The sequence below is a fragment of the Coleofasciculus sp. E2-BRE-01 genome (genome assembly GCF_040221695.1).
Taxonomy (GTDB): domain Bacteria; phylum Cyanobacteriota; class Cyanobacteriia; order Cyanobacteriales; family Coleofasciculaceae; genus Coleofasciculus.
In genome coordinates this window covers 1-57,671 of the sequence record NZ_JAVKEA010000123.1, presented here as the reverse complement: position 1 = coordinate 57,671, position 57,671 = coordinate 1, and the positions used below count along the sequence as shown (strand labels likewise).

General features: G+C 44.6%; 42 protein-coding genes (1 of these 42 running past the window's edge). 21 read left to right on the top strand and 21 right to left on the bottom strand.

Annotated features, from left to right (window positions below; genetic code table 11):
- The 3 genes from RIG66_RS14730 to RIG66_RS14720 all read right to left on the bottom strand — a co-directional run.
- Positions 1–601: the 5' portion of a tetratricopeptide repeat protein gene (locus tag RIG66_RS14730; protein ID WP_446379211.1), read on the bottom strand. Its footprint begins 2,123 nt before the window's first position; only the first 601 of its 2,724 coding nucleotides appear in the window; the start codon lies at positions 599–601; its stop codon lies beyond the left edge, outside the window.
- 201 nt (positions 602–802) lie between these two features.
- Positions 803–1,192 (bottom strand): type II toxin-antitoxin system death-on-curing family toxin, encoded by a 390-nt coding sequence (locus tag RIG66_RS14725; RefSeq protein ID WP_446379209.1) that lies wholly within the window; start codon positions 1,190–1,192, stop codon positions 803–805.
- Positions 1,185–1,409, bottom strand: coding sequence for an AbrB/MazE/SpoVT family DNA-binding domain-containing protein (locus RIG66_RS14720; RefSeq protein ID WP_446379207.1), 225 nt, complete (start codon positions 1,407–1,409; stop codon positions 1,185–1,187). Before RIG66_RS14720 ends, RIG66_RS14725 begins: the two co-directional genes overlap by 8 nt.
- A gap of 188 nt (positions 1,410–1,597) precedes the next feature.
- Between RIG66_RS14720 and RIG66_RS14715 the strand changes: the two genes are divergently transcribed.
- The gene (locus RIG66_RS14715; protein ID WP_446379205.1) at positions 1,598–1,999 is read left to right on the top strand and encodes a peptide chain release factor 1; all 402 of its coding nucleotides are present in this window, start codon (positions 1,598–1,600) and stop codon (positions 1,997–1,999) included.
- A 119-nt stretch (positions 2,000–2,118) separates the two neighbouring features.
- Here RIG66_RS14715 and RIG66_RS14710 read toward each other — a convergent pair whose 3' ends face one another.
- Together RIG66_RS14710 and RIG66_RS14705 are read right to left on the bottom strand one after the other, a co-directional pair.
- Positions 2,119–3,768, bottom strand: a complete 1,650-nt coding sequence (locus RIG66_RS14710) for a cation:proton antiporter (RefSeq protein ID WP_446379203.1) — start codon at positions 3,766–3,768, stop codon at positions 2,119–2,121.
- 39 nt (positions 3,769–3,807) lie between these two features.
- Positions 3,808–4,191 (bottom strand): hypothetical protein, encoded by a 384-nt coding sequence (locus RIG66_RS14705; protein WP_446379201.1) that lies wholly within the window; start codon positions 4,189–4,191, stop codon positions 3,808–3,810.
- A gap of 227 nt (positions 4,192–4,418) precedes the next feature.
- Here RIG66_RS14705 and RIG66_RS14700 point away from each other — a divergent pair, with 227 nt between their 5' ends.
- Complete coding sequence (locus RIG66_RS14700) at positions 4,419–4,961, top strand: pentapeptide repeat-containing protein (RefSeq protein ID WP_446379199.1); 543 nt, start codon at positions 4,419–4,421, stop codon at positions 4,959–4,961.
- Between the two features lie 694 nt (positions 4,962–5,655).
- Here the strand turns inward: RIG66_RS14700 and ald are convergent.
- A complete protein-coding gene (gene ald, locus RIG66_RS14695) occupies positions 5,656–6,741 on the bottom strand; it encodes an alanine dehydrogenase (RefSeq protein ID WP_446379197.1) in 1,086 nt (361 codons plus the stop codon).
- A gap of 188 nt (positions 6,742–6,929) precedes the next feature.
- On the opposite strand from ald, the gene RIG66_RS14690 reads away from it, so the two are divergent.
- From RIG66_RS14690 to RIG66_RS14665, 6 genes are all read left to right on the top strand, one after another.
- On the top strand, positions 6,930–7,100 hold the full coding sequence (locus tag RIG66_RS14690; RefSeq protein ID WP_446379195.1) for a hypothetical protein: 171 nt from the start codon (positions 6,930–6,932) through the stop codon (positions 7,098–7,100).
- Positions 7,101–7,366: 266 nt separating this feature from the next.
- A complete protein-coding gene (locus tag RIG66_RS14685) occupies positions 7,367–7,660 on the top strand; it encodes a hypothetical protein (RefSeq protein ID WP_446379215.1) in 294 nt (97 codons plus the stop codon).
- A 71-nt stretch (positions 7,661–7,731) separates the two neighbouring features.
- Positions 7,732–8,157 carry a heavy metal-responsive transcriptional regulator gene (locus RIG66_RS14680; protein ID WP_446379213.1) on the top strand — a complete coding sequence of 142 codons (426 nt, stop codon included), beginning with the start codon at positions 7,732–7,734 and terminating at the stop codon, positions 8,155–8,157.
- Positions 8,158–8,339: 182 nt separating this feature from the next.
- Positions 8,340–9,470 (top strand): WD40 repeat domain-containing protein, encoded by a 1,131-nt coding sequence (locus RIG66_RS14675; protein ID WP_446379193.1) that lies wholly within the window; start codon positions 8,340–8,342, stop codon positions 9,468–9,470.
- Between the two features lie 591 nt (positions 9,471–10,061).
- Positions 10,062–13,268, top strand: coding sequence for a PAS domain S-box protein (locus RIG66_RS14670; protein ID WP_446379191.1), 3,207 nt, complete (start codon positions 10,062–10,064; stop codon positions 13,266–13,268).
- A 154-nt stretch (positions 13,269–13,422) separates the two neighbouring features.
- A complete protein-coding gene (locus RIG66_RS14665) occupies positions 13,423–14,730 on the top strand; it encodes a sensor histidine kinase (protein WP_446379189.1) in 1,308 nt (435 codons plus the stop codon).
- A 167-nt stretch (positions 14,731–14,897) separates the two neighbouring features.
- On the opposite strand, the gene RIG66_RS14660 is transcribed toward RIG66_RS14665, so the two are convergent.
- The 4 genes from RIG66_RS14660 to RIG66_RS14645 all read right to left on the bottom strand — a co-directional run bounded on the left by RIG66_RS14660 (position 14,898) and on the right by RIG66_RS14645 (position 18,636).
- A complete protein-coding gene (locus RIG66_RS14660) occupies positions 14,898–15,926 on the bottom strand; it encodes an alpha/beta fold hydrolase (RefSeq protein WP_446379187.1) in 1,029 nt (342 codons plus the stop codon).
- Positions 15,927–16,764: 838 nt separating this feature from the next.
- Entirely contained in the window at positions 16,765–18,102 is a 1,338-nt protein-coding gene (locus tag RIG66_RS14655; RefSeq protein ID WP_446379185.1) for a nucleoside recognition domain-containing protein, read from the bottom strand.
- A gap of 181 nt (positions 18,103–18,283) precedes the next feature.
- On the bottom strand, positions 18,284–18,427 hold the full coding sequence (locus RIG66_RS14650; protein ID WP_446349046.1) for a chlorophyll a/b-binding protein: 144 nt from the start codon (positions 18,425–18,427) through the stop codon (positions 18,284–18,286).
- A gap of 65 nt (positions 18,428–18,492) precedes the next feature.
- Positions 18,493–18,636: a chlorophyll a/b-binding protein gene (locus RIG66_RS14645; protein ID WP_006101425.1), complete on the bottom strand. Its 144-nt coding sequence runs from the start codon at positions 18,634–18,636 to the stop codon at positions 18,493–18,495.
- Positions 18,637–18,977: 341 nt separating this feature from the next.
- On the opposite strand from RIG66_RS14645, the gene RIG66_RS14640 reads away from it, so the two are divergent.
- Both RIG66_RS14640 and RIG66_RS14635 read left to right on the top strand, forming a co-directional pair.
- The gene (locus RIG66_RS14640; protein ID WP_446379183.1) at positions 18,978–20,453 is read left to right on the top strand and encodes a pentapeptide repeat-containing protein; all 1,476 of its coding nucleotides are present in this window, start codon (positions 18,978–18,980) and stop codon (positions 20,451–20,453) included.
- 502 nt (positions 20,454–20,955) lie between these two features.
- A complete protein-coding gene (locus RIG66_RS14635; RefSeq protein ID WP_446379181.1) occupies positions 20,956–24,447 on the top strand; it encodes a CRTAC1 family protein in 3,492 nt (1,163 codons plus the stop codon).
- A 156-nt stretch (positions 24,448–24,603) separates the two neighbouring features.
- On the opposite strand, the gene RIG66_RS14630 is transcribed toward RIG66_RS14635, so the two are convergent.
- Positions 24,604–25,440 carry a sulfotransferase domain-containing protein gene (locus tag RIG66_RS14630; protein ID WP_446379179.1) on the bottom strand — a complete coding sequence of 279 codons (837 nt, stop codon included), beginning with the start codon at positions 25,438–25,440 and terminating at the stop codon, positions 24,604–24,606.
- A gap of 296 nt (positions 25,441–25,736) precedes the next feature.
- On the opposite strand from RIG66_RS14630, the gene RIG66_RS14625 reads away from it, so the two are divergent.
- Positions 25,737–26,924 (top strand): glycosyltransferase family 87 protein, encoded by a 1,188-nt coding sequence (locus RIG66_RS14625; RefSeq protein ID WP_446379177.1) that lies wholly within the window; start codon positions 25,737–25,739, stop codon positions 26,922–26,924.
- A 362-nt stretch (positions 26,925–27,286) separates the two neighbouring features.
- Here RIG66_RS14625 and RIG66_RS14620 read toward each other — a convergent pair whose 3' ends face one another.
- The 3 genes from RIG66_RS14620 to RIG66_RS14610 all read right to left on the bottom strand — a co-directional run bounded on the left by RIG66_RS14620 (position 27,287) and on the right by RIG66_RS14610 (position 34,974).
- Positions 27,287–29,563 (bottom strand): GumC family protein, encoded by a 2,277-nt coding sequence (locus RIG66_RS14620; RefSeq protein WP_446379175.1) that lies wholly within the window; start codon positions 29,561–29,563, stop codon positions 27,287–27,289.
- A gap of 184 nt (positions 29,564–29,747) precedes the next feature.
- Complete coding sequence (locus RIG66_RS14615; RefSeq protein WP_446379173.1) at positions 29,748–30,566, bottom strand: glycosyltransferase; 819 nt, start codon at positions 30,564–30,566, stop codon at positions 29,748–29,750.
- A 535-nt stretch (positions 30,567–31,101) separates the two neighbouring features.
- The gene (locus RIG66_RS14610; protein ID WP_446379171.1) at positions 31,102–34,974 is read right to left on the bottom strand and encodes a glycoside hydrolase family 2 protein; all 3,873 of its coding nucleotides are present in this window, start codon (positions 34,972–34,974) and stop codon (positions 31,102–31,104) included.
- A 361-nt stretch (positions 34,975–35,335) separates the two neighbouring features.
- Here RIG66_RS14610 and RIG66_RS14605 point away from each other — a divergent pair, with 361 nt between their 5' ends.
- Positions 35,336–36,391: a sulfotransferase domain-containing protein gene (locus RIG66_RS14605; RefSeq protein WP_446379169.1), complete on the top strand. Its 1,056-nt coding sequence runs from the start codon at positions 35,336–35,338 to the stop codon at positions 36,389–36,391.
- A 313-nt stretch (positions 36,392–36,704) separates the two neighbouring features.
- On the opposite strand, the gene RIG66_RS14600 is transcribed toward RIG66_RS14605, so the two are convergent.
- Both RIG66_RS14600 and RIG66_RS14595 read right to left on the bottom strand, forming a co-directional pair.
- On the bottom strand, positions 36,705–37,457 hold the full coding sequence (locus RIG66_RS14600) for a class I SAM-dependent methyltransferase (protein ID WP_446379167.1): 753 nt from the start codon (positions 37,455–37,457) through the stop codon (positions 36,705–36,707).
- Between the two features lie 151 nt (positions 37,458–37,608).
- The gene (locus RIG66_RS14595; protein WP_446379165.1) at positions 37,609–39,072 is read right to left on the bottom strand and encodes a polysaccharide biosynthesis/export family protein; all 1,464 of its coding nucleotides are present in this window, start codon (positions 39,070–39,072) and stop codon (positions 37,609–37,611) included.
- Between the two features lie 202 nt (positions 39,073–39,274).
- Here RIG66_RS14595 and RIG66_RS14590 point away from each other — a divergent pair, with 202 nt between their 5' ends.
- Together RIG66_RS14590 and RIG66_RS14585 are read left to right on the top strand one after the other, a co-directional pair.
- Positions 39,275–40,690, top strand: a complete 1,416-nt coding sequence (locus RIG66_RS14590; protein WP_446379163.1) for an O-antigen ligase family protein — start codon at positions 39,275–39,277, stop codon at positions 40,688–40,690.
- 67 nt (positions 40,691–40,757) lie between these two features.
- Entirely contained in the window at positions 40,758–42,098 is a 1,341-nt protein-coding gene (locus tag RIG66_RS14585) for a flippase (protein ID WP_446379161.1), read from the top strand.
- Positions 42,099–42,203: 105 nt separating this feature from the next.
- Here the strand turns inward: RIG66_RS14585 and RIG66_RS14580 are convergent, their stop codons facing one another.
- From RIG66_RS14580 to RIG66_RS14570, 3 genes are all read right to left on the bottom strand, one after another.
- A complete protein-coding gene (locus RIG66_RS14580; protein WP_446379159.1) occupies positions 42,204–43,190 on the bottom strand; it encodes a sulfotransferase family protein in 987 nt (328 codons plus the stop codon).
- 45 nt (positions 43,191–43,235) lie between these two features.
- On the bottom strand, positions 43,236–44,042 hold the full coding sequence (locus tag RIG66_RS14575; protein WP_446379157.1) for a glycosyltransferase family 2 protein: 807 nt from the start codon (positions 44,040–44,042) through the stop codon (positions 43,236–43,238).
- 271 nt (positions 44,043–44,313) lie between these two features.
- Positions 44,314–45,045 carry a CatB-related O-acetyltransferase gene (locus RIG66_RS14570; protein ID WP_446379155.1) on the bottom strand — a complete coding sequence of 244 codons (732 nt, stop codon included), beginning with the start codon at positions 45,043–45,045 and terminating at the stop codon, positions 44,314–44,316.
- 258 nt (positions 45,046–45,303) lie between these two features.
- On the opposite strand from RIG66_RS14570, the gene RIG66_RS14565 reads away from it, so the two are divergent.
- Genes RIG66_RS14565 through RIG66_RS14550 form a run of 4 tightly spaced genes read left to right on the top strand, consistent with a single transcriptional unit; the run spans position 45,304 to position 48,909 of the window.
- Positions 45,304–46,134: a glycosyltransferase family 2 protein gene (locus RIG66_RS14565; RefSeq protein ID WP_446379153.1), complete on the top strand. Its 831-nt coding sequence runs from the start codon at positions 45,304–45,306 to the stop codon at positions 46,132–46,134.
- A gap of 39 nt (positions 46,135–46,173) precedes the next feature.
- Positions 46,174–46,797, top strand: a complete 624-nt coding sequence (locus RIG66_RS14560) for a class I SAM-dependent methyltransferase (RefSeq protein ID WP_446379151.1) — start codon at positions 46,174–46,176, stop codon at positions 46,795–46,797.
- Between the two features lie 28 nt (positions 46,798–46,825).
- Positions 46,826–47,725, top strand: coding sequence for a glycosyltransferase family 2 protein (locus RIG66_RS14555; RefSeq protein WP_446379149.1), 900 nt, complete (start codon positions 46,826–46,828; stop codon positions 47,723–47,725).
- A gap of 20 nt (positions 47,726–47,745) precedes the next feature.
- A complete protein-coding gene (locus RIG66_RS14550) occupies positions 47,746–48,909 on the top strand; it encodes a glycosyltransferase family 4 protein (protein WP_446379147.1) in 1,164 nt (387 codons plus the stop codon).
- 24 nt (positions 48,910–48,933) lie between these two features.
- Here the strand turns inward: RIG66_RS14550 and RIG66_RS14545 are convergent, their stop codons facing one another.
- Entirely contained in the window at positions 48,934–49,971 is a 1,038-nt protein-coding gene (locus RIG66_RS14545; protein ID WP_446379145.1) for a hypothetical protein, read from the bottom strand.
- Positions 49,972–50,109: 138 nt separating this feature from the next.
- On the opposite strand from RIG66_RS14545, the gene RIG66_RS14540 reads away from it, so the two are divergent.
- Positions 50,110–51,291, top strand: coding sequence for a glycosyltransferase family 4 protein (locus tag RIG66_RS14540; protein WP_446379143.1), 1,182 nt, complete (start codon positions 50,110–50,112; stop codon positions 51,289–51,291).
- 119 nt (positions 51,292–51,410) lie between these two features.
- Here the strand turns inward: RIG66_RS14540 and RIG66_RS14535 are convergent, their stop codons facing one another.
- The gene (locus RIG66_RS14535) at positions 51,411–54,212 is read right to left on the bottom strand and encodes a DUF4114 domain-containing protein (RefSeq protein WP_446379141.1); all 2,802 of its coding nucleotides are present in this window, start codon (positions 54,210–54,212) and stop codon (positions 51,411–51,413) included.
- An 865-nt stretch (positions 54,213–55,077) separates the two neighbouring features.
- Here RIG66_RS14535 and RIG66_RS14530 point away from each other — a divergent pair.
- On the top strand, positions 55,078–55,914 hold the full coding sequence (locus RIG66_RS14530; protein WP_446379139.1) for a WecB/TagA/CpsF family glycosyltransferase: 837 nt from the start codon (positions 55,078–55,080) through the stop codon (positions 55,912–55,914).
- 37 nt (positions 55,915–55,951) lie between these two features.
- The gene (locus RIG66_RS14525; RefSeq protein WP_446379137.1) at positions 55,952–57,256 is read left to right on the top strand and encodes a TldD/PmbA family protein; all 1,305 of its coding nucleotides are present in this window, start codon (positions 55,952–55,954) and stop codon (positions 57,254–57,256) included.
- Positions 57,257–57,671: the final 415 nt, after the last annotated feature.

The window sequence follows — 57,671 nt, the reverse complement described above, 5'->3', positions numbered from 1 at the left end:
TATCGCAACTCGCGAGCACATCTTCATATTTTCCTAAGTTATACAGCGCACAACCCTGATTTATCCAAGCATTATAGTCGTCAGCTTTAATTGCAATGGCTTTATCACAACGAGTGATCGCATCCTCATACTTCCCTAACTTACACAATGCACAACTTTGATTCCTCCAAGCACTATAGTCGTCAGATTTAATTTCAATCGCTTTATCGAAACTAACAATTGCTTCCTCGTACCGCTTCAACTCAGATAACGCAAGTCCTCGCCCTCGCCAATCTTGATGAGTTTGAGGCTCAAGTTGAAGCACTTGCTCAAAATCGGCTGTTGCTGGTTCCTCTAATTTCAACCCTCGGTATGCTCTACCTCGATACGCCAAGGCTAAAATATAGCAGGGTTCAATGTTTAAAGATTGAGTCAGATAATCAACCGATTCCTGATATTGCTCTAAGCGATAACAAGCTAAACCTAACCCAAACAACACTTGGGGGTTTTCCGGTTCCCGTTGTTCGGCTTGCTGAAATGTCTGCAACGCTGCTTGGTTTTGTCCCCGATCTAGCTGCTCATGTCCCTGCTGTAATAATGCGGCGACATTATCATTAGACATGATCTGGTTTGCCTCCTGATGCTCTTATTCCCAGTATGTCCCCATTCACTATATTTTTGTCATCAAGAATAAGGATGCTTCGCTTTTTTTTGCACGAAAGGGAGAGAATTCAAAGCCTGTCTCCTTGCAGGAGAGAGGTTTGGAGAGAGGTTTTCCCAATCCAGTGAAAAGTCAGATCAATATTCCACAACACCAAACCACCTACGCCTCCCTTGAGGAATATTGCCGCAACCACTGCGCCAACTCATCTTCAGAGAGTTCTCCCGCCGCCAGCGATCGCATCACCAGCACTACCTCTGGCTCTGGTGCATCAAGATTCCAACTATTCACCTTCAAAAACACATACATCACCTGAAACGCTGTGCGCTTATTGCCATCAATAAACGGATGATTTCTAGCAATTCCATAGCCATAATCCGCCGCCAGTCGATAAATATCTGCCCCTTCATACCCATAGCGATTACGCGCACGGGCAAGGGCACTCGCTAGCAATCCCTCATCCCGTAACCCATACACCCCACCATGGGTTGCAACTTGATCATCATGAATCACCTGCACCATCGCAGCAGTAATCCAAATCGGTTCAGCCATCTGCTAACTCTCGCATGGCATTGCGGTACTGTGATGCCCCTTGCTTGTAAGCCGCCATCACTTGCTCGAATTCAGGATCATAAGCCATTAACTTAATGCCATCCTCCATCACCACCAGGGTTAGTGTATCCCCTTCCCTTAAATCAAATTTGTCCAAGATTTCCTGAGGAAACGTGGTGCCAATGGAGTTGCCCACTTTCCGTAGTTTTATTTCCATGATTTAATTTTCCGCTTGACGTTATTACTATAGTTATATGGTGCGTTACGCTGTCGCTAACACACCCTACATATAGAACATATAGAGCCTTTGCGTAAGTTCTCAGGTATGCCACGCCAGTAGGTTTTGACGTTTCACGGGAGCTAGGGCGGTAGAATAGCAGGATACCCACAACTGGATAAAATTCCATGTATCGCTTACGATCTCTCCCCTGGCGATCGCTGCTAGAAGTCTCAGGGATTACCACTGCGATCGCGATCGCCCTTGAAATTATCATCGGCTTAGGCGTCACCCAATCCGCCGCGATCCGTGAGATGATCCGGTTCCTCTATACTCCTCCCTTAGGGATGATCATCATCTTAATGGCGGCGGCGGGGTTTGGAGTTCTCGGTGTTTATATTCTGGAACGGTTTTATCCCCACGTTTTGATTAACAGTAGCAGCTTGTGGGCATTAGTTCCCTGTTTAGCCCTAACCTTGTGGTTAAAGTCACTGTTGCCTTTACCCTTTGTTTTGGTAAGTTTAAGTTATGCCAACGTGGTTGCCGTTCTCGTTGGCGTATTTTGGAAAGGGCGTCCCTATTGGCGCTAGCAAGCTGAGTTCAAGATTAGCCGTAAATCAACAATAGACTATTTTTATTTCAACAGAGGGTTGAAACTTTTGCCTATTGCCTCTCCCCACCACAAGACTTATTCAGCAGCCACTAATTATCAAAACCTGCGGCTTTTTACCGCCAATTCCTTTTGCGGATCTTCTACTAAGATAACCGGGATAGAACTTACTTCTAGAACGGCTTGCGATACGGAACCGACTCGCACCTGTTGCCAATGTTGATGTCCCCGTTTCCCCATGACAATATCTGCCACTTGATACTCTTGCGCCACCCGAACAATTTCTTCTGGAATGGAACCCTTGATCGTGATAAATTTATAGCGAATATCACTGAGTAATCGTTGAGTGCGATCGCGCAGCTTTTCTACATCCTCTATCTCATCACTATTGATCACATGTAATACAATCACTTCACCATCCGTGCGTCGAGCAATACTGGCTACTTTCCTTAAAACTTCTGTCGCTAAGGGAGAGGTATCCACAGCCGCTAACAGCACGGTATGAGTCACTACCGTTACTTTCGTCGGGTCAACCTCTCCCCGTTCCAATAATTTTGGCGCAAACGTAGGAATCGCCCAAGCCCCAATCGGTGCCGTGGTCAAAATGGAAAGTGCTGCAATAGCTAAAATAATTTCTCCCCCTTCAATTCCCCTAGCTAAAGGAATCGCACCAATCGCCGCTTGTACCGTTGCTTTTGCCATATTTCCCGGCAGTAAAAATAGCCGTTCTTGCCATGTCCAATTACTTCCCACTGTCGAGAGATACCAACCCACGGGACGACCGACAAACAAGCCAATAGCTAACACTAAGAGTCCCGGTAAAACCGTATTCCCTAATACTTTAAGTTGAACACTCGCGCCCAATAAAACAAATAAAACAATCTCCGCCACAACCCAAAGGCTATCAAATCCACCGCGTAGGCGTCGAGCCAACGGTGCATCTAACTCAATCAAAAAGAAGCCCATTCCCATAGCCGCTAAGTAGCCAGAGTAGGGTAATACTTTTTCTACAATTACCAATAATAACGCAATTCCAGCGGCAATTAAAACATCTTGAACCGTATTTTGTGTCCAATTTTGTTCCGTTAGTAGCGAGACGATTAAACGAGCCGCCACGTAGCCAATCAAGATACCCAGTCCAATTTCAATAAATACTTGCAACGGTAGTAATTGCAACGCCGAAAGTGTAAATCCTCCCGGAAGAGTGATGGTTTCAATTCCGCCCTGACCTAAAAAACTTAACAGTAAACTGAATAAAAGTAATAATAGAACATCGGATAAAGCACTCCCCGTGAGAATCGCATCAGGAATTCCCTTCGTCACTCCCCACCCCAAACGTTTTAGCCGCAGCATTCCCGGAACAATTACCGCCGGAGATTCTGCGCCAATGATGCAACCTAAGAGTAATCCCGTGGGAACGTCAAAGTGAAAAATCCAGATGGCGGCTAACGCGATCGCAATTGCCTCAAACCCCGCAGGCAAAAAGCCTAGCCGCAGCGCTACACTTCCCTGAGAAAGCAGCTTTTCCCGATCCAGCCCTAGTCCCGCCTTCATCAAGATAACCATCACAGCAACTGTTCGCAAACTATCCGCCGCTTCCAGTACATCTGAACTGATCACATTGCCAACTTGTGGTCCGAGGACAATTCCCACCAAAATCATCCCGATCAACGGTGGCGCACCTAAACGACGGGCAATTTGACCCCCAAAAAAGCCCATCAATAAAATCCACAATGCGCTGGTTAACATGGAGGATTCTGGTTCTGAAGAAGGATAAGAGACAAATAATTAATTTGACTGACTATCACGACGCCCTAATTCATAAACAGCGCCACTGATACAAGCCAGAAGCCCCATACTGATTGCCCAACTTGAACCCAGAGTGATTTCCACACCCCAGTTGCAGCCAGCGCCAACAACTAAAAATGGCACAATGCTGAACAGGGAAGCATAGAAAGCGTTTTGGGCTTCTCTTCCTCGACGAGTGCGTTCATATTCCTTCATGGAAGTGTAGAGCGATCGCTCGGCAAAGTTAAACCAGCGATTCAGTTGTTCCATGATCCAGTGGCTTAACGTTGAGAAGCCCCAGTACAGCGCTAGCGCCCACAACGATGCACCCGCGATCGCTGTCGTATTTAACTCGAATTGAAAGGGCAAAAGTTCAGTGATCATGAGTTGTTTGGTAAAATAGGGCGACTATTGACTCATTAATGTATCTTAACAAAAAGCAGTTTAACGAGTGAGAGGTAAGGCGCAAAGGTGCGGGGGAAGATGAGGGAGATGAGGGATATGGGGAAGCAAAGAACGAATGACAAATGACGAATGACGAATAACGAATCCCAGCTTGCGGCAAAATAGGTAAGTTAGACCCCATCAGTTTTAAATGTCAAGAAGCAACGATGACTAATGCGAGCCAAAAACGAACCGAAAACCGCCCCAGTAAAAAAGCTGGGAAACGTTTAGCCATTGGAATAGGATTATTGATTGCACTTTTCGCGTGGATTGTAGATTTGCCTAGCGCGATCGCACAGGAGAATAGTATCAACTATACGCTTACTGAATTACACTATCGAGATTTTTCTAATCAAAATTTAGAGGGAACCTCGTTTGCAGGTGCAGATCTACGCGGTGCCTCTTTTCGAGGAGCTTCTCTTCAAGGATCAATCCTCACCAAAGCGGCGTTTTTTGAGGCGGATTTAACCGGAGCGAACCTGTCCGAGACTTTAGCCGATCGCGTTGTCTTTGACGGCGCTAATTTAACCAATGCTATTTTTACTAATGCTATTGCCAGTCGTAGCCGCTTTTTTGATACAACGATTACAGGGGCTGATTTTTCCGGTGCAATCCTTGACACCTATCAAATATCGTTGATGTGTCAACGGGCAGATGGCGTTAATCCCGTCACTGGCGTTTCAACGCGGGATAGTTTAGGGTGTCGTTAGTTAGGGGCTGCTGAATAAATGTTGTGGTAAGGGGGAGCTGGGGGAGCTGGGGGAGCAAGGGTACATTTTTCCTGAGCAAGGTGATGCCATACTTATGAAGGATGCTACGCCAATGTTTATTACTGGTACACCTCAACCCTCAAATATTTTGTCTATTAAAAAACAACAGCAACGTTTACATTTCTGCCAGTAACTTCCTCTGGGGACACAATTTGTTTTAGAGTTGCGCTGACTTACCTCACACCTTTCAGTCGCATAGCTCAGTGTCTTTTAGTTGAGGAAATATGAACAATACAGTTAATCGTTGCTGTTGTTTGTTGACGAGACAGATATTCGGGTATACAGATATTTTGACCTCGTTATCGTTCAATATTGGAGTTACACTAGACTAGACTCGGTTATCTGTCAGGGAAGCTTTATGGCTTCACTTTCTAAGTTTACTCCGTTCTGGTTTTTGTGGACTAGCAATGATACAGAAATTTGTTTATTGAAAAATAAGGTAATAAATCGATATAAGAGTTTACGGATAATCCAACTCTTGCCTAAATCCCTCCAGAGAAGCCGAAGTCCGATAGCTTACGCTGTTATGCATTTAAATTGGGTATTAGTAGCGAGCAAGATGCTCGCCCTACATACAAGGATTGCGCCATTATTGACATTAAGGTTTATATGCCGAACAGCTTACGGCTTCGCGTTACGTTAAATCAGGAAAAACCTCCCGCACCGCCGAATGAACCAACTGATGATTCTGGACATTCACGCCCTTTGCCAACGCCACATCTGATGCGACAGCCTTGATTCCTTCATTGGCTAACTTGAGAACATAGGGTAACGTACTGTTATTCAGGGCTTGAGTCGAACTCCAAGGTACAGCACCGGGCATATTGGGGACACCATAATGGACAACCCCTTCATCTATATAGGTGGGATTCGTGTGTGAGGTAGATTTCAAGGTTTCAATACATCCTCCCTGATCCACTGCCACATCAACAATTACAGCACCCGGATGCATTTGTTGCACCAAGCCACGAGGAACCAGAATTGGCGCTCGACGCCCCGGAACTAATACCGCCCCAATCAGTAAATCGGCTTGGGGAACAACGGCTTCAATTTGGGCTGAATTACTGTAAAGGAGTTCAACTCTGGAACCAAACAGGGTTTCTAAGTAGGCTAGACGTTCAACATTAATATCTAAAATCTGAACCTGAGCGCCCATTCCTACCGCTATTTTCGCCGCTTCCGTGCCGACAACACCACCCCCAAGAATCACCACCTTACCGCGTCTCACTCCAGGAACACCCCCTAAAAGCACCCCGCGCCCACCTTGCTGGCGTTCCAGAAATCGAGCGCCAAATTGGACAGAAAGACGACCCGCAATAATGCTCATTGGTGTCAGCAAGGGGAGGCGGCGATCTGGAAGTTCCACAGTTTCATAGGCGATCGCACAAACACCACTATCGATTAAACTTTCAGTCAATGGGCGATCCGCCGCCAAATGCAGGTAGGTAAACAGTAATTGTTCTTTCTGTAAATATGGATACTCCGACGTTAGCGGTTCTTTCACCTTAACCACCAGTTCCCGATTCCACGCCTCGGCTGCTGTGGCGACAATCTTAGCGCCACTATGCTGATAGTCTTCATCGGTAAAGCCAGCCCCCGCCCCCGCCTGGGTTTCAATCCAAACCTGATGTCCGGCTTCCTGTAAGACGCGAACACTACTAGGACTTAAGCCGACTCGAAATTCTTGGTCTTTTGTCTCTTTGGGTACACCGATTTCCATCGTTTTCCTTTATGTCATGCAGTTTTCAGACGTTGTGCCATAAGAACTAAGCTTATACTCCTTGCGCGATCGCACAACACTGTTGTTGAATTGGGTATCACTTAACTGTATTAATTCTGTCCTTGCTTGTTTAAATGTTAAACTTAGTAAAGAAATATAACTAAATCATTACACCATCCTTGGCAACTATGACACAACCCCAACCCACAACCACTCCCCAACTCGCCGAACCCAAGTTCGGTTTCAATGAATACGCTGAACGATTGAATGGTCGAGCCGCGATGATTGGCTTTGTCTTGACACTGGCGATTGAATATGCTACAGGTCAAGGACTGCTAAGTTGGCTAGGTTTGCAATAATACTCTGACTCTTACGTCTCACGTCAATTGTAGGGGCGGGTTTAGCCACTGAAGCTAGCTTACTTGCCAATAACTGACAAACAAAACCCGCCCTCCTCCGCCCCTAGCAAATGAATTAAGTCAGTCGCTATACTGATTGCGACTATAGAGTATTGTTTACTATTAGTGTTAAAGAATAATGGGTTGTCAGTTAATCTGTCGATTAATCGGATACCCTAGAAGTAGATTAAGCACTTACGTGGAATAGAGATAAATAGCAAACCGTGATGAATGCCTTAGGACCTCGATTCTGGAAGTTAGCCTACCGCAAAGAACCAATTTCTAGCTTTATTGTCACTGTCGGCGCTGTCGATGCCGTCATTGGCGGAGTTGGTGAACGCTGGTCGCTGCTAACCTTTGGGTTAATGATGGTCATGTTAGCCGTAGGTTTACGCTGGTGGCAAAGCCAACGTCGCCAAACAGAACTGGCTGAACAAGCCGTAACCCATTATCTGCCATCAAGTCCTTCCCGTCCACCCTTACCGATGCTCAGTACCAGCAAGCGTCATCCCCATCGCTGATGCTGTTTTGGTGCAAGTCGGGTGTAATTGATCGGAAACTCAGGGCGAGACAGGAAGACGGATTGGCGGGAATGACGAGCAAAACAACATTAGAGCGATTGTATAAAATTGGCGAAGTTGCTAATCAAAGTGGATTATCGGTAAAAACAATTCGGTATTACGAAGAAGTGGGTTTACTGACGCCAACGACAACCCGTTCCGAATCAGGTTATCGTCTGTTTACCGAACAAACCCTGAATCGGTTAGCCTTTATCAAGCGATCGCAATCCCTCGGACTCAGCCTGAGTGAAATCCACGAAATCCTCGAGGTTCACGACTCCGGGACATTACCCTGTGGTGCAGTGAAGCAACACTTGCTGCATAAAGTCGAAGAAATTAACCAGCAAATTCAAGCCCTAGAACTGCTCAAATCAGAGCTTATCGGCTTACTCTCCGGATGGCAAGAGCAACCGCCGCGCGATCGCGTAGCTCAAACGATCTGTCCCAACATTCAATGAATAATTGTCCAGATGTACCATGGCGAGTCTTGACTCAACGCTGGGCTAAAAAGTACCTGGCGCGTGTGTAGGGGCGGGTTTCACGATTATCGTTTTTGACCTCACCCCAATGGAACTAAACCCGCCCCATTCCAAGTTTGAAGTGCGATAATCTAGGACGAATGACGAATGACAAATGACGCATGACCAATGACATAAAGGCAGTTTTAATCGGAGTCATGATAGGTTTGGCGACTATAAGCCATAAGGCAATAAGTCAGCCTTTACCTGTGCCCGTTGCGCCACCACGTCCGGAAAATCCTGCCCAACCGCCGCCTCCTACACCAACAAATCCACTCAATCCCGATAATTTATCTCCGTCTCAACCCCTCTCCTCACCTGAAGCCTGGAGAAATCCGCGACTAATTCACACGTTTACAGGTCATAACACAGCCGTTGATTCGTTGTTCTTTAGCCTCGATGGAACAATTCTAATTAGCGGCGGTAGTCGTAACGATGGCAAAATTAAATTCTGGCAGCTAAAAACAGGTCGAGAAATCGACAGCCTGCGAGCGCAACGAACTTCAGTATCTGTTCTAGGCTTATCACCCGATGGAGAAACCTTAGTCAGTTCTGGTACAGATTCTGCGGTTAATCTCTGGAACTGGAGAACCGGAGACTATATCCATCAGTTTCGTGATCATACCAGCAATGTTTTATCCTTGGCAATCACGCCAGATGGTCGCACCTTAGTCACAGGCGCTTTAGATGGAATTCGACTATGGGATTTAACCAAACAACGTCGAATGTACACCTTAGCGCGTTTCGATAACCAGACCTATGGACTGGCGATTCACCCAGATGGAGATATCCTGGCAAGTGGTCATAAGTTTGGTTCAATTAAACTCTGGAATGTAAAAACAGGACAGTCACTCAATCGGATTAGCGCCCATCGTGGTTCAGTTAATGCCTTGGCGTTTACACCCGATGGACAAACATTAGTCAGTGGTAGTTATGATCGCACGATTAAAATCTGGAATCTTAGAACTGGACAATTAGCACAGACGCTTTCGGGACATACCGGGCGAGTTTGGGCTGTAGCGATTAACCCCGATGGTGAAACTCTGGCGAGTGCCAGCCGTGACGGGGTGCGGTTATGGAATTTAAGAACGGGTGAACTGTTAGCATTACTGACAGCCCATGAAGATTGGGTGCATTCCGTTGCCTTTAGCCCTGATGGTACACTCCTAGCAACGGGTGGATTTGATCGGCAAATCATGATTTGGCAAATTTCTCCCGTGAGTGGTGAAGAGTTGGCACAACGTTCTCAGTAGGGGCTTGGTTACCAAGCCCTAAGTAAGGGCTTGCTGCACTTTGAGCTTTATTGACAGAGGGTTTGATTCAAGTAAATCGGGTAGCATTCTTCATAAGTATGGCATCACCTTGCTCAGGAAAAATGTACCCTTGCTCCCCCAGCTTCCAGACGTGCCATGGCACGTCTCTACATTGGCTTCCCCAGCGTTCGACTGAGCGCTCACGCCGAAGTCTTCCCCCGCTCCCCCTCACCACTTATTCAGCAGCCCCTACTTCACTCCGTCAAATGTCAAGCCTAGAGCCACCTAAGATTTCACCCGTACAGGCGTTTTCACTTAAAGGAAATCTAGTATAAACTAGAGGACAAAAGCTATAAAAGCTTAGCTTACTATAAAGCCAAGTTAATCTTTGGAAAAGAAAAGCTAATCAGCCGGAGCAAATGACGCTCCCAGAAGACGCGATCGCGAATCATCCAAGGGTCTGTTGTAAGTAAAACAGTAAACGGAAAAAGTCAAGTAAAATTCATTTTTCTTCAGAAATAACCATCTGATGAGCAGGCTAAGTTGCTTCTGTTCGTCCGTTTTGATGTCAAAAGATTTAATCCTAGAACCTTGGTCTCTTGTTTTATTGATAATTCCGATAGTCTATCCATGGCGACGGTGATTGAGTTGTGCCAAGCCATCTCTGGAGAAATTAGACTACAGCCATTGCTCTCAACCTTAATCCAGATAGCCTTTGAGACGACAGATGCTCAAAGCGTTACCCTGATTTTGCCTCAGCCGGAGGGTTTAGTCATAGCGGCTAGGGGGGTAAGGGGTACGAACCCAAGCATTTTGCCCCTGACTCCCATTGAATCCAGCCCGGAGATTCCCCTGATGCTGGTTGAATATGTATGGCATCATCCAGACATTTTGATCGTCTCAGATGATACGACAGATGTTAAACGATGGTCAACGATCGCACTGAATCGGGGAGATGAGGGAAGTGAGGGCGGGTTTAGTACCATCAGGGCGGGAAACAACGATAATAGTGAAACCCGCCCCTACAACCTCAACACTCAAAACTCAACACGTCCCCAATTGAGTATATTATGTGCGCCATTAACAGTTGGTAATCAGGGAATTGGTATTCTTTACCTAGAAAATAATCAAACCAGAGGCGTGTTTACGCGCGATCGCGTGGCGATTGTTCAACTCCTGTGCGTCCAAGCTGCATCGGCGCTAAAGAATGCTCAAGCCTACAACCATCTAGAAAACCATTCGCGAATCCTGGAGAACACTGTAGAACAGCAAAAGCAGCAGTTACAAAACAGTGAATTCCGCTATCGTGCGATTATTGAGGATCAAAGTGAACTGATTTGTCGTTACAGCGCCGATGGCATACTCACCTTTGTTAACGAAGTCTATTGTCGCTATTTTGGCAAAACACCAGAAGAACTAATTGGACATCGCTTTTTCCCCCTGATTCACCCGGATGATCAACCCGTGTTAGAAGCCTTTATGACGGAGTTGAACCCAGACAACCCTGTAGGTATAGTCGAACACCGGGTTATTCTAGAGGGGGGTGAGATTCGTTGGCAACAATGGAGCGATCGCGCTATCTTTGACAATCAAGGTCGATTACTGGAATTTCAGTCAGTTGGACGGGATATCACTGATTGCAAATTAACTGAAGCACGCCTGCGCCACAGTGAAGCCAGACTCCACGCGATCGTCAGCAGTACCTCCGACGGGATTATGATTGTCGATCGTCAAGGTCAAGTTCGCTTCACCAATCCAGCCGCCGCCAACCTCTTAAATCAGGATGTCGAAGAATTACTCAACTATAACTTTGGACTGCCCGTTGGTGTGAATCAAACCACAGAATTGGGAATTGTTCGCGCCGATGGACAACTCAGCTTTGCTGAAATGAGTGTAGTTGAAACGGAATGGGAAGGTGAACCCGTTTTTGAGATTTGCTTGCGCGATGTCACCGAACGTCAACGGGCGGAAGCCGCCTTACGAGAAAGTGAAGAACGCTTCCGGGCAATATTTGAACAAGCCGCCGTGGGCATTGCCCTGGGGACACCATCGGGACAGTTAATTCGGGTCAATCAACGATTTTGTGACCTGGTAGGATACGAGGAATCGGAATTATTACAGCTTAGTTTCCCCGACATTACTCACCCTGATGACCGAGCCGCAGAACTTAATGATTTAACTCAATTATTAGCAGGTCAACGTTCCACCTATTCTAGAGAAAAACGCTTTATCCGTAAAGATGGTCAATGGCAATGGGTCAATGTTGCTGTATCCCTGGTGCGAACTTGGATGGATACCCCTAATTATATTATTGGCGTCGTTGAGGATATCCAACAGCGCAAGCAAACGGAAGTCGCCCTGCAACAGGCTTTAGATGCAGCCGAAGCAGCTAATCATGGCAAAAGCGAGTTCTTGGCAAATATGAGTCATGAATTGCGTACTCCCCTCAATGCCATCCTAGGCTTTACCCAACTCATGGCAAGGGATGCATCTCTAAATCAAGATCAGCAGGATTATTTGGGCATTATTACTCGTTCGGGTGAACATTTGCTGGATTTAATTAATAATGTCCTGAATATGTCCAAAATTGAGGCGGGTAGGATTTCCCTGTCAGAAAATAGCTTTGATCTTTACAGTTTGGTCGATTCCATTGCCGAGATGTTGCGCCTGAAAGCCCTATCGAAAGGGGTACAACTTATCGTTGAGCGAACGGCAAATGTGCCGAACTATGGGGTGGCGGATGAGGGGAAATTGCGGCAGATCTTGATTAATTTAGTGGGTAATGCAGTTAAATTTACGTCACAAGGTAGGGTTATTTTGCGCGTGCAAGAGATATCCGATAGGATAACCGCACCAACGAACACAGATACTCAATCCAGGCTGTTTTTTGAAGTTGAAGACACAGGCGTTGGCATTCCCCCGGATGAACTGGATACCCTGTTTCAAGCCTTTGTGCAAACGAAAACCAGTCAGCGATCGCAGTCAGGAACGGGTTTAGGTTTAGCGATTAGTCGTCGATTTGTCCAGTTGATGGGTGGGGACATTACCATTAACAGTACTCCAGGTCAAGGTACATTGGTTAAATTTGATATCCCTATTGGCATTGTTCCCCAAGACCAGACTCCTAGCCAACCCTTAAGTCAACAGGTTATTGGCATCGCACCCGACCAACCCAACTATCGCATTTTAGTGGTTGAAGATCAATGGGCAAATCGCAAACCCCTGGTTAAGTTTCTGGAATCCTTAGGATTAGACGTGCGAGAAGCCGATAATGGTCAAGTGGCTGTGGCTATTTGGGAACATTGGCACCCTCATCTGATTTGGTTAGATATGCGAATGCCTGTAATGAATGGGTATGAAGCCACCCAATTGATTAAATCCCATCCTCTGGGAAAGACAACCGTGATTATTGCCTTAACCGCTAGTGCTTTTGATGAAGAACGAACCGCTATTTTAGACGCAGGTTGTGATGATTTTGTCGCCAAGCCCTTCCGAACGGATGCGATTTTAGAGAAAATGGGACAACATTTAGGACTCCGTTATCGCTATGAAAATGCTGCCCCACCCTTATCTGATGCCGATACACCGATATTAACCCCTGAGGATTTAAAGGTGATGCCGACGAATTGGATTGCCCAGTTACACCAAGCCGCCATTCAGCTTAATAACAAACAGATTATTCAGCTTATCGAAGAAATTCCCCCAGAACAGACGTTATTCGCTAAGGCGTTAACTGATTTAGTTAATAATTTTCGGTGTGATGTCATTATGGATATAGCACAAAAGGCTATCTCCTGATAAAAACATCCCTTTTTTCCGGTATTTTAGATACGGGACATACTTCAATAGAATATTAGTTGGATACACTCTAATTTAATTCCAGCTCCCTCTGCTCCCCCTAGCCCTTGCCGTATTACACTATCCGCCATCCTTATGGCAGTCAGACTTGCTTATGAATAGTTATCAGCCAAAAACAGCACAAGGAATTATTTTAATCGTTGATGATACACCCGATAGCTTACGTCTGTTGGAAGCCGCACTAACAAGATATGGGTATGAAGTTCGCAGCACAGTCAACGGCAGCATGGCATTAATGGCGGCAAAAGCGGTAGCACCTGATCTGATTTTGTTGGACATTAAAATGCCCGACATGAATGGCTATGACGTTTGTTCAGCCTTGAAAGCTTCACCTGTCACTCGTGATATTCCGATAATTTTTATTAGCGCTTTAGATGAAGTCTTTGATAAAGTCAAAGCCTTTGCCTTAGGAGGGGCTGACTATATTACTAAACCTTTTCAATTTGAAGAGGTTTTGGCGCGTGTCGATCATCAACTGACGATTCGTCAACTTACCCAGGGTTTAGAGCAACGAGTTGAAGAACGAACCGCCCAATTAAAACAAACCTTACAGGAGTTACAACAAGCCCAAGTTCAGCTTATACAAATTGAAAAAATGGCAACCTTGGGTCAACTGGTAGCCGCTGTAGCTCATGAAATTAACAATCCTGTAGGCTTTATTAATGGAAATCTCAGTTGTGCAAAAGACTATACAAATGATTTAATTTCTTTGCTGCATTTGTATCAAGAAAAGTTTCCTAATCCAGGAACTGAAATTGAGCAAGAAATTCAGGAGATTGAACTCGATTATTTGATTGAGGATTTACCCAGTCTTTTATTTTCCATGAAAAAGGGAGTTGATCGTCTCTTTCAGCTCAGTAGTTCTTTGCGAACTTTTTCTCGTTTAGATGCTCATACTAAGGTAGTCTTTAACATCCATGATGGAATCGAGAGTACATTGTTGATTTTAAAGCACCGCCTTAAGGCAAATGATAAACGTCCAGCAATCGAAGTGATTAAAAACTACGGCGAATTACCGCCTATTGAGTGTTATCCTGGGCAATTAAACCAAGTTTTTATGAATCTTATTGCTAATGCGATAGATGCATTAGATGAATTACAGACAAAGAAGTCCAAGGAATTAAATAAAGACTATCTGCCTCAAATTAAAATTGATACCGATATTCAGTATGATAAAGAAACCGTTATTATTCGGATTCGCGATAATGGAATAGGAATGCCAAGTCAGGTAAAAGATTGCATATTTGATAATTTTTTTACCACCAAGCCTGTGGGTAAAGGAACGGGTTTAGGCTTATCGATTGCGCGTCAGATTGTAGTCGAAAAGCATGGAGGTTTACTAAATTTTAGTTCCGCACCAGAGCAAGGAACCGAGTTTGTGATTGAGTTGCCCATGTCATAAGTCTTTTTGTCTGTCATTTGTCATTTGTCATTTGTCATTTGTCATTTGTCATTTGTCATTTGTCAATTCACAATTGTAGGGGCAGGTTTAGGGACTAAATTCTGCTAGTCACCGATAAATGAACAACAAAACCCGCCCTGATTCATAACTTGTCACCCCTTCAGGGGTTAATTGTCTTGATGGAGGAAATTCGCGATCGCCTGATTAATCTCTGCGCGATCGCCCTTGTCTCGTCCAAACGCCGCCGCATGACCATAAACTGAGTTTAGCACCATAACTTGGGCATGAGGAATGAGTGCGGCTTCTGCGATGACATCAGCGACAGCAAAATAGGCATCCGTGCGAATGGGTAGAAAGAGAACCTCTACTTTTATACTCTTCAAAGCCTTTTCTAAACATCCATCCATACCGGGCGTCAAACTAACATCATGATTTGCCCAAGTTTGAAAATGACATAATAAGCCATTCGCATCTTTTTCATGATAGCGGGTGCGCCATTTCGCCAAAAATTCATCCAAAGAATTCGCCTGCGTATCAGGATACCTTTGATACACTTCTGAAGAATAAAACTCTGGCGAAAAAGCCCAAGGCGCCCAAGCTTCAGACATGCGTGACAGCCCTAATAAAGGCGGTTCTGTATAATTCCCCTCTTGGAACGCTGGATCAGAACGAATACAGGTTGCCAAACTATTAAGAAATAGACGAACATGCCAAGTCGCCCGACAACTTCCGGCAATAACCACAGCATTTTGTACCCTATCCGGATAACTCACCGCCCATTGAATTGCCTGTTGTCCTCCCATACTCGCACCAACAACAGCACGAATCCTATTAACACCAAGGTAGTTGAGAAGTGCAGCTTGTAAATTCACATTATCCCGAATCGTTACCGCCGGAAAATTAGCACCATTAAACGGTGGCGACGTATTACTTGGAGAACTACTGCGCCCATTCCCCAACAACTCTGTATGAATAATCCAATCTTTTCTCGGATCTAACGCCAACTTAGCACCCCGCAGATAAGCTAAATCATAATAACTTTGAGAAAAAGCCGTACAAGTGACAATTGGCGGTTGTGATGACGGTGTACCACTAATTCGATAAGCTAAATTTACCTGAGGCAGTACAATACCGGATTCCAGTTGAAAGCGCTCAAGTGTAAACGTATTAAATTTAGGAGCTGGAAAAATACCCATTTTTTGTCATTTGTTTATGTCATTTGTCACCCGTCACATCTGTGTATAGCATTTTTAAAATAGATTTAGATTTCCCTCCCCTTAATAAGGGGAGGGTTAGGGAGGGGTCAACTCAAGGTATTGGAGAGTTGTGATCTTCATTTGACATAGATGACGCCCCTACATTTGGATGTACCATCAGCATTTAGAAACGGCTATATATTGTTTTTACTATAAAATAAGTCTCTCAATCATGCCCAATTCCTCTGCGCCCCTCTGCGTTAACCTCTGCGTCCCTCTGCGTTGAAAAAATTACCATTATCAGGAACATTACCCTAAAAATTAAGTCAAATTTACTCATAATCATCTTATTATGGCACGTATATTTCCATGTTAAATTACCGCTGGCAATCCAAACTAGCCGTTCTAATGGCACTAGGCATAACTACAACAGCCTCACTTCCCATCCTCATCGCCATACCAGCGACAGCAAAACCCCAACCTTATCGTATCGGGCAACTGTTTCCCTCACAACCCACTCCAGTCACCCCTCGTTCTACCCAGGTCAGTGTACCATCGGGAACAATTATGGGTCTTCCGTACTTAGTGTGCTAAATTGTTAGTTTTATTAGTCCGAACATTGAACAGTAATAGCTTTAGCCATTTCTTCCCATATTTCAAGTCGTTTGGATAGACTTAGGCGCTACAGTCCTTGTGTGGTGAGCGTTACGAAGTATGAGAGCTGATAGTTTAGCACACTAAGTACGGAAGACCCGCAAAAACGATAACATAAACACTTCAGGGTTTATAATTATTGCCCACCCTACAGAAAACAACCGACGGATGACAAATGACAAATTTATCCCCAAAACAAAGCCGAAAAAACACAAGCCATAATTAATCCCGTCGCATCTGCCAATAAAGCCGCCACCAGTGCATAACGGATGCGAGTAATACCAACAGCGCCAAAATAAACCGCCAACACATAAAACGTTGTTTCCGTACTCCCCATCATCGTCGAAGCCAAAAACGCACTATAGGAATCGGGCGCTCGTTCCACAATTTCACTCATAATCCCAAACGCCCCTCCCCCAGACAGAGGACGAATTAACGCCATCGGTAAAACTTCAGCAGGCATCCCAATTAAACTCGTTATCGGATTTAATAAAGTCGAAAGCGCCTCCATCGCCCCCGACGCCCGAAACATACCAATTGCCACTAAAATAGCGACTAAAAACGGAATAATCCGAATCGCAATCTCAAACCCCTGTACCGCCCCCTCTGTCACCGCTTCATAAACTTTCACCCCCCGTCCAACCCCATAGGCAATAATCAATAAGATTAATGTAGGAATGAGCCAATAAGAAATAAAATCTTGGTTGAAGAAACCACCTAAACTTTGACGGTTTATCACGCCATAAACCATAGAAAAGATGAACCCTGCAATAAACCCCCAGGCGATAATTTTAGAAATTCGACCCGCTGGATACAATAAATGGGAAAAATCTGGTTCTTCAACAGGCTTAACCTCATCCTCGGTTTGCAACACCGTTTCTTGTTCTGAACTATCAGCGATAGTGGTATCTGATACTTGACTCCGTTTGCGTAAAAACAACGCCACTAAAACTCCAACCAGCGTAGAACAAGTTGTAGACAAAAACGTTGGTAGCCAAATGGCAGCAGGATCACTACTATTTGCTGCCGCCCGCACACCAATGACACCTAGGGGGAATAGAGCCACACTCGATGTATTAATCGCCAGAAACAGACACATCGCATCCGTTGCGGTTCCCGGAAACGGATTCAACTTATTCAACTCCACCATCGCCTTGATACCAAATGGAGTCGCCGCATTCCCCAACCCCAGCATATTGGCAGAAATATTCAGAATCATCGCCCCCATCGCCGGATGGGTAGGGGGTACATCAGGAAAAAGTTTCACCATCAAGGGTTTGAGCAGAGTTGCCAGATTGTACATCAGCCCACCTGCTTCCAAAACCCGCACTAATCCTAACCAAAGCGCCATAACTCCAATCAAACCAATGGCTAACTCGACAGCCGTTTTAGCCGATTCAAAACTGGCGTCAGTAATGGCTTGCATCTTGTCGGTATACCCGGCAAATAGGATAGCGACAGCAATAAAGCCGACAAAAACAACATTGATAGCGCTGGGCTTCCTCGATGGTTGGGAGGACATACTCAATAACCGTAAATAGACAAACTCATAGAATAACGGCAAAAGACCGAAGGCAAAAGCCCTCAGTCTTTTAATTGCTCTATAATAATCAGTTTTAGATGCCTGTCGGCTACCAACAGTTCAATCAGTTCATAGGGAAACGAAGCGTTTTCGTTAGAAGGAGTCAGGCATCGCTGTTTAATTACATTAAGCCGAGTTGTTGGAGAATGCCTTGCCCGGTGAGGTATTCAGTCGCGATACCGATGACGAAGCCCAGCATCGCCAAGCGACCATTCCAGGTTTCCGCAAATGAGGTAAAGCCAAACTTGGTTTCTTGTTCTTGCATAATTCTTCCCTCTCAATACCCTTTGGTGTACGTTCTTGCCTTGTCCAATGACCCGTCTCGGTGGATTACATCAAGCCGAGTTGCTGGAGAATGCCTTGCCCGGTGAGCAATTCAGTCGCGATACCAATGACGAAGCCCAGCATCGCTAAGCGACCATTCCAGGTTTCGGCAAATGAGGTAAAGCCAAACTTAGTTTCTTGTTCTTGCATGAGTGGTGTCTCCTGTATCTGTCTCTGTAATAAAATTTAACTTAATTTTTCTAAAGCTGCAACATTTCTTTAGATTCATGAGCCACGCAATATGATACGTAGATGATTGATGCTGCTTATGTAGAGACGTGCCATGGCACGTCTAGATCAGGGGAAGACAAGTGAAGGGTTAAGCGTAAGTCCCGACACCCGCCCGGATTTGGTATCAAACTGGAGATGCAGTCGTCTAAAGACGACTTGCGCTTTTGGTTCCTTGGGTTTAAACCCAAGGCGGTTGATGAGAATGGTGCAAGATGTAAGTTAAAACAGGTTCAAACAATGAGCTACGCACAAGTGTGATCATGAAAATCCCTCTTCTTGTCTCCCTCAACACGAAAAACTTGGGTTGGGGCGGGTTTAGTCACATCGGGGTAGGAAAAAAAGCGATAAGAGTCAAACCCGCCCCTACATTCCTGAAAACGCTTGTCTTGGGGATTTCTCTCCTGATCACTCAAGGGTTCACCAACGCCACCCATGCGGCTAACCCCCAACACTTAGAACAACTCAAAACAACCAATAGTTGTCCTCAATGTGACTTAACCGATGCGGATTTAACCAATGCCAATCTTCAGCAGGCAGAGTTGAGCGGTGCTAACTTAAAAGGAGCAATCCTAGCGGGGGCTAACTTAAACCAAGCCAATCTCAGCAATGCCGAATTAAACGGAGCTAAACTGGCTGGGGCAACCTTGGCAAGGGCGAATTTGAGGGAGGCGAAACTGGGGTTAAGAGAACTGGATTCTGATAACCCCTTACCTTCTCAGGTAGAACCCGATAATCTCTACAATACTCTATCCTGGCTGGGCTATTTTCCGGCATTTATTGCCAATTGGTATGAAACCGTAGTCACCGACTTGCGCGATGCTAACCTCCAGGGGGCTGACTTGTATCGGGCTAACTTGGATGGGGCGCTACTGACTCGTGCTAATCTCCAAGAGGCTCAACTTGACTACGCCAGCTTAGTCCGCACTTACTTAAGAGAAGCCACACTCACCAACGCCAACTTAGTCAGCGCTAATCTCCGCAATGCTAATTTAACCAACGCCCAACTGGAAGTAGCCGATATTCGCTCGGCGGATTTGAGGGGTACTAACCTGAATAATGCCAATTTGGATACCGTGAATGCGGATAGCGCCAACTTCAGCGGTGCTAATTTAAGTCAAGCCTATATCACGAATGCGGACTTCAATGGTGCGATTTTAGTGAGAACAACCCTGCGAGAGGCGGTTCTGAATGGGAGCAATTTTCAGATCGCGGATTTGAGTCAGGCGAATTTACAAGGGGCGCAACTAAAAGGGATAGGCTTCAATCGGGCTAATTTGACTAAGGCGAATCTGGAGGGGGCAGACTTGACTAATGCTAAACTCGCGATCGCAGACCTAACCAATGCTCAACTGACGGGGGCGATTCTCCATTCAGCTTACCTGCACAGCGCGACACTGACGAATGCTAATTTAAGTGGTGTGGATTTACAGGGGGCGCAATTGCGAGAGGCGAATTTACGTAATGTTACATTGGTTGGTGCCACGTTAGAAGATGCCAATCTGATTCGTGCCACGTTAACTGGGGCTAATTTAACCTATACGAATTTAACCCGATGTGATTTACGCGGGGCTAACTTAACCGGGGCAGATTTGAGTTACGCTAACCTGACGCAAGCCGATTTTGCCCAAGCCGCGTTGATGGGTGTAACCTTACAGGGCGCGAACCTCAGCGACGCCAACTTCAAAGGCGCGATCGGCTTGAATCGCGATGCTGTACCCAGAACACCCGTTCAATAGTGGAAACCTGAGTTTGACTTGGGAGAGAAATATGGGTACTGACTTTACAAAAACTTCATCAATTTTTTATACAATCTTCAACATAGCGATACACAAAGCTGGAGAATTAGTTAGATAATTTACATTGTCAGTAGATTAATCATGTTTCCGGTTGAGAATCATCCTTTCGACAAAAGCTTGTGATCTACTGAACTACGCAAATTTCTTACTTCATGATGTAGGAATGATTGCGCTTTTTGGGGTAGCTTGGCGATGGTAAAAACTGAAACTCCTAAGTATTTATACTTAAAAATTGCCAAACTACCCAATTCCAAAGTGCTATACGAGCATATACCGTTTTCATTTGAGATGGAAACTAAAAAATCTTATCAAATAAGACTTTCAGCACTAAGCTGTTCGGCATTTAAATTGGGATGCTTAAAATCCTGAAAGGCAACAGGCAACGGGCAACAGGCAACAGCTATTTCCGCAAGTCCTTAAATCTAAATTGGAGAGTGGATCTATGATTCGTTTCAACGATGTCAGCAATACAGTCGGTATTTCTTATGTTGGACCAAGCTTCGGAGCTTCCTGGGGTGATTTCAATGGCGACACCTTGCCCGATTTGTGGGTGACTAATCATGACTTGCCTAGCACCGTGTATCTCAACCAGGGAGATGGAAGCTTTAGAGATATCACCTCCGAAATACTGGTACAACCAAACCTGTTTGATACCCATGGGGGAGCCTGGGCTGATTTTGATAATGACGGTGACCAAGACTTGGTGGTATTAGCAGGAGGGGGAGCCGGGACTGGCAGCGCTGCCAATCGTCTTTATGTCAATACTGGAGGCAGACTAGAAGATCAAGCGAGTTCACTAGGGATTGACTACCCCTTGGGACGTGGACGCACCCCCATTTGGTTTGACTTTGACCAGGATGGTTGGCTTGACTTAGCTGCGACCAATCTCAGCCGACCCGATGGTCAAGCGCCGACCACAGTTTTTCGCCAGATTGATAATGGCTTTCAGGATGCTCGTTCCAGTACAGGTTTTGTCGGTCCGAGTAGCCAATTTGGCTTCCTGTCTGATTTATCCAGGGATGGGCATTTAGATTTGGTTGTTACAGGTCGTTCTAATGGTTGGCTAAGCGTTTATGACACAACCGAGATACCGTTTGCAGAGGTTAGTTCTACGGTTATCCCCAATGCTCCTTATGTTCAAGACATAGCATCTGCTGACTTCAACGGCGATCTCCAGCCCGATCTCTACTATACCCGATCAGGAATTCTTTCAGAGCTAATTCAAGACGGTTCTAAGACGGTTAAGAGCGTGTTTATATTGGGAGTAACGGAAAAGGGAACCCAATTCGATACCATCGGGGACGTAACACTCGAAATCTCAAATAAAGGACTATCTCTAAGCGAGATATTTATCGGAGCCACTGGTTTTAACCCCACGTCCAAGCGGTTTACCTTATCCCCAAACGACCCTAGTGTACAAGGGACTCTCCCACATACCCCTGGAGTTGATCACGGTGTTTTTGTGGGATACGATGCTACCCAGCAGCAATGGACTTTACTCGTATCTACTCCAAAAAGGTACTTCCGCGTTGGTGCTGTGATTGAAGCTACCCAACCCATCTCCGAGTTAACTGCCATTGGCTTTGATCCCACACCATCGCCTATTCCAGACCGACTGTTTCTTAATACTGATTCAGGACTCGTAGACCACACCTCCGAGGCGGGGATCAATAGCGTTGAGAATGCTGGAGTAAGTGTGGTTGCTGGTGACTTTGACAACGATATGGATGTGGATGCCTACGTTGTAACCAGTGGTTCTGCTGGCAACCGAGCGAATATCCTTTATGAGAATCAGGGTGACGGTACTTTCATTCCGGTGGAAGATGCGGGTGGGGCAGCGGGTACAAACCTAGGACTCGGAGACTCCGTGGTGAGTGCTGATTATAACCTTGATGGTTTTCTCGACCTGTTTGTCACGAACGGTTTGGACGACGCTAGTTCTGGTCCGTACCAGCTATTTCAAAACCTCGGCAATTCCAACCACTGGCTGGAAATCGACTTAGAAGGGGTAAGTTCTAACCGAGATGGCATTGGCGCACAGGTGTTTGTCACCGCAGGCGGTGTCACCCAACTGCGGGAACAGTCTGGTGGTGTGCATAAGCATTCACAAAATCACCAACGCCTTCATTTCGGTCTAGCAGACAACGAGAACGTGGAAAAATTGGTGGTTAAATGGCCCAGTGGTATTGTTCAAGAGTTTGCAAATATACCGGCTAACCAGCTTATTCAAGTTAATGAATCCTCTGGCTGGGAGTCCGTAACACCAAATCCTGAACCAAATCCTGAACCAAATCCTGAACCCAACCCTGAACCTAATCCTGAACCCAACCCTGAACCCAATCCTGAACCCAACCCTGAACCCAACCCTGAACCATCTGCTTCATTTAAGCCCGGAAAGCCTTCTTTTCAAGTCGGTCAGGAGGAGGCTGTTGTTCTGTGGAAAGAGTACTTTGATGGTGCCTATCATCTGCGTACTGTTGGTGCTGGAGACTTTACAGAGTTCCAGGTGAAGCTGATTGCCACGGAAGAATTACTAGAACTCACTTCATTTTCCTTGGAAGGTGGGGATGAGTTGAACCCTAGCCAGTTTGGTTTTACCTTAGACTCAGATATTAGTGTGGGACAAGACGGGGTGGATTTCCAGATAAAACCTGGAACCAAAGCTCTCTTATCAGTTACTCAAGATGGGGTGGCTAATCCCCAACTATTATCAGTTGGTGCCCAACGCTCTCATCTCTCCCCAGCCGGATGGATTCTTGGCTCGGATGAATTTCCCACTCGACCCTCATTCACAGAAGGAGAAGACCTGGGATTGTTTGTTGGTCAGGGGAACAACCCAGAGACGTTGGAGTTCCGTTGGAATGGGGATGATAATATTCACTACAGCAATCTCTCGGTTCTTGCCTCAGACACAACGGCTAGCTTTACATCGGTGAGTTTTGAAGGAAATGACCAGCTCACAACGTTGAACAACGGGGTGGAAATTAATGCCGTCGTGAGTACTGGGTTCGATGGACTGGATGTGACAACTCCCTCCTCTGAGCAGATTATACCCTTGGTTCCCTCGGATGGCATACCCGAATATGACCCTTCAGTGGATGTAGGACTGTTTTTGTGGCAAGATGAAGCCGATCAATCCTGGCATTTACGATCGACTGGAGACGGAGATGGCAGCCGTTACGTTGGCTCGATTATCTCGGACAGTGCAGCGGTTTCTGTGGATGCTGTGGGACTTGAATCTAACGACATACTTGATACCACAGATCCATCCCGGATTGATTTCGATCTGAGGGTTTGGCAAGGTTATCAGGATGGGATTGACTTTCGCTTTCCGACTGGGGCTTCCCTCTCCCTTAGCTTGGAGGAAAAAGATGCGTCATCACAGGTGTGGATTGGGGCAGAAGAATCACCGGTTAGCACACAGCCGACTTCATCCCCTGTGCAGATTGGTTTTACCTACCAACAGGATGGTTTAACCCAACCCCATCAGGTAAATAATAATTATGATCAGTTGCTAGGGATGGAAAACGCCTATTGGATACCCTTGTCCACCCCCTATGGGACACCAGACTACGATCCCTCCATGGATGAAGGGCTGTTTTTGTGGAAAGATGAAGACGGTCTCTGGCATTTGCGAGCGACTGGAGACGGAGATGGCAGCCGTTATGTTGGCTCGATTATCTCGGACAGTGCGGCAGTTTCTGTGGACGCTGTGGGACTCGAATCTAACGACATTCTTGATACCACTGATCCATCCCGGATTGATTTCGATCTGATGGTTTGGCAAGGTTATCAGGATGGGATTGACTTTAGTTTTCAGGCTGGAGCTTCCCTCTCACTTAATTTGCAGGGCAATGGTACTTCCTCACTGGTGCGGATTGGGTCAGAGGAATGGGCGGTTAGCGCACTGCCTCTAGATCTGAGTGGTTGGTAAGTTTTTTCATCGCATCGTGTAATTGAGACGTTCCGGCGGCGGCACGTCTCTACAGTGACCCCAACTTCAAAGGCGTGATCGGCTTGCATGGCGATGCTGTACCCAGAACCCCCGTTCAATAAATGTCTAGACAAATGAGTTTAATGTCACATAGATTTACCAATCATATCCATCAGCATATCCCATTTTTATTAATATGTCGCCACATATATCTTTGAATGCCTGCTTGTGTTCATTTGTAAAATGATTTCGCCAATCACCAATTGTACCTTTACGAAACGTTCTTGATTTTTTATAGAAAACATTTTTAGCTATCTGAATAATTTGTTCTTCAGAATTATCAATATTTAGATAATTCGCAATAGCACGAATAGTTGACATTGGCTTGTGATCCTGTCCATCTCCAGAACTCCCAATTAAATCCTCAAAACGCACTGAAAGACAATTTTCATCATCTAGCCATGGCAAAAAACTTGCGACATTTTCGCCTAGAGAGGACGACCTCAAGTCACCTTTAAGCTGCTTTTCGCTTACTCCAACGATAGAAGCCATCAGTCTTTCATCATCTGAATTGAGGGAATTGAAGTAAGAATGCAAACGATGACTCTTATTTCGGTACGTCATATAATAAGCATTAGAAAAGGCAATATCACGAAGGTCACGAACAATAAAGATTGTCTTAATATTCGCATCACCAAGAACGTTAATCAATTCCTGATTCCATTGTAAATGTCCAGAAACATATTGACCTTTACGGATTTTGAAGATTTTCTGATAGAGTTTTGGGTCTTTATTTACTAAAGCATGATATGTCCAGCGAGGCACAAAAACAGGCAACAGTTCAAGCACACGAGTAAGCAAATGAGTTCCTGCCTTAGGCATACTATTAGCTATAACTTTGGAACCATGTAAAGAGGCATGGATTTCCCGCCTAGTCAAAGGAACAGGGAACCGTGCCAAGTTGCTGGGACTTAAATAAGACCGTATTTTCATAAACTTGTCTCCTCCAATTTTTTATGATAGCAATATTTAGTAGACCAATCATCGACTTACTGTAGTATAGCAGTTTTATCTGGTGTATTTCATCTATATAGCAATCCTATTTAGGTTGTGGCAATTTTAAAAACTGTGTTACTTGCTATACCTGGGTTATCAAGTTTCTCACCTGTCATAACTAAAATAGGATTGCTATACCTGACCATACCGGAAATTGCTATACCCAATAGTGATAAGCTAAAACGTATTTAAATTGGGATGTTTGAAACTGTAAACTTAATCATAGCTTAACAATGAGGAATTCAGTTATTTATCGTCTATCAAAAAACTTATTTTTTAGGGTTGGCGTTTTACTATGCGCCTGCACAGCACTGATTGTCGTTGCAATTATCGGATTTAACCAACACGTTGATACAAAATACTTGTATGTGGCTGGACTTTCCTGGTGGGAAGGATTAAATGCTTATGATCCAGAAGTAGCTAGCCAATTAGGAGCAAACCAGAGTGCAGGTGGTTTTTTCTATCCACCCCAGATTGCCCCACTATGTTTGATGTTGGCAGCATTTCCTTGGACACAAGCCAAGGTAGTGATGACCCTTTTAAATGTTATTTGTGCTGGGGTTTTAGCGTTTTTTTGTGTGCTTTTGGTTAAACAGCCTCAGGTCAAACAACTCAAAGTTCTGGGTTCTGGTTCATTGTGGTTTATTCCAGCAATTGTGCTGGGAAATCCCTTTACTTTTCAGGTAATCATGCTAGGACAAACCACTCTAGTCGTGACTACAGCACTTGTTAGTGGGTGGTATTATGCTTATCGTGATCGCTGGATGTTAAGCGGTATTCTAATTGCCATTGCTACGATTAAGCCACAGTTGAGCTTGCTGGTTATCCTCTGGCTGCTTTTAGAACGGCACTGGCGAATTTTAGCAGTGGCCGCCGTTACGACCTTAATTTTCTGTCTAGTCCCCATGGTGATTACAGGTCCCATTGACGTGTTTTTCCACTGGTTTGCCTCCTTGGGAGAACATAAAAACGTATTTGCTAATGTTTTGGGTTTTCCAGCCGTTTTTAGTATCCAAAATTTACTGTATACGGCTGGTATTCATGTACCACAATTATTGCCTTTGGGGATTTTGATTACGGGTCTACTGTGGCGGTATCGTTTCCGACTGATCATTGACGATGTGATTGGAATGTTACTAGCAATTTCGGTATTGTTTGGTTTCGCCCATCATTATGATTTAATTGCGTTAGCACCACTGATGGCAGCATTCTGGAGGCATTTGTATCATCGTCCCAGAGCCACCTTAGTCGCCCTAACTGTGATGTTTGTAATGCTTTTTCCACGAAATGTTTTAATGACGTTTATTGACAGTGAATTACTGCTGCAATATCGGGTACTGTTGGTGATTGGCGTAACAATTTGGTTGGGAGTAATGAGTGTGAAGCGTAAAGCAAAAGCAGAAAGTTGGGGAATGTCGTAGGGCATTGGTGTCAACTTAAGGTAAAAAGCTCTTAGAGCGGGGGGTGTAGGGGCGGGTTTTACAGATAACATTTTGCAGCAAACTGATAACTTAACTAAACCCGCCCTTCTCCCATAGCCGGGGGAGCAGACACCCCATAGCTGAAAACTAGAATGGGTAAGGTTTATGGCTTAAGTTGACACGGATGATCGTAGGGGCGCACCGACGTGCGCCCTGGTATAGCAGTAGACACATCGATTAGGACTTTCGGCACCATAGAGACGTTCCGTCTCTACTCACCGACGTGCGCCCAATAAACCCGTAAAATCTACGGATTTCACGGCAATAGGTAACAGGAATTAAAACACCCTCTTGAGCAGTCCTTAATATCGAATTGCCTGTCGGCGATAGACACCATAAGAGGACGTCGCCTCTGCTTTCACGCCATTGGCGACTATTCCTAAAATAGAGGCTCTGGCAATTTTTAATCCATCAAAGGCTTTCATAACCAAAGAACGGTCTGTTTTCTCGATTCCCACGACTAGTATGGTGCCATCTGCTTTAGCGGCGAGCAGGTTTCCATCCCCCAAACCCAGAAGCGGAGGGGTATCGTAGATCACTAGATCAAACTGAGCTGTCACTTGATCCATGAAGTACTCCATCTTATCAGAGGAGAGCAGTTTGATAGGGTCAGATAAACTCTGACCCGCTGTCAAAACGAATAAGTTCTCGTCCAGAGAGGATTTTTGGATAGTATTCTGAAGCGTTAACTCTGTCGCAATGATATCGCTAAGTCCCTGGGTATTGGGTAAGTCCAAGCGACTGTGAAGCTGAGGATTGCGTAAATCCGTGTCTACAAGTAAAACGCGCTTGCCAATAGTGGCGGCGGTTTGAGCCAGATACAAAGCTACCGTTGTTTTGCCATCACCAGGTACAGCCGAGCTAATCGCCAGTGATTGGATAGATTTCTTTTCACTCAGTAGACGGATATTGGTGTAGAGGGAACGGAAGGCTTCCATAAAGGGTGAAGTGCCATACTCTGTGGGGCGATTCTTAGAAAACCAAGGACGCTCTGGTTTGGGCTTAGAATTAGCAACTTGGGCAATAATAGCCAGTTGACTGGGTTGCTTAGAGAGTTGGTGAAATTGTTTGGTCAACGGAATCACCCCTAGAATCGGCAGTTTTGTGGCTCCCTTGATGTCTTCAGGGGTGTGGAATACCGTATGGAAAATCTCGACCAGAAAACCGACGCCGATACTCAGGAAGACACTTAAAATCACAGCTATAGCCAGTGGGCGCTTCAGGGAGTGGGGTTCGACAGGCACTGGCACACCATTATTACCGTCCCAGATTTCTGGAGGATTAATTAATTCCCAGGGAATTTCTTGCTGAGCGGCATCGAGTTTTAAGGTTTCTCGTTTAGACAGAAATTCCTTCAGGTTATCCGTCGCCACACTAAGTTTCCTGTCTAAATCACCAACCTGTCGGGTTACCGTAGGCAACTGCTCAAGCTGTTGATTAATCTGAGTTTCAGTTTGGAGAATGGTTTGATAGCGATCTTCTAACCCCTGAATTTTTCCGGCTAAATTTTCCAGGACATCTTGGGATTCTTGCTTGAGTAATAGACGCAAACTTTCCTGCCGTTCACGTAAGATTTCCATGGGAGGACTATCTGCCCGAAATTGTGCGGATTCTAAGGCAATCTGAGTTTCGACTTTCTGCAATTCAGAGAGTAAAGTGCCATAGGCTTGAGCCTCTGTCGATAAAACAGCGGTGGGATCAGCTTCATTAAACTGTTTTTGTAACGCATTGTAGAGCGAACGGGTTTCAGCCAGTTGAGCAGCGGTCTCTAATCGATTTCTGCGAATGAACAGCACATGTTCTGTTAATTGTGCGTCAGCTAGCTCCGGATCGACCAAATTATACTCTTGTCGTAGCTCTTGTAGTTGCCCTTGGAGTCGGTCAACTTGCTGCTGTAGCCGAGGAAGCTGGGATTCAATAAATGTAATCCCTTGCGTCAGCGTTTTTTGGCGTTCTTGTAGACTATAATCGAGATATCTATCAGCGATTGTATCTAAAACAAAGTTAATTGTTTTTATATCTTTATCTTGATAAATGACTTCTAGAATCTTAGTGCCAACGTCTTCGGCATTTTTTTCATAAGTGATCCGGACAATTGATAGGTTTCCCATCAGGGAATTATAGTCGATATCCGGATATCGATTCTGGAGCTTCTCGAGTACTGGCTTCATCAGTTGCGGACTTTGCAAAACCCGGATCTGAGACTCGTAATCCAATAAACTTGTTCGTTCCAGATCGGGCATTCGCATATTTCCGCCTTGACGTTGAGCCTGCAAGAATTGATTTCTTAACAGATTTTCTGCGGTAACTGGTTCAACTAAGAGTTTAAACGATCCTCGATACTCCGGAATATACTGTTTCTTACTCCATAGCAGCCAAAGTCCGGAAGCTACAATGAATGTCAAGGCGACTCCTGTCATTAACCAGGCTCTCCGACGAAAAACAGCCAAAACCCATGCTAAATCTACGGTTTGTCCATCACTCTGATTAACTTCGCTTGAGTGAACTTGGGGCAAAGACTTAAGTGGTTTGCCGTTTGGCTGTGCGGGAAATGGCTGTAAATTGCGTTCGGTATCCATCAGAAGCACCTCTAGAGTCTGGGGTTGACTGAAACAGAATCACTGATTAACCTGTCTGAGTTCAGTTCAAGGTAGGTATATCTCTATTTTATGGATTTCCCTAGTCCGCGTCGGCGGACTTTGTTTGTATTGTTGCGATTAAAATCGCCGGAACCTAAGTGGCTCCGTCAGTTTTTCTATGACATTACACTCTGAATTGCTCTAAATTAATACTGGCTAAGTCCCTTTGGTGAACAAAACGAGATGAGATACCGGGTGGCGCAAAGTATTTTTCCATGAGTTCTTCTGGGTTTTTTTTACCACCTCCTTCTTGCTCAATCAGCTTGGCAACATAACTACATAAACTGAGCCGGACAGCGTTGAGCTGCTTGAGCGCATTTGCTCGGATTTTGCGAGGGTCTGGCGGTGATGCCTTCCACTGTTGTACCGCTTGGGCAACGGCATCCGCTTCGGGGGGAACAATGATGGAATTCTCACTATTGAAGAATTCATCGCGTCCGCCTTTACTCGGTGTACTCACCACAGGAATGCCACAAAGCAGATATTCTACAGAGGCATACATCGCTCCTTCTTCTGCGGAAAGGCACAGACCCGCGTAAGCCTGATTCAGCTTTTTGGCAAGTTCAGGGCGAGGGATGAATTTTCTATTATACTCAGCATATGCTAATTCGGGGCAGAACGTCGGCAAGTCTCCGCCGTACGAGACAATCATTAAGTTTTGTATGTCTTTGGCTAATCCATGTCGTTTGAAGGGGAGAAGCTGTGCGGTGTAGATGGCGTCGTAATGCTTTGGCTGATTCAGGGTTTGGTAGATATGCTCATTGACATAGACACTGGAACTAACGTGCGCTCCCTGTATTAGCCAGCGTTTGCGCCAGACTTCTTCATCAGAGGCGTTGACCATCAGGTGGTAGGATCTGCCTGATAGCTGGTGCTGGATTTGATGCTGCTTAAATTTAACCATTGGTTTCCATCGCGCTGACCAACCCCCTGGGCTTTCCAAGACGTGTTTGGGTTGAAATCCTTTGGGTAGGGTCGGGAAGGCTCCGATATAGGAAACGATTAGTGGTTCAGTGCTAAGAATGTAAAACCCCTGAAATATCACCGTGACGCGCCTCTGTCTTGATTAGCTAAGATGTATAGTAATATTACGGTAGTCGGCTGGGTTTGACAAGTTCGGGGAAGCTTCAGGCGCTGATCAAGTTATCAAAATGCCACCTAAGACATTTCGAGGAAACTTAGACAACAATCCTCAACAAATTGTAATATTTTGCCCTGCTGGAATCCGTTCTGTCAAAGACGTTTCATGTCGAAAAGAAAAAATGTCACAATTCATTGAGGATAGCTATGTAATCTATGATACTAACTTAGTGAAATCTCCTCTAACTTCTTACCTTGTCGCCTTTTGGGTGTCGCCTTTTGGGTATGGAAGACTGGCACAGAAGAGATTTTAAAACGTCAAGATCGCATTGAGCCAGATCTTTGAGAATAGCTGAAGACATAAATGTGAAAATTGATAATTAGTAGCCACTAAAACTTTACCAGCGATAATAACGGTAGGGTTCATCACCTAAGTCAAAATCACGCCGGTAATCGGAGAGATAAAAGCCACTATCAGTAGTAGAGAAGTTCGGCTGGCTTGTTTGTTGCCCTATCCGTTTGAAGATTGTACCATCAACTTGGAAGCTGGCACCCAAATTTGCCAGGATTTGCGCGATCGCACGGGTCTGTCGCCAGCGGGTATAACGTAAGTAGGTCTTGACATCCGCGTTCAAACCGTTGGGATCAAGCTGAGCAAACAGCACTACCCCATTCCCCAGTTGCAGACGACTTAACAGACCATTTGCAGCCACCTCACCCCCAGATTGAATTAACCAAGCCTGATGTTCGGTGCGCGATCGCAAATCCGAGGCGCTGAGTCCACGAGTCTCTGTCCAGTTGGGGACAGCCAGCGAACCCGCAAACTCCTTCACCGGTTGAAGACGAATCCCCAAAGGCGCAGAATCTGAATGTCGGGGTAAGAAAAACACCGTCCCCCCACGATTTAGGTAGGCGCGTAACTCCTCATCAGTCACAGTGGCTTGGCTGCCGATGATGACGAGTCCAGCGTCAGCGGTGAGAGAACTTGACCGCTGGTAAATCAAACCTAGCCCATCCAGTTGAGTCGCCTCCTCATCGCTACCCATAAACATAACCCGATCCGCTTTAGTAGAAAGAGATTGAGTAGAACCATAAGCAATCAGTTGTTGCGCTAGTTGACGCGCAACTGCATCCAGTGGTACATGGTCTTCTAGGTCTAACGTATTCCAAATCAGCCGTCCCTTTCCATAGTCCAGTTCCATTAGTGGCGTGTAGGCTAAATCAAACTCCGACTCTAGAATTGGTCGCCAAGAACTATGGTGGGGCTTTTCCACCGCCGCACTACTAACCGCGCCGCGATTTCCCCAGTGCCACCCATAGAATGGTGTACCGTGAGGATTAGGGTTCATGTCTCCCTGAGTGGTATCGGGGTAAGCCTCAACCAGAGTACTTTCGCCTCTCCAGTCCCGTAAATCCATCTGATCCAATCCCTTCACCACTGGATGAGTCTGGTCAACAGGGAAAACTCGGCGACTCAGATGGTGGGAAACCCGCCAACCGATTGTACGACGTATCCATTCCGGGTTTTGCGGGAAAATAATTGCTCGACCCCCTTGGCGGACAAAGGTGGCTAGATTACCAGGGAGTTTGTGCCCATCGGACAAGACTTCGCGACCAATTACCAGCGGTAACTGGGTTAATGAGCCATCCCATGGGACAAGATTGTATCCTAACTGTTTCAGCATCTGGCTCGTTTTACCCACCGGGTCAAACACAGCAATTGGGGATTGGCGATTGGGGACTGAGGATGGGGTGTGACTGAACACTCGGAACGAAAAGTTGTCTTGATGCTGCTGATTGCCAATCTCAGCGCTGAGGCGAATTTCTCCGTCAACTTTGCCCTTGACATTGGGGAGATCTAATGCTATCGGAAAGAACAGAGTTTGAGCCGTCTCAATCGTTCCCGCTTCTTCACCTGTGGCGATAGGTTGACCTGCCAACAGCACTTGCCAGTTATAGGAAAAATCTTGCTTTGCCCGGGTATCATTAATCAGGACAACTTGCTTTTGGAGTCTCTCCCCCCCTGAAAAACTGTGGTCTTTCGCCGTAAACGCCTTGGCTGATCCGGCAATCCAAGCCAGAGTAGGACGATTGTTTGCCAAAATTGCTTGTCCCCCTGGATGGATAATATAGCTCTGGGGTTGGAAGTTGTACCATAAAGATTTAGGCACTTGCTTGAGGTAAGGACCCCGTTGCCCCGGTGTAAACGCCCCCAGATCCACTTTTTCTCGTCCCCTGTCCGAAACCTGCCAACCGTGACCCAGATTCCAGGGAATCATCCCACCCGTCATGCCAAATGTGCGCCAACTACGCCAAGTGTTCGTGCTGAACAATTCCTGTAGCTTTTGGAAAGCCGGGGCAAAATTTAGTTCCTGGTTATTGTGCCAACTCTGATATTCCTGCTTCTGGACAAATAATTCAGGGATTTTTTGGCGGTAAGTGAGAGTCTCTAGCTCATAGGCTTCTTTGCCCAAGTAAATCGCGCTAAACTCAGTCATCAGGGGTTCGCTTGTGATTGCCCCCCTAAACCCATTACGGCTACGCATCATTGTTGCGTGCAGGGGTGTGCCGAATTCCACGACCATGTAGGGCATATCACCGTACTGTGTCCAATGGGAGAGCCACTCCTCTCGTTCTTGCAGGGGGATCAGATTCAAATAGGAGTTGAGGGCATAGACATCGCCAACGGAAGCCCCTTCGTGCATCAGAACGGGTCGCGTGGGGTCATGGGTTTTGATCGTCGCTACGGCTGCCTCACCGATGGGATATAGTTTACGGATGCGATCGTCTGCTACCTGATGACCGAGAAACCCTTCAATAGTTTTTTTGCCAATGCGTCGTGGATTTTGGTCATCCGCATGACCGAAAAAATTGGGGCTATTTGCCCACATCAGAATTGATGGATGGTTACGATAGCGACGCAGTTCGGTAGTCATGCGCTGCTCCCAGCGCTTTCTTTGATTCGGCTTGCGCCACTGTTTCGGCGGACCAATGTGAGACATACTCAGAGCTGGGGCGATAATCGGAAACCCTTTCAGGTCGGCGCGTTCAGCAAAGAGTTCTCGGAAGTGCCATCGCCCCCGCTCGTCGTGATCCCAGGGCCAAAGTTCGGCAATATTGAAGCCAGCCCAAACATAGCCCTCAATCATCCGGTCAGCGACGTCCGGGATACCCACTCCCCAACCTTGCCATTGATCCTGGTGGAGAATCGGACGCAGACGAATTTCCGTCCCGTTTAAGTAAAATTTTCGTCCTTCAATCCAAAACTCCCGAAAGCCGAAGGGTTGGTCATATTCATCGCTAATTCCGGCGCCCTGGATTTCTAGGTGCAGGGTGTAGAGATTGGGTTGGTTAATATCCCAGAGTCGGGGATTAGACCAATCCCAAGCGAGTTGTAAAACTTGACTGGGCTTGGCTTTGACTTGAGCATTGGCGGTAAATTGCCGTTCAATTGTGCCTTGTTCGTTGAACAGTTTAGCCACGAGTTCAACGGTGCCAGTTTGGGTAATATCCGCCAGTTCGACATCCAGTTTGAGTTGCTGTTGTCGGGTGGAGGGTTGGACAAAGATATCACTGATGTGAGAACCTTGGGGCAAACTGAGCAACCGCACTTCACCAATGAGTCCCCGGGACGCTAGCTGGGCTTCGGTGGTATAGGTTTCATTGGGACTCATAATCACAGTCTTTGCCTGCTCATCAGTGGCGGCTACAACTAAGAGGCTGAGGGTTATCTCGGTACCCGGTTGAGCCATGGAGGTGATGTCTACAGCGCCATAGGGCCACTCCACCTGACCACACTGTTTACCGTTAACGTACAGGATGGCATCAGTACTCACCCGCTGTAGGTCAAGCAAAATAGAGCGCCCTTGCCAATTAGCTGGGATTTTCACCGTGCGTTGATACCAGGCTTTGGAGAGGGATTTGCCATTGAAGTTTTGCCATGCGGTTCCTGTTCCCCGCGAAATTAGTCCAGGTACGGCTGCATAGTTCTCATGCTGCCAATCCCCTGGTACCCAAATCGAACCCCAGTCGTCCTGTGGCGGTTGAGGTTCGCTGGTATCCATAGCTGGCATAAACTGCCATCTCCCATTCAGGTAGATTTGCCCACGTTTGCTGTTGGGGATTTCCAGTGAACCCAGGGTGGGATAGGTACTGAGTTGTACTGTAGGACAGGGGGTGGTTTTGCCTTCTGGAAGGATATGACTAATGCATCCAAAAACAATGGCGGCTAAGAAAAAAAGTCTGAAGAGTTTTGCCAGCTTAGGGTTCATGGGTTGGAGGGGGAACGTCCCGAAAGAACAACTTAGGACTTACGCACCTCACATTGACGACACAGGCGCTACCTGTAGGGGCAATTCATGAATTGTCCCTACTATAGATAGTTGCTAAGTAAGTCCTACAAGTGTGGTAAGCTGTTGACCTGAGAGATTCATTTGAGAGTCAATGGGTAAATTATCGTAAATTTTTATAAAGATGAAAGCATTTCTTTAACTTTTATGATTATATATGTAAATCATCGCTGTTGATCGCTGAAATAGTTATCGTTTAGAGATGTTTCCTACAACGTTTCTAAAATTCTAGTGACTCCCTTGTTCGTTTTCTTCTTCCTTACTATAGTAAGCCTAAAAAAATATGCATTGGATTACCAGTCAGACTAATAAACTGAAATTTAAACTTCAAAGCAAAACAGAATTGATAGTCAGAGAAGCGCAATCAAAAATCCTCTATCCGATCAATTGGTGGGAATCCCAGAAAATCGATACATCTAAATGTATAGTAATAAATGGTTTTTGGAGAAGTGGAACAACCTGGTTACAAGATACTTTATCAACAGCAACAAACGCTAAAGCAGTTTTTGAGCCTTTTGCACCAAGAGCGGGTTATTTCTATAAGGCTATACCAGAAATTAATCCACCACAAAGTGATCCTACTTTTCTTAACCTATTGATGCCTTACCAAGACCATAATTTTGGCGAAGGCTCATATCTTAAGCTCATCGTTGACAAAGCTTTGCTAGATCTATTGCCTCATCGAAATACTCAAATGACTATCAGACCCATCAGTTACTATTCTAGAGATAGGGTTGTGGTGAAGTTTGTTAGAGCATCCCTTTGTCTAAAAGCTATTTACAATGATTGGCCCGTTTCCATTATTCATATCTATAGAGATCCTCGCGCCCTTATTCATACTATTATGCGAATACAGTATTGGAGAGCTATTTTTGAGAAACTTTCACTCTCAAAACAATTACTCCAAATTAATGATGGTCGCAAGAATTATTTCTCTAGATGGGAAAATGAGATTGTAGAATTAGACCAACATAACCTGATATCGCGTCTTACTGCATACTGGGCTTTAACAGAAAAATATCTACTAGATTCATTTCACAATCAACAGAATAATAATAAATTCTATATCGTCAATTATGACGAAATGATTCTTGGAGGTTCAGATTATTTAAAAAAAATTTTAGAAGAAATGAAAATAGAATTTAACAACATAGCCTTAGAAAAAAATTGGAACAGAACTTCTCCAACTTCTGTAGAAAAAAAATTTCCAGCTTATGGTAAACGGCAAAGCATTGACAGGTTATATTCCTGGAAGTCTGAGCTAAATCAATCGGAACAAGATACCATTAGGGATATTGTAAAAAGATTTGGATTAGACGATCGTTTAAGGGATAATTAATTATAGTCTTTTCAGTCTGGCAGTATAAGAACTTCTGAATCAGGCTTGACAAAGAAAGCCAGTTAACGTGCTAAGACATTGCAAGCAACGTTTCTACCTTTCCAGGGACACTCCCGTTTGCATTGGTGTAAACTTAAGGTAAAAAGTAGGGAGAGCAGGGGAAGCGGGGGAAGTAGGGGGAGCAATGTAGAGACTCCTCGGGTGGAACGTCTGGGAACTCTTGGAGCAGGGACACCGTAGCTGAAAATTAGGATGGGCAAGGGTTGTGGCTTAAGTTGACACGGATGCCCCATTTGTGACCCCTACTTCCCAATTAACTGATTTCAGAGGGAAGGTCAGCTAGGCTACGATCTAATACGGCAAAACCTGTTCCTTTCAACTGGAAAATGTTCTCCGTGGGGAGCAACTCGTTGACAGCTCGTTGCACTTCTAATGCATTGTAATCATCCCAAATGATGATTCCTTTATCGTTGATTAACTTCAAAGCCTTCGCTGAATCGCTTTTACAGGTTAAATAGGAATGATCGCCATCAATTAACACAATATCCATTTGTCCCAAGTAAGGACTATAGTCGAAGGTTCTGGAGTCGCCATAAAGTTGGGTTATCTGTTGTTCTTGGGACGTGTTTTTCCATCTCATTTTATTTTGATGGGCAACAGTATCGTCAACGGGTAAATCTAAACTGAAAATATGGGTATCCTGATTAATTCTCGCCATCGCGTAGCTTGTTTCCCCATGGGCGCTGCCAATTTCAAAAATTTTGGGTGCTTGTCTCATGGAAATGAGAGCTAATAGATAGAGCGTTTCCAGATCGGAAAGCGACCAGCGTTCATCTCTGTGAAGGAGCATCAGAATCTCCCGACCCTTAGCGGCTGGATAAACTGACAGAAAATCAAAGACTTTCACCTTGGGAAATCGAACGACATAATCATAGTTGGCGTAGATTAGTCCCCGTAAAAACTTAAGTTTTCTACTGGGTTTGGTCACATCAATAAAAAACTCTTCCAGAAAGCGAGCTAACCCAGTCAATCCGTGACTCCAAATTTTTTGTCGAACTAAACTCATGATCAAATCCCCTGAATTAAATGAAAATAAATAGCTACATTAAACTCACAACATAAATAACTTAAACTCGGATTAAAGTCAATACCTAAAGATTTGACGTCAAAAATCAAGGTAACTCAGTTGCCACTTGAACAGACCCCAGAACAGCTAGCTAGAAAAAGCCTCCCAAGAACTCAAACAGTCTGAACACGTTAAAAACTCCACCAAAGGTGGATAGAGGAGTTTCAAGTGTATCAGCAATCCTAGCGACGCCAGAGCGATTGACAACGACGATATCATTGTCACGCAGGATGGGGTTGCTTTGCTCATTAATACCTTGGGCAAAGTCAATCGGTATCGTTTGTTTAGAAACAGTGCCATCTGGGTTGAGACGAATCAATTCCACCGAACTTTTCCGCGCTCGCTTGTGATCAAATCCACCCGCCGCTAGTAATGCTTGATTTAAGGGGGTATTTGGGGGTACTTCTACAAGTCCAGGTCGAGTCACTTCGCCAACGACACTGACTTGAATCGTATCCGGGGAAAAACTAGCGGTTGCTAGTTCAGTGGCTTCGGCTGGATTCACGTCACTAGCCGTTGGTACGATTATCGTATCTCCTTCCTGCAACACGGTGTCTTGCTTGAAATCCCCCATTTGCAACAGTTGCCACAAATTGACCGAAATCGTATACTCTGCCCCAGTTTTGGTCACACGGCGTACCGAGATTTGGCGAATATCAGCTATGGGTTTAATCCCACCAGCGCGTTGAATCGCCCGACTGATAGTCGGTAAGCCCAGCGTTCTTCCATCGGTTCCTGTATTTCCGCCAACAATTGTATACGTTCCTGGACGGTTCACTTGACCAACCACAGCAATGGTAAGGGGTTCTTCCGGGTCAGAGGCTAGGCTACTGGTAGCAATTTGTCGGGCTTCGGCTAAGTTAAGATTCGTTAAAATAGGCACGAAGACTGTATCGCCATCACGTAAGAGTAAGTTTTGACGTGGATTCCCAGTCTGTACGAATTCCCAAAGATTAACCTTAGTCACCGCTCCTGAACCAAATTGTTGGCGTCGGCGAACTTGGACATTGCGAAGATCAGCCGATAAGGTTACTCCCCCAGCTTGCTGTATGGCTTGGGTGACACTGGGGTATTGTATGCCTGGATTATCTCCGACACCTCCTGTAAAGGATAGGGTATATGATCCTGGACGATTGACTTCCCCCGAAACTGACACATTAAAAGGGCGAGGGCTGAGCAGGGTGACAGTGACTAGAGGGCGTTTGATCACACTTTGATATCGAGCCGAAATGACTTGGGCAGCCTGTTGTTCGGTAAGTCCCTCCAGTGATACACTCCCAATCAGGGGCAGGGTGAGTGAACCACCAGGCGGGATTTGATACTCTCCGCTATATTGAGGCACTTCCAAGATATCGAGGCGAATGCGATCGCCGCCGCCTAGGGTATACTCTGCTTGGGATTGTGCCAAGCTAGCTGGTGGGGGTTGAGGCTGTAATTGTTCAAAGGTTGGCAGTTGCGCCCTACCGATAGAACCGGGGCAGATGAGCGTTAGGAAAACCCCTAAGGACATAGCTGCACCGACTGGGTGGGTCAGTTGCTGAGGTACATAGCGCATCGGCTATCTTTACTGTTAAGAGTGGATACTCTCCAATTTTATCTGTATAATTAATTTTTTACCCTTGGTTCAAAAAAATTAAGGATTCTGTACCACATTAAGTAGGGGAAGCAGCGTTCATCAGACTTTTAACGATAGCGTTAAAGCCTTTGGTTGGCTTAAATTTTGATAATTTCCAAGTTGCTCGATCACAGGTTATTAAATGAAAGAACTGATATTACATCCCCTAATTTTAACTTTACTCTTTTTTGTCGGGTCAGTCTATTTCGTCGTAGCGTTTCAATTAATTAATTCCAATAGTCGATGGTCTAAGATTTTTGAACAAGCTTGTGCCACCTTACTTATCTTAATTATCGGCAAAGTCACCCTAGGCCTAGGACTGATGAATAAATTTCATCCTCAGGTTTTGACTCTAAGAGATACGACTTTGCCTACTCTTAGCATAACTCTAGCGACTTATATCGCTTGTCTTGTTTTATTAGCGCCAAGGTTAAATAGTAACCTTAAGGATGCCGTTTATATTGTTTCGTCTTTCCTCAAAAATAATTTATTTTTTTGCAGCTATATTCTGATAATGCTTTTGTCTTTTTCATTTTCTAACATTCCAGGTTATACGTTAAAAGCAAGCCTTGTTCATATAGGAGTTACCCTGGCATTAATTTATATTGGTAAGCAGTATACCTGGAAAGAGTTACTGGCGATGTTAACTTGGTATCATGGCATCGCTGTTATTCTTTTTTTAGTATATGGACTGGAACATTTCGGGCATAAAAATTATGCGGGTCCAACAATGGCTGTAAGCGCAATTATCCTTTACTTATGGTCAGTCGATGTATCCAGAAAGTATAAGTTTATCTTCATGAGTTTAGCCATGTTAGCCGTTGTCTTCGTGCAACAAGCTGGGAGTGGTATGGGGAAAGCATTAGTATTTATATTGATATGTCTCTTAGGATTTCTCCGATTTCTCAAACGTTTACCACCTCGAACCGCTTTTGCCTGCATGGGTGTATTTCTGGCACTTGCAGTGTCTCTAGTGATTTTAATTACCGAGAATGCAGAGTACATTATCGTGGAAAAACTGGGTAAGGATATGACCTTAACTGGTCGCACATATATCTGGGCACATGTTGTTGATGCTATTAACAAGTATCCTTTGTTTGGCTATGGATATGGAGGGTTTTGGCAGGAATGGCGAGGAGTGAATGACCCTTCATTTAACGTCAGAACTCCGAGTGGTTTTAAAGCCATGCATGCTCACAATGGTTTTTTAGATATGGGCTTAGATTTTGGTTGGATTGGATTGACCTTATTCAGCCTGTCATTGTTAGTAAATATTTATTATGGAGTCCTGCATCTGATTCGTACAAAAGATAGTACAGCCGGATTACCATTAATTATTTTTACCTGGTTAATGATCACCAATTTTACAGAAACCACTCTAGTTTCAATCTCTAGTGGTTGGGCATTTTATGTGTTGATGACAGCGAGGTTAACGATGGAAGTGACAGCAGAAGATATCAGCGATGATGCCCATATTCAGAAGACTTTAGCGTTTGAGTCAACCTCTTCATCCCCTCAAATCAGCGCCACTGAGGAGAGGAGTAACTATACTGATTAAACTGAGTCATCGTTGTACGCACAAATCTATCTTCAATCACTAGAGTTTAATCAGGAATGCAATTCTAATGCTTGACAAAATCGCTTCACTCATTCAAAAGCTTAGTCCTGGCTTACGTCAAGTCCTCAGTAATATGGGGTGGCTTTTTATTAGCAAAGTGATAGAACTTGGATTGAGTTTAGTGGTTGGAGTTTGGGTAACTCGCTATCTGGGTCCAACCCAGTTTGGCACGCTCACCTACGCGATGACTTTTGTGGGGATGTTTAGATTTGCGACGCTGCAAGCGTTGAAAACTCTTGTTGTGCGTGATATTGCTCGAACTCCTACCAGTAAAAATGAAACTCTTGGTACAACTTTTGCTCTCCAATTCGCTGGTGGCTTAATTACTCTATTGACAGCCGTAGTAACAATTTATTGGCTACAACCCAATGAATCCTTAACTCACTGGTTAGTGGGAATTATCGCCGCCGGAACTCTTTTTAATGCATTTAATACGATTGATTTCTGGTTCCAGTCCCAAATCCAGTCAAAATATACAGTTGCTGCCAAGAATTCTGCCTATGTGTTTATGGCGGCGATTAGAGTTGGATTAATTTATCTACAAGCTCCTCTGATTGCCTTTGCTTGGGCGAGATTGGCGGAGGTTGTGTTGGGTTCAATCGGGCTAGTTATCATTTATCAAAGCCAGGGAAATCACATTCAAGCATGGCGAACTAATTGGAAACGAGCTAAAGAATTGCTCCAAGAGGGGTGGCTACTAGTTGGTGCGGGAATAGCTATTTATATTTATGCTGATATCGATCAGTTAATGCTAGGTTCAATGTTACCGGATAAATCTGAATTGGGATTTTATGCCGCAGCGGTTAAGATATCGCGACTCCTAGATTTTTTCCCGATGGTATTAGCCTCATCAATTTTACCCAAACTGACGGCACTTAAGGAAACGAGTCAGGACGATTATCTCGATAAACTTCAGGTTTATTTTGACATATCAACGCTGATATGGCTAGCTGGCGCTATTCCGGTATCACTTTTATCTCATTATATCGTTCAGATTCTCTATGGAGCAGATTTTGCACCTGCTGGAACTCTGTTATCGATTTATGTGTGGTCTCAATTTAATAGTTGTTTTGGGGTGGCACGGGGTACTGTTTTAACCATAGAAAGAAAATTAAAATTTACTCTTATTTTTACAAGTATGGGCGCGATAGTCAATTTGGTTTTGAACTTTTTACTGATACCAGGTTATGGAGCAATGGGAGCAACAATTGCAACGATAATCACCTACTTAATTGTAATTATTTTAATAAATTTCTTAATTAAGGAGTTGAGATTCATTGGGACTCTAATAATCAGATCGTTTAATTTTTATGCCGCTATTTTAAGAATTAAAAGAATGACACAGTGAATGATTATACCAACATAGATGGTGTAAGGCAAAATATCAAGTAGCTTACAGTATTTACAATAACTCACTTCATCCTCAATCTTACACCATTCATTTAATTAAAAATTATGTGTGTGTGTGCAACTTCTGCCAGTTAGGTAAGATTTGCATTTTATGCTTGATCAAGGTAGGTTCAATAGCACAATATAGAGTGCCATAAGGTATGAGAAGGAGATCCTGTAGAATTAGGTGCGAGTTAAAAGGGATAGTTGCCAGTTCAGTAAACAATTCATCCAAACTATAACCCATTACCCCTAGTCGCTCTTTACCAATCCAATGTAAATATTGACGACACCAGCTCTTACGAATAGGATTAGCAAGGGTATATTTCCATTTACTCATTGGCTCCTTACTAATCGATTTATACTGCTTGACTCCTGTGGGATCTCCAAGTACCTGATTTTTCAGTTCAATGGGTTGTGTGTTGGATGCGGGATTAAATGGCAGATCTAAGTAGGCAAATAGTTGCTGTAATTCGGTTGCTGGATTAGAAAGAAGAGCTTCGTACTGCAAGCTATAAGCTTGGTTACCATATTTCTCATAAGTTTCCACTAGATTAGCTATACCATCAAATATATCTATTTTGTGTCTGTAGAGCTTCCACTTACCCTGTTCCCAAGTTTCTATTATGGACGCGACTATGGCTAACGGATTACGCCATAAGAACACAAATTTTCCTTCAGGAAAAATGCGGAAAAGCTCCTCCGCAATTAAATAGTATCTAGGTGTTTTATCTAAAAAATAAGTAGCATTATTATTAGCTGCTTTAGAGTAAAGTCTTAATATAAACATCCGCATTTCTGCTAAGTAATCATTTTGACCGTTAGGTAACTGATGACAAAAATTATCCACAGCTTTTACTAAAAGGAAGTGACCGTATTCGCTATAAATTCCTTTCTCCCTAAGTGTATAAATATAAGGAAGCAATATCCAGGGTTCCACAGCCGTGCTTATACTTTCATGAGAGGCGAGAAGACGCTGAAGTAAAGTAGAGCCAGCACGCGGCATTGAAAAAACAAACAATGGTTTTATGTCTGTGGTCGAATTAATCATCTAAAATTACCTAATTTTTTTAGTAGATTTGACAAGTCTAGCAATCTAATCCGGAAGAATAACTTTTCTAGCTACAGAACGTCCTGCTTTTAAAATAACTTTAGCAATTGCTAACCAGAATCCTTGAGTACCAAGATACTTTTTAAGTAATTTTTGATTCGCCATTAGTACCTGATATTGACATTTAGTATGTATTAGCGAACTACTCTGTGATAGTCCAGATTTAGTCTTACGGTAATTGATGCCAGCAATGCCAGAGTGTATCCATTCATTAGGATAGGCGGCTAGACGAATTTTAAAGTCCCAATCTTCGTATATAGGAAGACAATGACGCATACCTAAAACTTCTAAGTAAAGTTTTTTGGGTAGAAGCATATCTCTAGGAATTGGACCTATACGATGCGATAACCAGCGTAATCTTTGAGCAATATCAAAGTTAGAAAATCCAGAAATATCCCACTCGGAAATTTGTTTCCCTTCCCGATTGACAAGCCGAACATCTGAATAAGCTATGGCATCAGGCTTGTTTTGTATAGCGATCAACTCTTTCTCTATTTTTTGAGGAGAGTACCAGTCGTCCCCATCAAGGGTTGTCAATAAATCACCATTAGCTTCTCTGATAGCTAGGTCTCTGTTAGCGGCTACCCCAAGATTCTTTTCTCTGAAAATTGGTTTAATTTTGCAGTATTCTTGAGCAAGGGATGTTATTAAATTTCTAGATCCATCAGTTGAACCATCATCGGCGACAATAATTTCAGCTACTGGCCGTGTCTGGTTAAGTACACTAACTATAGCATCCTGCAAAAATTTACCTTTATTGTAGCTAACGATTATACAACTAATACGAGACATAATTACACTTTTAAACCCACTGCCGTCCTCTTAACCTGCCATAACCATAAGCCAAACACCTTGGTTTGTCTATGGACATCACTCAACCAGTTACTTCCTCTTGAGATTACTCTAGATGTCTAGATGATACCCTACTTTACCCATCTGCGATCGCCAAGGCATGAAAAATTTTGCCCTGCATCCTGAAGTCTAGCGGTTATCGCTTTCGTGAGGTACATTTTTAGGGATGAACAGGCTATCTAGTTCTGAATGATACACGTTATGAGTTAAATTATTTAACTTGAGTACGATTATCTGATGTATGTGGAATATTAATTTTATCTATATAATTAATCAATTCATTAATATTATGAAAAAGTTTGAAGTTATTTTTCAGCCATTCTTGATCTTTGTTCCACCACTGAAAATCCATCAAACGGTCAATTATTTCTTGCTCAAATCGATAACGGATAAGCTTGGCAGGAACACCACCATAGATAGCATAAGGGGGAATATCTTTAGTCACAACGGCTCCAGTAGCGACAATGGCTCCATTCCCAATTGTTACACCATCTAAAACGATGACATTAGCCCCAATCCAAACATCATTGCCAACTGTGATCGGTTTTCTTTCTTCTATATAGTCTTGATCGGCAAAAGTGATACCAGCTTGTTTTTTCGTTGAGTAGAAAATAGGATGGGTAGAAACAAAATCTCTAGAAGGATGTATCCCCCAACCAAACAGGCAACGGGGACCAATACTACAAAATTTTCCCATAGAAGTCTTAGTGATCAACGTTTTGCCGCATACATAAGAAAAGGAGCCAATAGAGGATTCGATGACTAATACCTCGCTGTCTATACGAACATTAGGTTCTAGTTCTGAATCTAAAACGATGGATAAGTATCCTTGCTTTAATCCTTTAAATTTAAATTGATTTTTTAGCCAATTTATTAAAAAGCGCAGATAGGTGGTCAGAGGATTTTTGAAGAAAATATGTAAAGTTTCCTTGATCTGGATCATTTCAATTAAAGAGTTAGTTGATTTAGCCTATTACTATTCTGCCGGAATGGTGTGTTTCAGTAATTTTAAGGGAATGGAAAATGTTTAATTTTTGAACTTGCGTTTCGATGGGCTACACATTGTTCAAATCTAAGTATATGTTCACAAAAGTATATAAATCTTTACAAAAAGTTATATTTGATGCCCTGACCCTTTATGCTATAATCTATCATCAAAGCAAAATAAATATATACTACATAGATTTACGGTAGCTAAAGCATGACCACTATTAGCTGTATTATTGTCAACTACAATAAAGAGAAGTTTTTGCAGAAAGCTATAATGAGCGTGGTTAATCAGACAATGCCAGTTACTGAACTTATAGTAGCAGATGATGGGTCTACAGATGGATCAAGAGAACTCATTACATCTCTAGCTCATGAATATTCCCAAATTAAGCCGATTTTAAGAGAACAAAATCTGGGAGTTGCCGCAAATAGGGATTTAGCGATTCGTGCGGCTCAAAGTGAGCTAATTACGACCCTCGATGGTGATGACTGGTACACGCCACAAAAAATAGAAAAGGAGTTTTTAGCGCTACAAGGTAGCATGGAAACTATAGCTTATTCGGATGTTCAGTTAGTTCGTGGTGAAGATGAATCGATTTTGTATCGGGATAATTCAGATTTGGCTAATTTGGATATCAAGCAAAGATTGCGATGGTTAGCAAATGGGTCTGGTTCACCTCTTCGAGATCTGCTTATCCCTAAAGAACTTTACATAAAGGCAGGTGGAATGCAACATGGTAGGAATCTGTACGAAGATTGGGACTTACAAATCCGCTTAGCCGTCTGTCCTAATCAATGGAAGCATTCTGGCATTGTTGGCATCAATTACCGTAAGACAAATTCGGGACTTTCAACAACAAGCTCACGACTGAGGCATATTCAAGCTCAATATCAGGTGCTTATGTCCAATCAAGAATTGCTTAAAGAACATATTGGAGAACTGGGCTTTTGGCTAGCTATTGTCAAACTTATGCTCAAAGTAACACGTTCTGCACTAGGTATTCGGAGCCAACTTAAAAGGTTGCGCTTGGGTTATCAGTAAAAATAATCCAAATCATGAGACATTATCAGGAATGAAATTATGAAAAACTACGAAGAAATTAACATAGCACAAAAAGGAAGTGAAACTGATTCATTCACTTTAGAAAGATATAGGCAGTTTTCCCGCCATTTTCCTGAGCAGGTACAAACAGTTATTGACGTTGGATGTAATACGGGAAGAGGTGGAAGGATTCTCAAGGAGTTAAATCCGCGTCTGCAACTTGTGGGTTTAGATTGTGTTGATAGCCGTTTAGCTAAGATACCCAAAGAAATTTATACAAGTACAATATGTTCATATTCCACAGACATAAATGCCCCCGATTCATCATTTGATGTTGTCGTTGCCGGAGAATTTATTGAACATATTTATCCCGATGAAGTTCTAAAAACATTGCATGAATTCTACCGCATCATTAAACCCGGTGGTAGACTGCTACTCACAACACCTAACCCTAACTATCTGCGTTTAAAGCTTACAGGAAGAAGTGTTCTAGGTGGAGCCCACGTCTCACAGCATTATCCTGCCGACTTGAAACAGCAATTAGAATCAGTGGGTTTCGTGAATGTTGCAATCAGGGGAAGTGGCAAAATGACTCGCGTCTTAGGCGAAAGATTACCAATTCTTGCCTTCTATGGCAGCTATTTAACGATCGCTGACAGATAATAGAGTAATCCTGAAGCTAGATTAACCCATGACTTGCGATCGCACAGCCGTACTTATGACCTGCTATAACCGTAAGACCGACACCCTAGCCTGTCTGGCGGCGTTATTCAACCAGGGACTTCCCCCTGAAGTCACACTGGATGTTTATCTAGTTGATGATGGCAGTACCGACGGCACAGCAGAGGAAGTACAACAAACCTATCCTCAAGTCACGATTCTCCTTGGCGATGGCAACCTCTATTGGAACCGAGGGATGCACAAAGCCTTTGGTGAAGCACTCAAATACGACTACGACAACTACCTTTGGCTCAACGATGATACCCTACTTGACCAAGAGGCGCTAAACATATTGCTGACCACCTCCGACCACCTTAGCCAACAAGGATACCAACGAGCAATTGTCACAGGCTCTATCCGCGATTCTCAGATGAATACCCTTGTCTACGGTGGTATGGTTCAGGCAAGTCAGTGGCGTCCCCTGAAATTCGACTTGATAGAACCCGAAGCCCAGGCAAAACAGTGCGACACGATTAATGGTAACTGTGTTCTCATTCCCAGAGAAGTCGCTCAAGTCGTGGGTAATCTCGATCCAGCCTTTACCCATTATCTAGGAGACTTTGACTACGGTTTACGCGCCCAGCAACAAGGATGTACTGTTTGGGTGGCTCCCGGTTATGTCGGAACCTGTCCCCTGAATCGGCGTCAGGACAGCACAATTGAAGCGTCAGAACCACTACCCAATCTCTTAAAGAAAATAGATCGACCCAAAGGGTTATCTATCCAAGAACAAGTCCTTTACCCCTTCCCAGAGTGGCAGCACTTTGCTAAACGACATGGCGGCTTATTTTGGTCTCTTTATTGCCTGTTACCTTACAGGCGATTGCTTTGGAGTGCAGTATTTGGTAGGTTCGAGGGAAATAAAACCTGAAACGAAATCCGGGTACATCAATGGACAACCTTCGCATTGCTTGGCTGGTTCCTTCCGTAGAACTGGGGGCTTACTGGCAGCCTGTTTTAGCAGAATTCACCAAGAAATTTAAAAACACAATATTTTACACCGGACTGGTGTGGCCCGGATTTGAGCCACAAGCGCCTGGTGCCAATGTCATCCAAGTCGTCGGTCAAATGCGATCTATCGAAACGACGAAGACAACCACCGGCTATAACCGTCGTTTTATGTATTTATCTCCTGGCATTGTCGGTCATTTACTTCGGTTTAAGCCAGACATCGTTTTTGCCCAAGCCTTCTCCTTGTGGACAGTCTTGGCGCTGCTTTTGAAACCTTGGCTTCAGTGTCGATTTATCATTATCTACGACGGCAGTTCCCCCAATTCAGACTTTCAAGATTCCAAAATTCGTTCCTGGCTAAGACGCCTAATCGCCCGGTTTGCTGACGCCTTTGTCCCTAACAGCCAGGGAGCCAAAACCTATCTGATGCAAGCTCTGGGCGCCAAAGAAGATAAAGTCTTTACCAGAAACTATTTGGTGCCAGATGCGACAACCCTGCGTCAAAGTCTGGAGCAAACTCAGCTAGCTGAATTACAACTCCAACGCCCCATATTTCTATATGTAGGGCGAATTACCTCCAGAAAAGGGATTAAGTCGCTCTTAGAAGCCTGCTCCATTCTACAAACCGAGGGATACCGTGATTATTCCTTACTGATTATTGGCACAGGAGATCAACGGGAAGAACTGCAAGCGTTCGTTAAGGACAACGGATTAGAAGATATTGTGACCTGGGTAGGTTGGGTAGAATATGGACGTTTAGGCGGTTATTTTCAGCAAACTGATGTGTTTGTTTTTCCCACGTTTGAGGATATTTGGGGTATGGTGGCACTGGAAGCCATGGTATTTGGTAAACCTGTCCTCTGTTCTAAATGGGCAGGTGCAGCAGAAATGGTGGTTGAAGGAGACAATGGTTATATTTTTGATCCCTATTCCCCTCAAGAGTTAGCCGTTCTCATGGGGCGTTTTCTTGACCATCCTGACTCGATCACCTCAATGGGTCAGTATTCCCAACAATTCATCGCTCAAACAAATCCTGAAACTGCTGCTGAATCTTTTGCCGAAGTGATCTCTTATGTGATGGCGAATGGTCAGGGTAATCCGTAGCAATTATCCCTGAAAATATTCTCTTCATCCCAGGATTTTCCCAAATACCTCCGGATAAAACCGCGCTGGTGTCAAGCGCTCAAAAAGCAACCGTAACCTTCGCTGCAAGTCACAAAACTCCGACGGAGAAAGCCGAGAATGCCATTCCCACAACCGATCCGGCAATTCCTGCAAGTGGGTAGATGGAACCCGGACAATCAACTGATCCCAGGATATCTCCTCCTCCAAGGGCAACATACAATCGGTGTCTATCAGTATCGGAATCTTACCCAGAGAAAGCACTTCATATAATCGCCAACTGAAATTATCCGCCCCCCGAACACAAAGGGCATAGGCATTACGCTGCAAATTGTCGATGAATTGGTGACGTCTATCCCCCTGCACACTAGGTTTTAGTCCCGCTGTCCCCCGCCCAATAAAGTCCGTCTTAATCCGAGAATCTCCTTCCAAAACCTGCATCGCATCGACTCGTAGTGGGTAACAACAGGTCATGCGAATACCGGGAGTCGTAGCACAGAAAAAATTAGTCGCCATCTGACGAGTCAGACTTTTGGGCATCATTCTCCAGATAGCTCGTCCAATTCTCCCCCCTTCTCTACCACAAAAACTAACCGTTGGCAAGACTTCTTTTTGCTTGGGTTCCCAGTCCAAGATACCCAATTCCGCCATTAGATCGAATCCATCTCCATTAAGGAATGCTGGACTAATAATTACCCCTGGTTCATGGAGCGAACGATACCAAGAAAAGCGGATAATATAGTCAAGCCATCCAGGTTTTCGCCGCTCATGGCTGATATCGAAACCAATTGAAGGCAACCCCAAGTCAGCCACCATCGCGCCAATCTGGTTAAGTCGTTTGGGGGAATAGAACGAAACATTGGATGGCAGCAGAAACCCATCAGCCTCTTTATTTTCAACGATTTCAAAGGTTTCTTGTACTACCTGGTTAAATTGGGGGGAATAGCGATCGCGCCATGCTTTAAGGATGGGGCATCCGTCGGGAAAGCCAGTTTCCTGTGCTAGTTCAACACCAAGAGTAGTCAGTTTCAGCTTTTGCTGCATAAAATGAAATATTATATTAACTGTTTTGGATCGCTAGTCACTCTGGGAAAATTATAATAAATGTAAATCGCTGAAACCCAGATGGGCTAAATAAGTAAAATGAAAATTTGTATATCAGCCTACAGATGTCAACCCGGAATGGGCTCTGAGCCTGGAAAGGGCTGGAATATGGCACAGGAGATGGCAAATCACTATGAGGTATGGGTACTAACTTGGTCACGCGATCGCTCTAGCATTGAGGAAGAGATCACCCGTCATCCTATGCCCAATCTCCACTTTATCTACTTGGAATCGCCCTTGGATCAAATGTTGTGGAAATTTCAATTGGGAGTATATATACACTACTATCTCTGGCAAATCCAAGCTTACTTCATTGCCCGTAAACTTCACCGTGAAGTCAGCTTAGACTTGGTACATCAGATGGTTTATGCTACATACAAAATGCCTACTATCCTCCCTCTCCTTCCAGTGCCATTTGTCTGGGGACCAGTGGGTGGAGGGGAATCAGCGCCAAAAGGCTTTTGGCAAGATTTTAGTTTTCATGGCAAGGTTCACGAACTGCTGCGAGATTTAGCTCGCTGGTTGGGCGAACATGATTTGTTTGTCCGCCTTGCCCTTCAACGGAGTGCCGTGGTTTTAGCCACAACACCAGCAACCGCTCAACGGTTATGGAAGCTCGGTGCAAAAGAAATTCAAGTATATTCTCAGGTGGGTTTACCCAAAACAGTAGTTAGTGATCTTGCCGAATATAGATCAGTTGACACTCAGCCAGTAAGATTTATTAGTATTGGTCGTCTTCTTCACTGGAAAGGATTTCACCTGGGTCTGCGAGCCTTTGCACTTGCCAACATTGAGGGAGCAGAGTACTGGGTTGTTGGAGATGGTGTCGAGCGAGAGCGATTGCACAGACTTACCCAAGAACTAGGAATCATGCCCAAAGTCAAGTTCTGGGGTGAGCTACCTCGAAATGAAACCTTGCGTAAGCTAGAGGAATGTCATGTATTAGTTCACCCCAGCTTACACGAGTCTGGAGGAACCGTTTGTTTGGAAGCAATGGTGGCTGGTCGCCCAGTGATATGCCTAGACCTAGGAGGACCAACCATCTTGGTCTCAGAGGAAACTGGTTATAAAGTACCTGCCCAAAATCCAGAACAAGTTGTTCAGGATATGGCTCAAGCGATGACGTGTTTAGCCACTGACCCGAAACTGCGACTTAAACTGGGACAGGCGGGGCGACAGAGGGGAATTGAAGTGTTTAGTTGGGAAACAAAGGGGAGATTCTATTCCAAAATCTATCAGGAAATACTCAGTCAAGCATGAACCACCGAGCAGATTGTCCTGATTATAATCTAGCCCACATTCCGCACGTCAACTTGTAGTTAAAGCATCAAAGGCAGAGGTTCCAACACACTTAGGAATATGATGGAAAATATAACGATCTAAATAAAATTCACCTGAATCACCAAATCATCATAATCGCGATCGCCTCCATTCCATTGATCCTCAAACCCAATGGTATTATCACCCAACAGGCGAACGTGGTCTACCCCATCCGGGTTAGCTCCCATAAAGGCAAAATAAGCCATCACGTCTTCACCACTCTGATTGGTGGGATTCTCTGCCAAAAACTCCTCAGCGCTGCCATCGGCGATGATAAAGGGAGCCACTAACGTCCCAGCCGGGAGTCCCGCGTCTGTGTCCAATCGCTGACGAACCGCCGCCTCCGCATAACCGGGATCACCAGGGCGCAAATCTCCAATGCGACCATCTGGGTCATCAATGATATAAAATCCAAAGTTATTGTCATAGTCCGCGTCACTATTTACGCCAAACTGAGCTGGAATCATACCCGTTACCTGATCCCGTAAATCAATGAGTTCTGCTTCTTGCCCTCCTTGTAACTGGGTTCCGACTCCTGGCTCAGTTTCCGTGATTTGCACCGTGAAAACTAGGTCATCAAAGTCCCCATCATTGCCATCTTCCCACGCCAGGTTATAGTAGTTATCACCTAATTCAGATACCTGTACAGGGTCAAACTGATTGCCATTGGCAGAGGTCAAACCAAAGAATACATTATCCGGAGTACCTCCAGCCGCCAACTCAGCCCGTACTGTATCCGTGGTACTGTCGTTGATCAGGTAAAACCCAAAATTCTGAGCCCCATCAACCCCAAATTGACGGGTCAAGCTTAAATCCGTAAACTGATTGCCAGGAAGCACAGAGAAAACAACTTGAGATTGGCTGAGGGCGGCTGCCAAATATCCGACTTCACCAGGAGCAATACCGTTAATGGAACCCGACTGATCATCCACCCAAAAAATGCCAACTTCATTAACTGAATTGGTGTCACTTCCGGTGAGTTCAAATTGAAGTTGAACCGCATCCGAGTCCCCTTCAACGAAGAAAACATCCTCAGATGTGCGACTCAGCGCAGGTTTCGGGATGGGTTGAGGATTCTCTTGGATGGGTTGAGGGTTGGTTATGCTATCGGTGGTTACCTGGGCGAACGTAGCAGAAGAATCACCAATGTCGTTAATTGCCCTGAGGCGATAGTAATATTGTGTATTCGAGGTTAAATCAGTATCCCGATAACGGGTAACATCAGCCACCGTGGTAGCGATTACCGTCCAATTTTCTTGGTCGCGCGATCGCTCAATTTTAAATCCTGTTTCATCATTACTATTATCCGCCCAGGTCAATTCAATTTCTGTAGCGGAAACTGCTGTCAGGCTCAAGTCACTCGGCGCTGTGGCAGCAGTATCTGGAGAACGACTCCCCACAGCTCCCCCTGTTACTAATGGATTACCCGGTTTGGGGGCAATTTGTACCGTACCTCCATTATCGGTAAACCCACCCAGTTGGGGATCAACCAGCGTCACCCCATCGGTTACTTTCGTATCCTCTGGATTAGGATAATTGGACTGAAAGTTACCGCCCCCATCCCTAAATACCTTACCGGTGTGATGGAAAATATCCCAATCATTACCGCCATTATTCGCTAAGTTATCTGCAACCAGGTTATTTTGGAGCGTGACATTTCGTCCACCCCCCCAGAATCCAGCACCTTGCCATCCAGCATAATTATTGGCAACCGTGGTATTGGTAATCATCGTGGGTTGAGAACCATTCGCTAAAAGAATTGCTCCCCCCAAACCTTTCTTACCATCGGTTGACTCGGCTTTATTCTCGTAAAAGGTACTGTTTTCAATGGTGACAGGTGATTTCTCGCCGATCCACAAACCACCACCTTGAACTAACGCTCGATTATTGACAAAGGTGGTGTTACGCACTGTTAACTTGCTATTCCCGTGTCGCAAGCCGCCACCGAGAGCATCACCGTTGACCGATTCAATCACCTGATTATCGATAATTGTGCTATCTTCGATAATCACCTCGTCGCCTTCGTACCCAAATAACAGCAGCCCTCCTCCTTGTCCGGCGCCTTTATTGCCCTCAAATCGACTATTGCGAATTTCGATTGTGCCAGAAGTACTGCTATCATTGGTTGCTGAAGCACCATCGGTATAAATGGCACCCCCGTAACCAAAGGTATGGGGTCCGATTGAACCGCCGGGAGTCGAGTCATTATTGGTGAAGGTGGAGTTTTCCACAATTAACCCCCCCAAGACGGTATTAATCGCGCCACCATTAATTCCGGTATTGCTGGTAAACTGACTATCCCTGACGGTAAGTGAGCTTTCACTTTTAACCGCGATCGCACCACCCCCTCGCTCACTCTTACCCGTCAAGCTATTCCCGGATGAGCTATTGTTTTCAAATGTGCTATTGATTACAATGTTGGTACTACGCCACCCAGCATAAATCGCCCCCCCACCTTCACCATTAGCATGGTTATTCTTAAAGGTGGTATTTTCTAGGGTTAACTTGGTGGAGCTAAATGTCCAAAGTCCAGCTCCCGCCCCGTCTTCACCCTTCTCCGTCGTCTTTCCATCAGCGATAGTCAGATGCTTTAGAGTAACCTCTACAGGTTCCCAGGGTGGATCTCCTTGAACAAAAAAAACACGGGAGGCGTTATTCCCACTAATGGTTAAACCTGGAGTATTTTGCCCATCAATTGTCAGGTCTTTATCAACTTCGAGTTGACCACTGGTGAGGGTAATCGTCTGATTCGCCAGACTAGAGTCAAATTGAATTGTATCTCCTGCTTGGGCTTGCGCGATCGCAGCTCTCAGAGAACCCGCTCCACTGTCAGCAGCGCTTGTAACCGTAATGGTAGTCATAATTTAGCATGCACCCGTTTTTTGCCAGATTAAATCTATCCCTCGCCCAGAACGTGAAACTCAACGTGTATTTAGGTCAAGGGATTCTATACAGGGCGTCACCGTGTTAATACATCATCCACCTTGGATTACCGTTCATAACCCATGAACAATGACGCGAACTAAACAGTGTCACCGAGTTGGCATAGATCAGGTTTCAAGTCGAGGGATTTGTGAAAAATTTAATTGCTAGACTGAAACCCGTAAGTATATTTTCTCTGTCTGTAGTAAAACTACTGAATTTAATCAACTACTGTCTACCCAAAAATAGACTCTTCACAGACTCTTCATAAACAGCCTGTCGTATCTTTATGAAAACTTCACACTAATTTGATCAACCCTCCTGACATCTGCCTCGCCCTCACCCAAAAGGGGTAAATTATAGCAGCACGCTCTCGCGCAGTTACAGTACAAATGTTCTAAATAACTCCTGATAAAGCCTCCATTTCTAATGTTGTGTAAATACACCAGCGTGTAGCGCCATAACTTGAATTAGCTGGATTACAGACAGATGAAACGGTTGATACTTTACAAAACTTTGTAAAGACTCTTTACATAAAGACTCGCAATTGGTTGATTTACATTTCGATCTATGTACAACTATTGACATGGCTGAGCAATTAAAAGTAAATTGCTTCCCATAAAGGATTTTATTCCCCAACCCAAAATAGGTTCACACCTAACTCCCCAGACTTAGCGAGATAAGGATAAACCCAAAAGTCGTTGACCGTGCGTCTGGCTCACTCCAGGTCTATAGAAACAAGGTTTTGGGACTTCGGGCGATAAAAATACGAAACCCAGTTTGGGCAGCTATGAGGAAATAGGAATGAATACTCAAACATTACCAGTGTCTCCCAGTCAAACCAGTGTCATCGGAATTGGCGTTCATCGAACAAGCTATGAGGAATGTACCGATCTGATCATTCAAAACGCTCAACAGCATCAATCCTGCACAGTAGCAGCAACGGATGTGCATAGCATGATGCGTGGTTATCTTGACCCCCAAGGTCATGGTTATCGCCTGAACAACTTTACTGTAGTCACCCCAGATGGTCAACCGGTACGCTGGGCGCTGAATCTGTTTCGCAAATCGGGAGAAAAATATTTGCGCGATCGCGTCCGGGGACCTGAACTTATGTTAAGGGTGTGCAAACAAGCAGCGGCTGAAGGCGTGAGTATTTTTCTCTATGGTTCAACCGACGCTATTTTAGAGCAACTGCAAGTCAAGCTGACCCAAAAATACCCTAACTTGAAAATCGCTGGCGCAATCTCTCCACCATTTCGAGCATTAACTCCAGAGGAAGATGCGGAGTACGTGCAAACCATTCGCCAATCGGGAGCAGGTATCCTTTTTGTTGGCTTAGGATGTCCAAAGCAAGAAGAGTGGGCGTTTACTCATCGCCATCGCTTGGATTGTCCTATACTCTGTGTCGGTGCTGCGTTTGATATGCACGCGGGTCAAGTTCACGAAGCCCCAATTTTAATGCAAACGTTCGGTTTAGAATGGCTCTATCGATTTATGCAAGAACCTGTTCGTCTCTGGAAGCGCTATCTATTAATCAATCCGCTTTATCTGGTGCTGGTCGCTTTGCAGCTTTTCAAAGTCTTGCCCCGACAAAAAAAGCATAATCAGATTGACTATCAAGCCTCTCATATTATATGAAAAGAGAAAGGCAATTCCATAAAGTGGGAGATTCTCATTGAGTGATTCAACGCTGGAGCGGATTTTAAACCAAGCCACTCAGCAGGCTGAAGCGGCTGAGGTTTACTATTTGTCCAGTCAAGATACACCGATTACCTTTGAAAATAATCGTTTAAAATCCCTGCAAACCAAAGCCCGTGAGGGAATAGCGCTGCGTCTTGTCTGTGATGGGCGTCTGGGATTTGCCAGTTCTACGGATTTGAGTCGCTTGGATGACTTAGTATCCGCCGCCGTACAAACCTCAGAAATTGGCGCTCCCGTAGAGTTCGAGTTGGCTAGGGATGTACAACTGACGACACCGAAAAGCGATTTTCAGCCCCCACCCACCCAAGAATTAGTTGAGGTGGGACAAGGGTTAATTGAGCAGGTTCATGCTTATAACCCTGATATATTGGTGGATGTCGCGTTTCACATTCGCTCGAGTTCGGTGAAAATTGCCACCACCAGTAATGTTTGGACACAACGTAGCCGCCAAATCCTGAGTGCTAGTCTATCAGGGAATTTAGTTAAGGGAGAAGATTTTCTTCAGGCTTATAGCTATGATATTCAGCGGGATGGATATCCGGATTGCGATCGCATCCTGCAAGACTTGCTGCTAAAGTATAGACGGGCAGAGCGACAGGCGACGATAAGCAGTGGAACGTTTCCGGTTCTATTTACACCCAGAGCAGTAGCCAGTACCATTGGGCGCTTGTTTGATACGATTCTTTCTGGGCAAGCGGTGGTACAAAAGGCGTCTCCTTTAGCGGATAAAGTTGGTGAACAACTCTTTGATCCGCGTTTAACCTTGTTTGAAGACCCTAGTATCGGTGCTTCCGCTTGTCCGTTTGACGATGAAGGAACACCTACCCAAAGAAAAGTATTAATTGAAAATGGTATTGTTAACCAATTTTATTGGGATCGACGTTGGGCGGCGCGAGGGGGATGTCAACCCAGTGGGAATGGTTTCCGGAGTGGGTTATCTCGTCCCATACCCGATTTAGTCAATCTGTGTATGATTCCAGGAAAGACAGCCATGCCGGATTTAATTGCTGGGATGAAAGAAGGGCTGATTGTCGATCAAGTGCTGGGTGCTGGTCAATCGAATCAGCTAGCAGGAGAGTTTTCCGTGAATCTGGATTTAGGTTACAAAGTCGAGAATGGTGAAATAGTCGGTCGGGTTAAGAATACTATGGTAGCGGGTAGTATTTTTGAGGCGTTTAAACGTCTAGTTGATTTAGGTGCGTCACCAGAATGGGTTGGCGGAAGTGCTTATCTACCTTGTCTGTTATTTGATCAGTTAAGTGTAAAAAGTAAAACGTGAAGAGTCTAATTGTAGGGGCAGGTTTAGCCGTTTAATTGTGATACACACCGATAATCTATCAACAGAACCCGCCCTGATAAATAATACAGCAGATTTCAGGTTGATGAAGTACAGTCTTCTACGCAAGATCCCCGACTTATTAGAGAAGTCGGGGATCTGTCTGTGTACCTCACTTACTTGAAAAGCGCTGTATGTGATTTCGTTGGGAATTGAGTCTAAACTTCAATAATAAAAGAATGAATTAAAATAGTGGTGAATTCCGATAATAACTGTACTGGTAAGCTGTTCGGCATTTAAATAGGGTATAATTAAAATAGGAAATCCGAAAAACGAAAAAAATATGCCAGCCAAAAATTATTTGAAACCCGCTCAAAAAGAAAAATTACAAGTTGCTCTAAAAACCGAGAAAAATGCA

Coding starts and splice junctions, on each gene's coding strand:
- RIG66_RS14725 (WP_446379209.1), bottom strand. CDS start 1,192: ATGGCTGAACCGATTTGGATTACTGCTGCGATGGTGCAGGTGATTCAT.
- RIG66_RS14720 (WP_446379207.1), bottom strand. CDS start 1,409: ATGGAAATAAAACTACGGAAAGTGGGCAACTCCATTGGCACCACGTTT.
- RIG66_RS14715 (WP_446379205.1), top strand. CDS start 1,598: ATGTATCGCTTACGATCTCTCCCCTGGCGATCGCTGCTAGAAGTCTCA.
- RIG66_RS14710 (WP_446379203.1), bottom strand. CDS start 3,768: ATGTTAACCAGCGCATTGTGGATTTTATTGATGGGCTTTTTTGGGGGT.
- RIG66_RS14705 (WP_446379201.1), bottom strand. CDS start 4,191: ATGATCACTGAACTTTTGCCCTTTCAATTCGAGTTAAATACGACAGCG.
- RIG66_RS14700 (WP_446379199.1), top strand. CDS start 4,419: ATGACTAATGCGAGCCAAAAACGAACCGAAAACCGCCCCAGTAAAAAA.
- ald (WP_446379197.1), bottom strand. CDS start 6,741: ATGGAAATCGGTGTACCCAAAGAGACAAAAGACCAAGAATTTCGAGTC.
- RIG66_RS14690 (WP_446379195.1), top strand. CDS start 6,930: ATGACACAACCCCAACCCACAACCACTCCCCAACTCGCCGAACCCAAG.
- RIG66_RS14685 (WP_446379215.1), top strand. CDS start 7,367: ATGAATGCCTTAGGACCTCGATTCTGGAAGTTAGCCTACCGCAAAGAA.
- RIG66_RS14680 (WP_446379213.1), top strand. CDS start 7,732: ATGACGAGCAAAACAACATTAGAGCGATTGTATAAAATTGGCGAAGTT.
- RIG66_RS14675 (WP_446379193.1), top strand. CDS start 8,340: ATGACCAATGACATAAAGGCAGTTTTAATCGGAGTCATGATAGGTTTG.
- RIG66_RS14665 (WP_446379189.1), top strand. CDS start 13,423: ATGAATAGTTATCAGCCAAAAACAGCACAAGGAATTATTTTAATCGTT.
- RIG66_RS14660 (WP_446379187.1), bottom strand. CDS start 15,926: ATGGGTATTTTTCCAGCTCCTAAATTTAATACGTTTACACTTGAGCGC.
- RIG66_RS14655 (WP_446379185.1), bottom strand. CDS start 18,102: ATGTCCTCCCAACCATCGAGGAAGCCCAGCGCTATCAATGTTGTTTTT.
- RIG66_RS14650 (WP_446349046.1), bottom strand. CDS start 18,427: ATGCAAGAACAAGAAACCAAGTTTGGCTTTACCTCATTTGCGGAAACC.
- RIG66_RS14645 (WP_006101425.1), bottom strand. CDS start 18,636: ATGCAAGAACAAGAAACTAAGTTTGGCTTTACCTCATTTGCCGAAACC.
- RIG66_RS14640 (WP_446379183.1), top strand. CDS start 18,978: ATGAAAATCCCTCTTCTTGTCTCCCTCAACACGAAAAACTTGGGTTGG.
- RIG66_RS14635 (WP_446379181.1), top strand. CDS start 20,956: ATGATTCGTTTCAACGATGTCAGCAATACAGTCGGTATTTCTTATGTT.
- RIG66_RS14630 (WP_446379179.1), bottom strand. CDS start 25,440: ATGAAAATACGGTCTTATTTAAGTCCCAGCAACTTGGCACGGTTCCCT.
- RIG66_RS14625 (WP_446379177.1), top strand. CDS start 25,737: ATGAGGAATTCAGTTATTTATCGTCTATCAAAAAACTTATTTTTTAGG.
- RIG66_RS14620 (WP_446379175.1), bottom strand. CDS start 29,563: ATGGATACCGAACGCAATTTACAGCCATTTCCCGCACAGCCAAACGGC.
- RIG66_RS14610 (WP_446379171.1), bottom strand. CDS start 34,974: ATGAACCCTAAGCTGGCAAAACTCTTCAGACTTTTTTTCTTAGCCGCC.
- RIG66_RS14605 (WP_446379169.1), top strand. CDS start 35,336: ATGCATTGGATTACCAGTCAGACTAATAAACTGAAATTTAAACTTCAA.
- RIG66_RS14600 (WP_446379167.1), bottom strand. CDS start 37,457: ATGAGTTTAGTTCGACAAAAAATTTGGAGTCACGGATTGACTGGGTTA.
- RIG66_RS14595 (WP_446379165.1), bottom strand. CDS start 39,072: ATGCGCTATGTACCTCAGCAACTGACCCACCCAGTCGGTGCAGCTATG.
- RIG66_RS14590 (WP_446379163.1), top strand. CDS start 39,275: ATGAAAGAACTGATATTACATCCCCTAATTTTAACTTTACTCTTTTTT.
- RIG66_RS14585 (WP_446379161.1), top strand. CDS start 40,758: ATGCTTGACAAAATCGCTTCACTCATTCAAAAGCTTAGTCCTGGCTTA.
- RIG66_RS14580 (WP_446379159.1), bottom strand. CDS start 43,190: ATGATTAATTCGACCACAGACATAAAACCATTGTTTGTTTTTTCAATG.
- RIG66_RS14575 (WP_446379157.1), bottom strand. CDS start 44,042: ATGTCTCGTATTAGTTGTATAATCGTTAGCTACAATAAAGGTAAATTT.
- RIG66_RS14570 (WP_446379155.1), bottom strand. CDS start 45,045: ATGATCCAGATCAAGGAAACTTTACATATTTTCTTCAAAAATCCTCTG.
- RIG66_RS14565 (WP_446379153.1), top strand. CDS start 45,304: ATGACCACTATTAGCTGTATTATTGTCAACTACAATAAAGAGAAGTTT.
- RIG66_RS14560 (WP_446379151.1), top strand. CDS start 46,174: ATGAAAAACTACGAAGAAATTAACATAGCACAAAAAGGAAGTGAAACT.
- RIG66_RS14555 (WP_446379149.1), top strand. CDS start 46,826: ATGACTTGCGATCGCACAGCCGTACTTATGACCTGCTATAACCGTAAG.
- RIG66_RS14550 (WP_446379147.1), top strand. CDS start 47,746: ATGGACAACCTTCGCATTGCTTGGCTGGTTCCTTCCGTAGAACTGGGG.
- RIG66_RS14545 (WP_446379145.1), bottom strand. CDS start 49,971: ATGCAGCAAAAGCTGAAACTGACTACTCTTGGTGTTGAACTAGCACAG.
- RIG66_RS14540 (WP_446379143.1), top strand. CDS start 50,110: ATGGGCTCTGAGCCTGGAAAGGGCTGGAATATGGCACAGGAGATGGCA.
- RIG66_RS14535 (WP_446379141.1), bottom strand. CDS start 54,212: ATGACTACCATTACGGTTACAAGCGCTGCTGACAGTGGAGCGGGTTCT.
- RIG66_RS14530 (WP_446379139.1), top strand. CDS start 55,078: ATGAATACTCAAACATTACCAGTGTCTCCCAGTCAAACCAGTGTCATC.